General features: G+C 65.7%; 50 protein-coding genes and 4 pseudogenes. 32 read left to right on the top strand and 22 right to left on the bottom strand.

What is annotated here, in order from left to right:
* Positions 1–188: 188 nt before the first annotated feature.
* The 3 genes from ACZ7L5_RS42930 (at position 189) to ACZ7L5_RS42920 (ending at position 3,862) form a co-directional block, all read left to right on the top strand.
* Positions 189–1,391 carry a thiolase family protein gene (locus ACZ7L5_RS42930; RefSeq protein ID WP_471524361.1) on the top strand — a complete coding sequence of 401 codons (1,203 nt, stop codon included), beginning with the start codon at positions 189–191 and terminating at the stop codon, positions 1,389–1,391.
* 259 nt (positions 1,392–1,650) lie between these two features.
* Complete coding sequence (locus tag ACZ7L5_RS42925; RefSeq protein WP_471524291.1) at positions 1,651–2,577, top strand: NAD(P)-dependent oxidoreductase; 927 nt, start codon at positions 1,651–1,653, stop codon at positions 2,575–2,577.
* The gene (locus ACZ7L5_RS42920; RefSeq protein ID WP_471524289.1) at positions 2,570–3,862 is read left to right on the top strand and encodes an MmgE/PrpD family protein; all 1,293 of its coding nucleotides are present in this window, start codon (positions 2,570–2,572) and stop codon (positions 3,860–3,862) included. The genes ACZ7L5_RS42925 and ACZ7L5_RS42920 overlap by 8 nt, the downstream gene beginning before the upstream one ends.
* Before the next feature lie 986 nt (positions 3,863–4,848).
* On the opposite strand, the gene ACZ7L5_RS42915 is transcribed toward ACZ7L5_RS42920, so the two are convergent.
* Complete coding sequence (locus tag ACZ7L5_RS42915; RefSeq protein WP_471524287.1) at positions 4,849–5,649, bottom strand: SDR family NAD(P)-dependent oxidoreductase; 801 nt, start codon at positions 5,647–5,649, stop codon at positions 4,849–4,851.
* Between the two features lie 713 nt (positions 5,650–6,362).
* Between ACZ7L5_RS42915 and ACZ7L5_RS42910 the strand changes: the two genes are divergently transcribed.
* From ACZ7L5_RS42910 to ACZ7L5_RS42900, 3 genes and pseudogenes are all read left to right on the top strand, one after another.
* Entirely contained in the window at positions 6,363–6,941 is a 579-nt protein-coding gene (locus ACZ7L5_RS42910) for a cysteine hydrolase family protein (protein WP_471524285.1), read from the top strand.
* Positions 6,942–7,002: 61 nt separating this feature from the next.
* A pseudogene (locus tag ACZ7L5_RS42905) lies at positions 7,003–7,155 on the top strand (transposase); the annotation flags it as partial.
* A gap of 515 nt (positions 7,156–7,670) precedes the next feature.
* Positions 7,671–7,790 (top strand): annotated as a pseudogene (locus tag ACZ7L5_RS42900) (helix-turn-helix domain-containing protein); the annotation flags it as partial.
* A 333-nt stretch (positions 7,791–8,123) separates the two neighbouring features.
* On the opposite strand, the gene ACZ7L5_RS42895 reads toward ACZ7L5_RS42900, so the two are convergent.
* On the bottom strand, positions 8,124–8,546 hold the full coding sequence (locus ACZ7L5_RS42895; protein ID WP_471524283.1) for a winged helix-turn-helix transcriptional regulator: 423 nt from the start codon (positions 8,544–8,546) through the stop codon (positions 8,124–8,126).
* A 154-nt stretch (positions 8,547–8,700) separates the two neighbouring features.
* On the opposite strand from ACZ7L5_RS42895, the gene ACZ7L5_RS42890 reads away from it, so the two are divergent.
* Positions 8,701–10,101, top strand: coding sequence for a DHA2 family efflux MFS transporter permease subunit (locus ACZ7L5_RS42890; RefSeq protein ID WP_471524281.1), 1,401 nt, complete (start codon positions 8,701–8,703; stop codon positions 10,099–10,101).
* Between the two features lie 272 nt (positions 10,102–10,373).
* Positions 10,374–11,462, top strand: coding sequence for a DUF5937 family protein (locus ACZ7L5_RS42885; protein ID WP_471524279.1), 1,089 nt, complete (start codon positions 10,374–10,376; stop codon positions 11,460–11,462).
* A gap of 40 nt (positions 11,463–11,502) precedes the next feature.
* On the opposite strand, the gene ACZ7L5_RS42880 is transcribed toward ACZ7L5_RS42885, so the two are convergent.
* Positions 11,503–13,689 carry an ATP-binding SpoIIE family protein phosphatase gene (locus ACZ7L5_RS42880; protein WP_471524277.1) on the bottom strand — a complete coding sequence of 729 codons (2,187 nt, stop codon included), beginning with the start codon at positions 13,687–13,689 and terminating at the stop codon, positions 11,503–11,505.
* Between the two features lie 880 nt (positions 13,690–14,569).
* On the opposite strand from ACZ7L5_RS42880, the gene ACZ7L5_RS42875 reads away from it, so the two are divergent.
* Complete coding sequence (locus tag ACZ7L5_RS42875; RefSeq protein WP_471524275.1) at positions 14,570–14,902, top strand: histone-like nucleoid-structuring protein Lsr2; 333 nt, start codon at positions 14,570–14,572, stop codon at positions 14,900–14,902.
* Positions 14,903–15,108: 206 nt separating this feature from the next.
* Here ACZ7L5_RS42875 and ACZ7L5_RS42870 read toward each other — a convergent pair whose 3' ends face one another.
* On the bottom strand, positions 15,109–15,414 hold the full coding sequence (locus ACZ7L5_RS42870; protein WP_471524273.1) for a fic family toxin-antitoxin system, toxin component: 306 nt from the start codon (positions 15,412–15,414) through the stop codon (positions 15,109–15,111).
* Entirely contained in the window at positions 15,411–15,533 is a 123-nt protein-coding gene (locus ACZ7L5_RS42865) for a hypothetical protein (protein WP_471524271.1), read from the bottom strand. The genes ACZ7L5_RS42870 and ACZ7L5_RS42865 overlap by 4 nt, the downstream gene beginning before the upstream one ends.
* Before the next feature lie 253 nt (positions 15,534–15,786).
* Here ACZ7L5_RS42865 and ACZ7L5_RS42860 point away from each other — a divergent pair, with 253 nt between their 5' ends.
* The gene (locus ACZ7L5_RS42860) at positions 15,787–16,512 is read left to right on the top strand and encodes a HEAT repeat domain-containing protein (protein ID WP_471524269.1); all 726 of its coding nucleotides are present in this window, start codon (positions 15,787–15,789) and stop codon (positions 16,510–16,512) included.
* Positions 16,513–16,998: 486 nt separating this feature from the next.
* Here the strand turns inward: ACZ7L5_RS42860 and ACZ7L5_RS42855 are convergent, their stop codons facing one another.
* Positions 16,999–17,136 carry a hypothetical protein gene (locus tag ACZ7L5_RS42855; protein WP_471524267.1) on the bottom strand — a complete coding sequence of 46 codons (138 nt, stop codon included), beginning with the start codon at positions 17,134–17,136 and terminating at the stop codon, positions 16,999–17,001.
* Positions 17,137–17,831: 695 nt separating this feature from the next.
* Here ACZ7L5_RS42855 and ACZ7L5_RS42850 point away from each other — a divergent pair.
* Positions 17,832–18,692 (top strand): DUF1963 domain-containing protein, encoded by an 861-nt coding sequence (locus ACZ7L5_RS42850; protein WP_471524265.1) that lies wholly within the window; start codon positions 17,832–17,834, stop codon positions 18,690–18,692.
* A gap of 45 nt (positions 18,693–18,737) precedes the next feature.
* Here the strand turns inward: ACZ7L5_RS42850 and ACZ7L5_RS42845 are convergent, their stop codons facing one another.
* From ACZ7L5_RS42845 to ACZ7L5_RS42835, 3 genes are all read right to left on the bottom strand, one after another.
* Positions 18,738–19,586 carry an IS5 family transposase gene (locus tag ACZ7L5_RS42845; RefSeq protein ID WP_471524263.1) on the bottom strand — a complete coding sequence of 283 codons (849 nt, stop codon included), beginning with the start codon at positions 19,584–19,586 and terminating at the stop codon, positions 18,738–18,740.
* A gap of 64 nt (positions 19,587–19,650) precedes the next feature.
* A complete protein-coding gene (locus ACZ7L5_RS42840) occupies positions 19,651–20,070 on the bottom strand; it encodes a RacP protein (RefSeq protein ID WP_471524261.1) in 420 nt (139 codons plus the stop codon).
* Between the two features lie 2 nt (positions 20,071–20,072).
* A complete protein-coding gene (locus ACZ7L5_RS42835; protein WP_471524259.1) occupies positions 20,073–21,083 on the bottom strand; it encodes a DUF6192 family protein in 1,011 nt (336 codons plus the stop codon).
* 404 nt (positions 21,084–21,487) lie between these two features.
* Between ACZ7L5_RS42835 and ACZ7L5_RS42830 the strand changes: the two are divergent.
* From ACZ7L5_RS42830 to ACZ7L5_RS42810, 5 genes and pseudogenes are all read left to right on the top strand, one after another.
* Positions 21,488–22,248 (top strand): annotated as a pseudogene (locus ACZ7L5_RS42830) (Tn3 family transposase).
* Between the two features lie 321 nt (positions 22,249–22,569).
* Positions 22,570–23,469: a hypothetical protein gene (locus tag ACZ7L5_RS42825; protein WP_471524257.1), complete on the top strand. Its 900-nt coding sequence runs from the start codon at positions 22,570–22,572 to the stop codon at positions 23,467–23,469.
* Positions 23,470–23,613: 144 nt separating this feature from the next.
* Positions 23,614–24,060, top strand: coding sequence for a DUF1963 domain-containing protein (locus tag ACZ7L5_RS42820; RefSeq protein WP_471524255.1), 447 nt, complete (start codon positions 23,614–23,616; stop codon positions 24,058–24,060).
* Positions 24,061–24,131: 71 nt separating this feature from the next.
* Positions 24,132–24,338 (top strand): DUF1963 domain-containing protein, encoded by a 207-nt coding sequence (locus ACZ7L5_RS42815; protein WP_471524253.1) that lies wholly within the window; start codon positions 24,132–24,134, stop codon positions 24,336–24,338.
* 80 nt (positions 24,339–24,418) lie between these two features.
* Positions 24,419–24,655: an aldehyde dehydrogenase family protein gene (locus tag ACZ7L5_RS42810; protein WP_471524251.1), complete on the top strand. Its 237-nt coding sequence runs from the start codon at positions 24,419–24,421 to the stop codon at positions 24,653–24,655.
* 54 nt (positions 24,656–24,709) lie between these two features.
* Here ACZ7L5_RS42810 and ACZ7L5_RS42805 read toward each other — a convergent pair whose 3' ends face one another.
* The gene (locus tag ACZ7L5_RS42805; RefSeq protein WP_471524249.1) at positions 24,710–24,868 is read right to left on the bottom strand and encodes a hypothetical protein; all 159 of its coding nucleotides are present in this window, start codon (positions 24,866–24,868) and stop codon (positions 24,710–24,712) included.
* A 3-nt stretch (positions 24,869–24,871) separates the two neighbouring features.
* On the opposite strand from ACZ7L5_RS42805, the gene ACZ7L5_RS42800 reads away from it, so the two are divergent.
* The 5 genes from ACZ7L5_RS42800 to ACZ7L5_RS42780 all read left to right on the top strand — a co-directional run bounded on the left by ACZ7L5_RS42800 (position 24,872) and on the right by ACZ7L5_RS42780 (position 28,824).
* Positions 24,872–25,024, top strand: a complete 153-nt coding sequence (locus ACZ7L5_RS42800; protein WP_471524247.1) for a hypothetical protein — start codon at positions 24,872–24,874, stop codon at positions 25,022–25,024.
* Between the two features lie 533 nt (positions 25,025–25,557).
* On the top strand, positions 25,558–26,340 hold the full coding sequence (locus tag ACZ7L5_RS42795) for an isopentenyl transferase family protein (protein WP_471524245.1): 783 nt from the start codon (positions 25,558–25,560) through the stop codon (positions 26,338–26,340).
* Positions 26,341–26,393: 53 nt separating this feature from the next.
* Positions 26,394–26,942, top strand: a complete 549-nt coding sequence (locus ACZ7L5_RS42790) for an LOG family protein (RefSeq protein WP_471524359.1) — start codon at positions 26,394–26,396, stop codon at positions 26,940–26,942.
* Positions 26,943–27,038: 96 nt separating this feature from the next.
* Positions 27,039–27,632 carry an isopentenyl-diphosphate Delta-isomerase gene (gene idi, locus ACZ7L5_RS42785; protein ID WP_471524243.1) on the top strand — a complete coding sequence of 198 codons (594 nt, stop codon included), beginning with the start codon at positions 27,039–27,041 and terminating at the stop codon, positions 27,630–27,632.
* A 256-nt stretch (positions 27,633–27,888) separates the two neighbouring features.
* Complete coding sequence (locus ACZ7L5_RS42780) at positions 27,889–28,824, top strand: phosphotransferase family protein (RefSeq protein WP_471524241.1); 936 nt, start codon at positions 27,889–27,891, stop codon at positions 28,822–28,824.
* A gap of 417 nt (positions 28,825–29,241) precedes the next feature.
* Here the strand turns inward: ACZ7L5_RS42780 and ACZ7L5_RS42775 are convergent, their stop codons facing one another.
* Positions 29,242–30,732, bottom strand: coding sequence for an amidohydrolase family protein (locus ACZ7L5_RS42775; RefSeq protein WP_471524239.1), 1,491 nt, complete (start codon positions 30,730–30,732; stop codon positions 29,242–29,244).
* A gap of 566 nt (positions 30,733–31,298) precedes the next feature.
* On the opposite strand from ACZ7L5_RS42775, the gene ACZ7L5_RS42770 reads away from it, so the two are divergent.
* A complete protein-coding gene (locus ACZ7L5_RS42770; protein WP_471524237.1) occupies positions 31,299–32,759 on the top strand; it encodes a DHA2 family efflux MFS transporter permease subunit in 1,461 nt (486 codons plus the stop codon).
* A gap of 1,604 nt (positions 32,760–34,363) precedes the next feature.
* Here ACZ7L5_RS42770 and ACZ7L5_RS42765 read toward each other — a convergent pair.
* The 3 genes from ACZ7L5_RS42765 to ACZ7L5_RS42755 all read right to left on the bottom strand — a co-directional run bounded on the left by ACZ7L5_RS42765 (position 34,364) and on the right by ACZ7L5_RS42755 (position 37,282).
* Positions 34,364–35,611 carry a DUF6056 family protein gene (locus tag ACZ7L5_RS42765; protein WP_471524235.1) on the bottom strand — a complete coding sequence of 416 codons (1,248 nt, stop codon included), beginning with the start codon at positions 35,609–35,611 and terminating at the stop codon, positions 34,364–34,366.
* Positions 35,612–35,870: 259 nt separating this feature from the next.
* The gene (locus ACZ7L5_RS42760; RefSeq protein WP_471524233.1) at positions 35,871–36,302 is read right to left on the bottom strand and encodes a GtrA family protein; all 432 of its coding nucleotides are present in this window, start codon (positions 36,300–36,302) and stop codon (positions 35,871–35,873) included.
* Positions 36,299–37,282 carry a glycosyltransferase family 2 protein gene (locus tag ACZ7L5_RS42755; protein WP_471524357.1) on the bottom strand — a complete coding sequence of 328 codons (984 nt, stop codon included), beginning with the start codon at positions 37,280–37,282 and terminating at the stop codon, positions 36,299–36,301. The genes ACZ7L5_RS42760 and ACZ7L5_RS42755 overlap by 4 nt, the downstream gene beginning before the upstream one ends.
* Before the next feature lie 1,324 nt (positions 37,283–38,606).
* Here ACZ7L5_RS42755 and ACZ7L5_RS42750 point away from each other — a divergent pair.
* The 9 genes from ACZ7L5_RS42750 (at position 38,607) to ACZ7L5_RS42710 (ending at position 47,153) form a co-directional block, all read left to right on the top strand.
* Positions 38,607–40,022: a sensor histidine kinase gene (locus ACZ7L5_RS42750; protein WP_471524231.1), complete on the top strand. Its 1,416-nt coding sequence runs from the start codon at positions 38,607–38,609 to the stop codon at positions 40,020–40,022.
* Complete coding sequence (locus ACZ7L5_RS42745; protein ID WP_471524229.1) at positions 40,019–40,429, top strand: roadblock/LC7 domain-containing protein; 411 nt, start codon at positions 40,019–40,021, stop codon at positions 40,427–40,429. The genes ACZ7L5_RS42750 and ACZ7L5_RS42745 overlap by 4 nt, the downstream gene beginning before the upstream one ends.
* Positions 40,426–40,788 carry a DUF742 domain-containing protein gene (locus ACZ7L5_RS42740; RefSeq protein ID WP_471524227.1) on the top strand — a complete coding sequence of 121 codons (363 nt, stop codon included), beginning with the start codon at positions 40,426–40,428 and terminating at the stop codon, positions 40,786–40,788. The genes ACZ7L5_RS42745 and ACZ7L5_RS42740 overlap by 4 nt, the downstream gene beginning before the upstream one ends.
* Entirely contained in the window at positions 40,769–41,398 is a 630-nt protein-coding gene (locus tag ACZ7L5_RS42735; protein WP_471524219.1) for a GTP-binding protein, read from the top strand. The genes ACZ7L5_RS42740 and ACZ7L5_RS42735 overlap by 20 nt, the downstream gene beginning before the upstream one ends.
* The gene (locus tag ACZ7L5_RS42730) at positions 41,395–42,858 is read left to right on the top strand and encodes a cytochrome P450 (RefSeq protein ID WP_471524217.1); all 1,464 of its coding nucleotides are present in this window, start codon (positions 41,395–41,397) and stop codon (positions 42,856–42,858) included. The genes ACZ7L5_RS42735 and ACZ7L5_RS42730 overlap by 4 nt, the downstream gene beginning before the upstream one ends.
* A gap of 158 nt (positions 42,859–43,016) precedes the next feature.
* Positions 43,017–44,147: a selina-4(15),7(11)-diene synthase gene (locus ACZ7L5_RS42725; RefSeq protein WP_471524215.1), complete on the top strand. Its 1,131-nt coding sequence runs from the start codon at positions 43,017–43,019 to the stop codon at positions 44,145–44,147.
* Entirely contained in the window at positions 44,137–45,507 is a 1,371-nt protein-coding gene (locus ACZ7L5_RS42720) for a cytochrome P450 (protein ID WP_471524213.1), read from the top strand. The genes ACZ7L5_RS42725 and ACZ7L5_RS42720 overlap by 11 nt, the downstream gene beginning before the upstream one ends.
* A gap of 162 nt (positions 45,508–45,669) precedes the next feature.
* On the top strand, positions 45,670–46,239 hold the full coding sequence (locus ACZ7L5_RS42715; RefSeq protein WP_471524211.1) for a transposase: 570 nt from the start codon (positions 45,670–45,672) through the stop codon (positions 46,237–46,239).
* 509 nt (positions 46,240–46,748) lie between these two features.
* Entirely contained in the window at positions 46,749–47,153 is a 405-nt protein-coding gene (locus tag ACZ7L5_RS42710; protein WP_471524209.1) for a hypothetical protein, read from the top strand.
* A gap of 1,127 nt (positions 47,154–48,280) precedes the next feature.
* On the opposite strand, the pseudogene ACZ7L5_RS42705 reads toward ACZ7L5_RS42710, so the two are convergent.
* The 4 genes and pseudogenes from ACZ7L5_RS42705 to ACZ7L5_RS42690 all read right to left on the bottom strand — a co-directional run.
* Positions 48,281–49,057, bottom strand: a pseudogene (locus ACZ7L5_RS42705) (IS5 family transposase); the annotation flags it as partial.
* Positions 49,058–49,768: 711 nt separating this feature from the next.
* Positions 49,769–49,960: a hypothetical protein gene (locus ACZ7L5_RS42700; protein ID WP_471524207.1), complete on the bottom strand. Its 192-nt coding sequence runs from the start codon at positions 49,958–49,960 to the stop codon at positions 49,769–49,771.
* A gap of 311 nt (positions 49,961–50,271) precedes the next feature.
* The gene (locus tag ACZ7L5_RS42695; RefSeq protein WP_471524205.1) at positions 50,272–50,487 is read right to left on the bottom strand and encodes a hypothetical protein; all 216 of its coding nucleotides are present in this window, start codon (positions 50,485–50,487) and stop codon (positions 50,272–50,274) included.
* Positions 50,429–50,788 (bottom strand): transposase, encoded by a 360-nt coding sequence (locus ACZ7L5_RS42690; protein WP_471524203.1) that lies wholly within the window; start codon positions 50,786–50,788, stop codon positions 50,429–50,431. Before ACZ7L5_RS42690 ends, ACZ7L5_RS42695 begins: the two co-directional genes overlap by 59 nt.
* A 378-nt stretch (positions 50,789–51,166) precedes the next feature.
* Here ACZ7L5_RS42690 and ACZ7L5_RS42685 point away from each other — a divergent pair, with 378 nt between their 5' ends.
* Complete coding sequence (locus ACZ7L5_RS42685) at positions 51,167–51,349, top strand: hypothetical protein (protein ID WP_471524201.1); 183 nt, start codon at positions 51,167–51,169, stop codon at positions 51,347–51,349.
* A 152-nt stretch (positions 51,350–51,501) separates the two neighbouring features.
* Here the strand turns inward: ACZ7L5_RS42685 and ACZ7L5_RS42680 are convergent, their stop codons facing one another.
* From ACZ7L5_RS42680 to ACZ7L5_RS42665, 4 genes are all read right to left on the bottom strand, one after another.
* Positions 51,502–52,107 carry a TetR/AcrR family transcriptional regulator gene (locus ACZ7L5_RS42680; RefSeq protein ID WP_471524200.1) on the bottom strand — a complete coding sequence of 202 codons (606 nt, stop codon included), beginning with the start codon at positions 52,105–52,107 and terminating at the stop codon, positions 51,502–51,504.
* Positions 52,108–52,423: 316 nt separating this feature from the next.
* Positions 52,424–53,311 (bottom strand): putative RNA methyltransferase, encoded by an 888-nt coding sequence (locus ACZ7L5_RS42675; protein WP_471524198.1) that lies wholly within the window; start codon positions 53,309–53,311, stop codon positions 52,424–52,426.
* A 336-nt stretch (positions 53,312–53,647) separates the two neighbouring features.
* Positions 53,648–54,772 carry an MFS transporter gene (locus ACZ7L5_RS42670; RefSeq protein WP_471524196.1) on the bottom strand — a complete coding sequence of 375 codons (1,125 nt, stop codon included), beginning with the start codon at positions 54,770–54,772 and terminating at the stop codon, positions 53,648–53,650.
* A gap of 211 nt (positions 54,773–54,983) precedes the next feature.
* A complete protein-coding gene (locus ACZ7L5_RS42665; protein WP_471524195.1) occupies positions 54,984–56,726 on the bottom strand; it encodes an LCP family protein in 1,743 nt (580 codons plus the stop codon).
* Positions 56,727–57,195 lie beyond the last annotated feature (469 nt).

Here is a 57,195-nt window from a genome sequence, read left to right as displayed (position 1 = left end):
GTAGGGCTCACGCCCACGAGAGGTCACCGTGAGACCACACTGGGCGCCGACCCGCCCTGTGTCGGCGCCGCATAGCGCCAGACGGGCTTCAGCAGGCAGCACCGCATGCCGTGCGAAGCGAAGACGGCCGTCGAAACCCCACACCGCCCCGATTTGCGGGTCGTCACCGAGGAGGCCCAGGCATGAGCCTGCGAAATGTCTACGTTGTGGATGCCGTCCGGACTCCGATCGGCCGCTACAACGGGGCGTTCGCGGCCGTGCGCCCCGATGATCTCGCCGCGCACACCATCCGAGAACTCCTCGCCTGCGTACCAGAACTGGATCCCGTTCGGGTCGATGACGTGTACTTCGGCAACGCCAACGGTGCGGGCGAGGAGAACAGGAACGTGGCCCGCATGGCGGGTCTGCTCGCCGGCCTGCCCGTGTCGGTGCCGGGAGTGACCGTGAACCGGCTGTGCGCCTCCGGCCTCGAGGCCGTGATTCAAGGTGCTCGCGCCATCGCACTGGGCGACGCATCGGTCGTAGTCGTCGGCGGAGTCGAGTCGATGACGCGCGCCCCTTACGTTCTACCCAAGAGCACCAACCCCTTCCCCGCCGCCCACGCCGAGCTGTACTCGACCACACTGGGCTGGCGCATGGTCAATCCAGCCATGGATCCCCAGTGGACCGTCCCGCTCGGCGAGTCTGCGGAACTCATCGCTGACAAGCATGGGATCACCCGCGACCAGCAGGACCAGTTTGCGCTGGCCAGCCATGTCAAGGCCTCGGCCGCGCAGGCCTCGGGCATCCTCAACACGGAGATAGTGCCCGTCACCATCCCCCAGCGTCGGGGTGAGCCGGTCGTCGTCGAGTACGACGAGTCGATCCGGCCCACCGCGTCTCTCCAGGCCATGGCAAAGCTGAAGCCCTCCTTTCGCGCGGACGGCGGCACCGTCACGGCAGGCAACTCCTCCCCTCTCAACGACGGTGCCGCAGCCCTTCTCCTCGTCGACGACATCGGCCTGCGAGCCACCGGCCGCGAACCACTGGCGCGGATCGCCGCCACGGGGGTGAGCGCTATCGAGCCCCACTACTTCGGTCTGGCACCGGTCGAGGCCGTCAACCGGGCTCTGGCCAAGGCAGGCCGCCGCTTCGGCGACCTGTCGGTGCTCGAGCTGAACGAGGCCTTCGCCGCCCAGGTGCTGGGCTGCGTCGCCGAGTGGCCGGAGCTGGACCCGGCCGTGCTCAACCCCCAGGGCGGCGCGATCGCCCTCGGCCACCCACTGGGCGCGTCCGGGGCCCGGCTCGCCGGTACGGTCGCCCACCAATTGGCGCGCCGCGGCAGCGGCACCGGAATCGCCACCCTCTGCATCGGCGTCGGTCAGGGCCTCGCCCTGGTCCTCGAACGCTAGGACGTCCATGCCGCGCCTGCCTTGGTCCGATCGTCCCGAGCCTTCGCGTATGTGTCCCGCGTCGTGGCGCACGGCCGCGGCCGTCGGTCGCCTCCGGGCGGGAAGGCGTGATCGAGAGTGGTGTGATGACCGCCCGCGGGCTGACTTCTCGACCCACCTCGGCTGGCCGCAACTCCGTGCCCGCCCGCGCGGAGCATGGACCTCCCCCTGCTGTGCCGGAACACCCCCTTCACTTCTCCTGAGCAGGATGTGATCAACAATGCGGGAACTGGCGTTCATCGGCGTGGGCACAATGGCAGCCGAAATGGTCTGGCGCTGCGTCGAACGAGGATGGCGAGCCCATCTCGTCGATCCCAGTCCGGAGGCGACTCAGCCCTTCCAGGGTCGGGCCGGGATCATCGTGCACGACACCGTGGACACGCTTGTCCGGAACGCTGAGATCGTCCTCCTGAGTCTCCCCACACCGACGGCACTGCTCGAAGTCAGCAAGCAACTGTCGGCGTCCGGGCCGGTCGAGCACCCCATCACCGTGATCAACACGTCCACCAGTGGCCTGTCCGCCACTCGTGCGGCGGATGCCGAGCTCACCACGGCGGGATTCGCGTTCATCGACGCCCCCGTCAGCGGCGGTAAGGCGGGGGCGCGGCAAGGGGCGCTCACCATCATGGTGTCGGGAGCTCAGGAGGCCGTCGAGCAGTGTGCCCCTGTGTTCGAGGCCATCGGCCGACACATCGTCCATGTGGGAACAGAGCCAGGCCAGGCTCAGGTCATGAAGGTGGCAAACAACGTCCTTTCGCTGGGCGCGCTTGCCGCCACCGCCGAGGCCACGGCCTTGACCAGCAAGGCGGGTATCCCCCTCGATGTCGCGATCGACGCGCTGAACGCAAGCTCGGGCCGCAATTCGGCCACTGCTGTGAAGATCCCGAATCATGTACTGACCGGCGCGTTCGACTTCGGCTTCCCCGTCGCGGGCGCACTGAAGGATGTCTCCCTGTTCACGGACGTCGCCGACTCTCTGGGGCTCACCGCGCCCCTGGCCAAGGCGGTGGTCGAATGCTGGGAGCTCGCCGTCGACCAGGGATACGGCACGCAGGACTGCACGCGGATCACCACCATGTACCAGCGCATGGCCGGGCTGAGCGCTGAGGGCGACGAGGACGATGAGTGCGGCGGTAGTCATGAGTGACGACACCCTGCTCCCGGATCCGCGCCCGACGCTGTGGCGGCATGCACACGGCGCCGCGACAGCCGCCGACTCCGCAACGCTCGACCGTGCTGCAGGGTGTCTGGCCGTGGCGGTCGCCGACATGGTGGTGTCAGCACGGACCGGCCGCCACCGAGCAGCCGCGGAAGCATTGGCAGGCGTGCCGGGTGCTTGCACTGTCAGCGGCTTGGCCGAGCGAGCCGACATCAGTGGCGCAGTACTCGCCAACTCCTATCTGATGCACGCGCGTCTCACCGACGATTCCTTTCGCGTGGCCGCACACCCCGGGCTCGCCGTGGTTCCTGTGGCGCTCGCTGCCCTGGAGCGAACCGCTCAGCACCATGCGCGGCCCGCAGACGGTGAAGAGCTCCTGCGCGCTGTGGTCGGCGGGTACGAATGCGCCTGCCGACTCGCCGAGCGACTACTGCCCGATGTCTCGCAGCGCGGCTGGCGGGTCACCTCAGTGATCGCACCGCTGGCCGCAGCCGCCACCATGGCACTCATGCTCGGCCTGCCGGCGGAAGACGCGTACGCCGCCTTGGGACTGGCTGCCGCGGCCACCGGCGGCCCGCTCGGGGTCGTCTCCACCGAGGGAGACAGCTGGAGTCTGCAGCCCGCACTCGCGGTGCAGGCCGGTGTCTCCGCGGCGGTCGCCGCCTCGTCCGGCCTTCGCGGCGGGGCGGGCACTCTCGCGGGCCCGCACGGTCTGTACTCGCTGTTCGGCGGTGTGGGTGGACTGGAACCGCGCTCGCCGAAGCAGCAGGCCGCCATCCACCGAGTCACATTCAAGCGGTTCCCGGTCGCTATGTACGGCCAGTCGATCTTCGACGCACTGCAGAGGCAGCAGCCCGTCGAAGGAACACTGCGTCATATCTCGGTGCAGGTTGCGCCGTTTGCCGCGAGGTACGGCAATCAGCGTGATGCTTCGCATGACTCGATCGCCAGCGTCGAAGGGATTACGAAGGCGGCGCTGCAGGCCTTCCATCCCGGCGTGGCTGCCGACTGGGAAGCGGAGGGACTCATAGAGGTCCTCGGTGCCCCGGCCCTACCCGAGTTGAGCGCGCGAGTCGACATCGAGCTGTCCGACAACCGTGCGTTCTCTCTCACCGGCGATGGCGACACAAGCGGGTGGGGCCCGGACGATTTCCGCGGTCACTGCACCACGCTCCTTGGCGACACCGGCGGCCACCTCTATGACGCGGCTGCGGCACTGCCCCACGGCGGCAGTGCCGATCGGCTGCTCGGTCTATGGGGCACGGCACGTTGAACACCACGCCTCGGGGCCGAGGTTGAGAGGTTGGGCTCAGGCCTTGCTCCGGCCACAGGCCGGCGGGGGCTAGTTCACCTCAAGCCGCGTCGAGTGATCGACCCTCAGGACTGCACCTGCGACCGGACTCGCTTCGAGGGGTACAGGCCGTCCGAAACGCAGGTGTTATCAGCAGCGTGGCTGACCGCCGCGCCAGCGCAGCGTGGCGGAAGAAGCTGCCGACCGAGGCCGGAAACGTATTGCGCTCAGGCGACGTCGTTGGGCGCCGAGCGCCCGGCAGGGAGTTCACTTTGCGGCCACCGCCGTGCCGTGCAAGCACGTTGGGAAAGCTCACTGCGTCGACCGGCTCGCGACTGGTGCATGCATGCCTCACACAGCGCGCCGATACGGCAGATGGTAGTTCCGAAAACAAATCGACTCGGGCTTTCGGTACGTTCCATCATCCCTCGGACGCGACGCTGGACCGTCCGCAATCCGAGGTTCAGTCTTCTACCAATCGCAGAATCCGGCAGACCGGCATGCATGAGTTCCAGTATGTGGACATCGGTGCCGTCCAGACAAGGATGCGGGCAGCACGCCATCTTTTCCGGTTCGTCTTGAACCGAGAATCTGCGCGAATTCAACGTACTGCCTCCGCTTCTCGATGTGCGGGCGTGCTGGTCTGGACCCCGCTCACGACATCGCCGTGGATGCGGTCCACCCCTGCGCCACCGAGCCTTCGCGCGGCTGGGCTGCAGTGTGGCTTGCACCAGTACGCCGTTCGCGATCGTCGCACCGCCGACGCTGTGGCTTGCCGATCGACCGGAGGCACCACCTGGGCGGCGAATGGCGAATGACGTCTCTCTGATGGACTCGTCCCGACAGTTCGGTCACCTCACACACCTCGCGGCCCCGGGCGGTTCGGGGTGGCCACGTCGCTTCGGCGCCGGCTCAGAAGGGCAGCCGAAGCGACGTGGAGCTGGGCGTGAACTGACGCGCGGCTTTCCTCAGTTACTGGATCCGACGTAGGCCGCGTCCGGGTAGATCACGGTGCCGCCGTCAACAACCACCGTGGCACCGGTGGTGCTCGCCGACCGGTCGGAGAGCAGAAAGACGATCGTCGCGGCAAGCTCGGCAGGGTCAGCCGGCCGTCCCAGTGGGACCGTGCTGTCCAGAGCCTTCCTCGCCTCTGCGAGGTCAAGGCCGTTCTGCTGGCTGAGATGCGCGATACGACGTTGGTAGCGATCGGTCGCCGTCACGCCCGGAACCACGGTATTCACCCTGATCCCCTGTGCCGAGAGCTGGGCCGCATAGTGCATGGAAAGTGCCTGAACGGCGGCATTCATGGCACTCACGTGGGGCGACCGAGGGTGGTAACGCATAGAGGCGATGCCCGAAACGTTGACGAAGCTCCCTCCGTCACGCATGTGCCCGATGGCTGCCTGCACAACGGACTCATAGCCGAGGAGCTTGAGCTCGAACAGCCCGGTCCAGGCGGCTCGATCCGGGTGACCGCGGTCGATGGAGAAAGCGGCAGCGTTGTTGACAACGCCATCGAGGGCACCGAATCGGTCCACCGTGGCCGTCACAGCGACGCTGCCTCCGTCGGGATGCCGCAGATCGGCCTGGACGAAGTCGACCTGCGGGTGTGCTCCGAGGTCCGCTTTCGCCTTGTCGATCGATTCGGCGGTCCGTGCCGCGATCATGACCGATGCGCCCTCTTCGAGGAGCAGGCGGGCAGTTGCCAGACCGATCCCTCGTGTGCCTCCAGTGACCAGGTACGTACGGCGACTGAGTCCCAGATCCATGTTCTCTCCTTAGCCTGGCCCGCCCCCTGGCTAGGGAGGAACCATCCGTGAGCCGGTTCACGCTTCCAGAAGGGTGTGCGGGGCCGTCGTTCTACTCGATTTGCGTCATCAGAGGTTGTCCGGCTCCGGAAAATGAGCGCGCTCATGCCAGCACCGGTTGTTGATGACGGCTCCGCATGCCGCGTGCCTGGAACGGGACGATGGTGATGGCCACCTCGCGGCATTAATGTCGGACATTACTTACCATAGCCATTGCCTGTCAACGGCGCGCGCGACACCGCCGGACTGTCAGCGAGGGTGCCACATGCCCCTGATACCGGCCTGACCAGTGACGGACGGGCGTCACAGTCCCGTGCCAGCCCCCTGAGGGAGGCCCAGAAAACCCGCATGACGGGCGAGGCGCACCGCCACATCGTCGCATCGCACCGCTAGATAAACTGTTGGACATATGCAAGTCTGACGGAGTAGCCCGACGGGGGCCGCCAGGGTAGAACTGTGACCAATGTTCGACATCTGCAGAAGGCTCATGATTGAGTCGTTTTGCGTCTGCCCCTGACCGGCACGTCGGCGGCCGTCGGCAGCGACCAGGAGGAAGAGTGAGTTCAGCGAATAAGCCGTGGACCGGAGTCATTCCCGAGGACGATCTTGCAAGCTTCGGGCGGGGTTTCGACAGTCAGGTCCGCCCGGTCACTGCCGGTGTCCGCCCCGCCGTCGTGGTCGTCGACATGACCCGGGCGTTCGTCGACTCGACGTATCCGACGGGCTGGAGCCCGACGGGCGGCCCGGCCGTGGATGCGAACGCCGACCTGCTGAGCGCCGCCAGGAAGGCGGAGCTGCCGATCTTCTTCACCAGGGGATATCCCGAGCCCGATGCCGAAGTGCATCCTGCTGAGCGCGGACGATGGAAGGTCAACAGCAAGGCTCCCCCACTGCCCGAGGGGACACCGCCGGGCGATGTGATCGCTGAGAAGCTCACCCCGCTGCCCCACGAGATCGTCATCGACAAGGGTGCGAGACCGAGCGGCTTCTTCGGTACACCGCTTGCTTCCTACCTGACGTATGCCGGGTGCGACACCGTCATCGTCACCGGCATGACGACCAGTGGCTGCGTAAGGGCCACAGTGCTTGATGCCTTCCAGTACAACTTGAATGTTGTCGTCCCCTACGAGTGCTGCGCCGACCGCTGCCAGATCTCGCACAAGGTCAGCCTGTTCGACATGCACATGAAGTATGCGGACGTGGTGAGCCTGAGCGAAACGATCGATTACATCAAGAACGCGCGTACCACTTAGACCGTGTCCTACGTGGTGAGGCGGACGCTGAGCCGTACATGGGGCGGGGTACTGGAGTTGGATTGTTCCGGACGGACTATGGGAGATCGCGAAGCCGCTGATCCCTCCGTCGAGAGTGCGGCCACAGGGTGGCGGAACGCAGGACACGCCTGATGAGACGCTGTTCGCGGCCATCGTCTACGTCCTGGTCAGCGGCTGCGCCTGGCGCGCTCTGCTCCTCGCCTCCCGTGGCATCTGCCGGGTGGTCCTGCGGGCCCCAGCGCCGGCGGACGCGGCCACCAGCGGCACCGGCAGCAGCAGCCGAGGGCTGTCCGGGCCCAGCCGGTGCGGCCGACCCCGTACGCCGAAAAGACCTAACGAAGCACTACTAGTGGCATGGCTCGCATCGTTGGCCAGGCAATCGGCGATACGGCCGCCGCAATCTGGTGGTGTGCCGGGACAGCGCCGGGCGGCCGAGAGGGACGACATGGCAAGGATGGATTTGCGGTTCGCCGCTTACTTTCCGCAGCCGGCCGAGCGTCACGCTCCGGTGACTGCGGCGGTGGCGGAGGCAACCGGGGATGACGTGCCGATGCTGGCCTTGTTGCAGGCCCGGGCACGCGGTGGTTCGGCGGGCGAATGGGCAGATCGAAACCCGCCGACGCCACTGGCCCGACAGCGGCAGTCGGTGGCTCGTCATGCGACGTTGCCTGGGTATTCCGTCCACTGACGGACGGGTGAGTCGGGGGGCGTGAGCGGGGCGGCAGCGGCACTCTGCGGGGCCGGCCGTGGTCGGCGCCCCTGGCCGAGCGGGTGCTGCTGGTAGCGGTCTACTACCGAACGAACCCCACTATGCGGCAGCTGGGACCGCCGCTCGCGCAGACCTGTCCGCTGCGGCCGCGGCGATACGCACTCCAGAATGCTCGGCAAGTTCTCAGGGCAGGCAGCTGCCTGTTCGTACCACTCACATCTGAGCGCCTCCAGACCCGCCGCGAAGTTGCTGAACCGGTCGTCAGGGCAGCCCCGCCGATGATGTGCGGCCTTCCCTTCGTCCCAGCAGTAGACCGCGTCGCTCAGACAGGCGGTGTTCGAAGACAGCAATCCCATCTGCGAGCAAAGCCGACAAATAGTCGGCAATGGGACACTGAGCGGCTTCTCCATGACGGCACCCTTGCTCCAGATGGATGCAGGCAGCCGCGCCCCTCAGCACTCCGGCTGCGAATGGGGCTGACTCGCCTGCGGCGCCGCCACTGCCCTCGCGTCGTAGGCGACTCGGGCCTGAGTGATCGCGCCACGATGGCGCTCCGCCCACTCCACGAAGCCGGTCAGGTAGGAGTAGAGCTCTCGCGCCATGGCCGTGAGGCTGTACTCGACCTTCGGCGGCACGGTGGGATGAACAGTTCTTGTCAGTAGACCGTCGCGTTCGAGCCTGCGCAGGTTCAGGGTGAGCATGCGTCGGCTAATGCCTTCGATGGAGCGTTCCAGCTCAGTGAACCTGATCGGACCATGTGCGGCGGCCACCAGGATGCTGATGCTCCACTTGCCCGCCACATGATCGATTACCTCGACAAGCGGACACGCCTGGCCGGTGACCTTCTCGGACACACGTGTGTGACTGCGTGACATAAAAGTGCCTTCTTCCCGGGCGCTCCATGGTTACAGAAGATAGCGGCTGTAACAAGTAGTGCCCCAAAGGAAGGAAGGTTCCAACATGCCTTTGCCTGCTACAAGGGCGAGTGCATCGCCGTGGCTGATTGTTGTCCTGCTTTGTATTGGCCAGATGATGATCGTCCTGGACCAGAACATTGTGAACGTGGCGCTGCCCGCCGTGCAGCGTGGTCTCGGACTCTCCTCCCAGAACCTCGTCTGGGTGGTCAATGCCTATGTCATCCCGTTTGGCGGGCTCCTGCTGCTGGCCGGACGGCTCGGAGACCTGATCGGGCGGAAGGCCGTGTTCCTCACGGGAATCGTGCTCTTCAGCGCTTCTTCCGTGCTGTGCGGTGCCGCGTCCAGCGAGACCTATCTGATTTTGTCCCGTTTCCTGCAGGGGATCGGTGGAGCGGTTGCCTCCGCCTGCATCCTCGGCATGGTCGCGACCGTGTTCTCCGATCGTGGCAAGCAAGCCCAGGCCATCGCCGCCTACAGCTTTGCCTCCGCGGGCGGCGGAGCGGTCGGGCCACTGCTCGGCGGTGTCCTTACCGATCTGCTCAGTTGGCACTGGATCTTCTTCATCAACGCGCCGATCGGCGCCATGCTTGTTCTGGTCGGCATGCGAGCGCTCCCCAGTGACCGTGGCGAGGGGATGGGCAGAGGCACCGACTTCCTGGGGGCCTTGCTGGTCACCAGCGGAATGATGCTCCTGGTGTACACCATCGTGGAAGCAGAGCGAGTCGGCTGGACGGCACCGCAGACTCTGTTGCTGAGCCCCTTGTCCCTCTTGTTGCTGATCGGGTTTGTCGTCCGCCAGGCCAAAGCCGCCAAACCGCTGCTGCCGCTGAGTCTCTTCCGCTCGCGGAGCCTGGCGGCGGCCAACATCGTCCAGTTCCTGTTGATTGCCGGCATGTTCGGCCTGTTGTTCTTCGGCACGCTCTACCTGCAGCGCGTGCTGAGATACAGCTCGCTGCAGGCCGGTACCGGGTTCGTCCCCATCGCCATGGTGATCGCGGTGGTGGCCCTTGGTTTTTCAACCCGGCTCATCACCAAGTTCGGCCAGCGCGCAATGCTCCTACTGGGGCTCGCCCTCATCGTCGGGGCGTTCATCATGCTGTCGTTCGCCCGGGTCAATGGCGTCTACCTGGTGGACTTCCTCCCGGCCAGCCTTGTCATGGGGCTGGGCTTCGGCCTGGCCGCGCCAGCCATCATGGGCCTCGGTATGTCCGCCGTTACGCCGGCCGAGTCCGGCATCGCCTCGGGACTGTTCAACACCACTCAGCAAATCGGGGGCGCCATTGGCCTGACCGTGCTCAGCGCCCTCGTCAGCGCGCGTACAAACAGCCTCAGTGCTGTAGGGAAGACCGAAGCGGAATCTCTGGTCGGCGGCTACCATGTGGCCTTCCTGGCAGCCGCCGGATTCACACTGACCGCTTTGATCATTGGGGCGAGCCTGCTCAAGACCACGTCCGACGCACGCTTGAAGCAACCAAGCATGGCATCTTCTGAGCAGGACGCCTCGGCCGTCTGACCAGAGAGCCTCCCAGTGCCTGGGCCGCGCGGCTGCTCGTACCCACAGCGAGCACGTCAAGCTGCAGCGAGGTCCCCCGTTACCAAGGGCGGGCCAGAGCGAAGTGACGGTAGTCGCGCGGGTCTAGGAGTGTCCCTTCCAGATCTCAGTAGTCGGACAGTTCAAGCACGGCTAGTCCAGCAAGACGTCAATCAGTGATCGGGCGAGGACACCAAGAAACCGCGTGCGGCTATGACTGTCGGTGGTGCTGACCGGTCCGTGATGATGAGGCGGTGACGTTGAGGATCGACATCAGCGGCCTGCCGCCCGAGCGGCTGCGGTTCGCCGCCTCCCCGCTGGCCGAGCTGACCGCGATGCTGCACGTGCTGGCCGAACCCGGGCATCATCCGCAGCACGCCGACTGGGCCGGGGACGTCCGGGCCGGACTGCGGCCCGAGCCGGCCGAGCGGCTCCGGGAGGCGGAGTTCCTCTGGCGTTCCTCACAGGCCGACTTCCTGCTTCCCGCCCGGCCCCGGCCGACCCTCGCCGAGGAGTTGGACGACGTGGACCGGATCGACGACGAGACGTATGTGACGGCCGCGCTGGTCACCACGTGCGGCGGCAACCGGGCCCGCTTCGCGGCGCCGTCCCCGCTGACCGACGCCACCGCGCGAGAGCGGGCCCTGGATCTGGCCCAGGCGCGCGGCCCGCGGCAGGAGGCCTTCGCGCAGCGGCTGCTCGCGGACCCGGCCGGTGTGCGGGCACGAGTGCGCGGCACCCTGGAACAGTGCGCCGAGGCCTTCTTCGACGCCGCCTGGGCGGGCGTCGCCGTGCAGCTCGCCGGCGACCTGCGCCTGAAGCACGACCTGCTGAAGCACCAGGGCGTCGGGGCGGCACTCGCGTCGGTCTCGAGCGCGGTCACCCTGTCACCGGACGGCGAGTGCATAGTCGTCGACAAACTGCAGGACAAGGCGACCTCCGCCCACGGCACCGGGGTCACCTTCATCCCCAGTGTCTTCGGCCGCCCGCACCTGGTGGCGGTCCACGCGCCGGGCTGGCAGCCGGTGGTGCAGTACCCCGTGGCCGAGCCGAGTCCGGCGGAGCAGCCGGTGTCGCTGGAGACGGTCACGCTACGGCTGGAGGCGCTCGCACACCCGGTACGGCTGCGACTGCTGCGCACCCTGGCCCGCGGCCCCCACACCACCGGCGAGCTGGCGCACACCTGGGAGTTGTCGCCCCCGGAGGTCTCCCGCCACCTCGCCGTCCTGCGCCGCGCGGGCCTGATCACGGCCCGGCGGCACGGCCGTTACATCCGCCACACCCTCAACCTGCCCGATCTGACGGCCCTGGGCACCGACGTGCTGGCGGCCGTCCTGCGCTGAGCAGCTTCGGTTGCCACAACGTGGATGGGCACGCAGTCGATCACTCCCGCTCTATGCGGTCGAGTTCGAACCACACCGTTTTGCCACGGCCACTGGGCGAGTTACCCCATGCGGAGGCCATCGACTCAACGATGATCAGCCCGCGGCCGCTCTCCGCCTCGGCCAGCGCCGAGTCAGTCAAGGCCAACGCTGACGGGATCGGTGGGGCAGCGGCGGTGTCCCGGACCTCGACGCGAATACGGTTGGGGTACTCACGCAGCCGCACGTCCACGGCGCTATCGGCGTGCAGCAAGGCGTTGGTGACGAGTTCCGAAGCGAGCAGCATGGCCTCGTCAACCAGGTCGGACATCTGCCATGCGGCGAGTGTGTCCTCGATCGTCCGGCGCACCATGCTCACCCCTCGCAGATCGTGCCGGTGGACGGCTGTGCGGGCGGTACGGCGGTTCGGGGTTCCTTGCGCGGCGTCGTAGCGGGCCAGGAGCAGGGCGCCGTCATCGTGCCGCTCTGGGCCAGCCGCCGCGACGAAGCGGTCCGCAGCGCCTTCCAGGTTGTTGAGGTCGCCGATCCCGGCAAGGATGTCGCAGGCGGCGGCGACTGGGTCGACGTGCAGTGGCGGGCAGAGCCCGTCGGTGTAGAGGGCCACCAGCGTGCCGGGCGGGATGACACTCTCGTACGTCTGATAGCCGTGGTCGACGGCAAGCATGCCCAGCGGTAGCCCGGGGACAGCCGGCACCGGCTGAACGTGGCTGTCGGGGAAGCGGACCAAGGGGGGTGGGTGGCCAGCAAGTGCGGTCTCCAGTGTGCCGTCCGCGGGGTCCAGACGGCATATCACGCAGGTCGCCAGCAGTGTGGTCTCGTCCGCCAGCGCGGCGCTGGCGCGAGTAAGCACTGCCGCCGGCCCGTGCCCCTCTGCGGCATAGGCGCGAACCGCACTGCGCAGTTGGCCCATCACCGCTGCGGCCGGTAGCCCATGTCCTTCGACATCGCCCGCCACCAGGGCGATGCGGCCACCGGGCAATGGGAGTACGTCGTACCAGTCGCCTCCCACGCCGGCTCCAGCCGTGATGTCAGCGCCGTCGGAGGCTGGTGCGGGGAGGTAGCGACCAGTGGTGACCACGTCGGGCAGGTCGGGCAGGACCGGCAACAGCCGGGTTTGGACGGACTCCGCCAACGCGTGCTCGGCCTCGGCTCTGTGGGCGCTGTCCAGCGCGGGTCCCAGGAGGCTGCCCAGCATGCCCAACAGTCCCTGCTCTTCCGGGGAGATCGGCCGGGCCGAGGACCACCCCAGCAGAAGCGAACCCACTGCGCGGTTGTACGCGGTGAGGGGCAGGATCGCCCACGACGGCTGGGCGGCGAGAGGGGTGTCAGGGTAGATGCGTGCAAGGTCGTCGGCGTTGGTGAACAGCGGGTGACCCGTGAGAACGTGCGCGGCTGGGCTGCCGCTGTCCGCGGGGGAGCCGTGGATCTTCCGGACGGCACCTGGAGGTGAGGCCGTGTGGCCGACGACCCAGAGGCGGCCGTCGTGGACGACGGTGAGGATCAGGCTCTCTGCCCCGAGGGGCTCCATGATCCGCTCCCGCACTGTGGCAGCCACTTCGGCGGTGGTGCGAACGCCGGACAGCGCTGGGTAGAGCTTGTGGATCAGGTACATCATTGACGCACCGCCCGTCCCTGGTACGGCGGGGATCTCCCAGCCAGTATCGATGGCGCGGCTTCCACCGAAGATCGGGAATACCACCGGTCGAGGGGGCGGGATCAGAGGGACTCCGGTCAGATCGCGGCCCAGTGCCTCCCCGGCCGCCCGAAGGCGGGCGTAGTGGCCAGGGGTGAGCGGCCCGTCACGGGTGGGGACACGGACGACGGTCAGTGCCCCCAGCCGAGCCCCGGCAGCGTCTGTGATGGCCGTGGCGGCCACAGAATAGGGGTGCGGGAGCGTCAGCCGGTGCAGGCCGACGTCGGTGACCCCAGCGCTGGGAGGCTCGCCGATCACGCTGAGCGTTCCGGTGCGCCAGGAGGTAGCCGATGCGTAGGGTGCGTCGGAAGGCATGGACTCCATGAGCACGAACACCGCAGGCGCACTCCCGCCGAGCGCGGCGGCCCGCAGGCTCTCCCCGCCGGGGGTGGGCAGGTAAATGATGCCAGCGGCGGCAGAGGCGTCCATGACCGCCGCGCGGATGGCCTCCACCAGCCGTGCCGCGGTGGTCTCGTCCTGCGTCGTACTGATCATGACGTGCCCTGTTCGCAGGCGGGTCTTCGGGTTCAGGCTACGCCTGCGGAGGTCGTTGCCCCTTGTTTTCATCCCGTGGACGTCCGACCTCGTGGTGCCACCTCGAGCATGTGCCCGTCGCTGGGTCAGCAACACAGCGGGCCGTCGGGGCGCTCACAGCGCGGTGAGTCATGGCTTCGGAACGACCCACCCGGGTCAACCATCAGTCAATCGGACAGTGGCGCGGACCGATCGCCTGAGAATGAAGCATGCGCATGTCACGAAGCTGGCGGCCCTGCATCCCCTTGGTCGCCTAGAGGGAGGCAATGAGGCCCCGGCTGACGCGGGGCTGTCGCCCACATGCACAACCTCGCCCTCGCGTCTTGAGCGGACAACCCCCGCTCACCCGCCCTGCCCTGCCCTCATTTGGCCTTGCGTAACACGCATCAGTCCAGGGTACTGACCGGCGGCGAGCAGGATCGTTTATGTCATCATCGAGAGCGCTGACACCAGGACCCGCATGCTGCAACTTATGAGCAGGGCAGTCCGGTACCGCTGACAAAGGTTGGTCGCGCGCGATCAGATGCAAGTCCACCCACTGAGCGAATAGCCCGAATTTGGATATTTCGCGCACCTTTTGCGTGTAAGGTTATACCGCAGCAGAGGCCTGGCCTTCTCAGACCTTTATTGCCGGTTCCTGCAGCTACTCTCCGTTCTGCGGCAGCGAGTGCCCAACCAATCCGTTTCAGGTGATGGTAACCCGGTCCGGGTACTGTGCCGCTCAGCTCTGACGCCGCCAGCGCTCGTCAGGTGGCTCGGGATAGCGGCACCGCTTTTGCTTTCGAGGCCACTTTGTAAGGGCCAAGGTAGATATTTTGGGAAGAGTTGGTATCATCCCGCTATGGCTCAGAAGATCGTGACTGTTTACACTGACGACCTCACCGGCATGGAATCCGAAGAGGTACAGACACATACCTTTTCCCTGGACGGGGTAAATTACGAGATCGACCTCGTGTCGGACAACTATGACAGACTGTTCGAAGCGCTCGCCCCGTTCATCGGCAAAGGCCGCAAGATCGGCCGAGCAAAGGGTGCGAGCCGGCCGCGTAAGGCGTCCGCCGACGGTCCCAGCGCAGAGGAACTCCGGGCGTGGGCCCGAGAGAACAACTTCCACGTGAACGACCGCGGCCGTGTCCCCGCTACCATCCGAGAGGCCTACGAGAAGGCTCACTGACCTCCAGCAGCCTCGCCCCACATACTCCGCAGGATGGTTTGGCTGAAGAGATTACGGCCAAACACACGGTTGGATTTCCCTGGCCATGCCCACGGCACGCAGGTGCTGAGTCAGCGGTGGGGTCGGGAGCCGTCGCCTAGCAGGGGTTCAAGCTTTCCACGGTGCCCAGGATGGCGGCGATCTGGGGGGGGTGCAGCGAGGACTGTTCAGCTCGTCGCGAGTGCGGACAGCAATTCACGGGTGGGGCTGACGGAGATGTTGCTGGCTTCGAGGTACATCACGGCGACGGCGCAGGCGACGGTGAAGTTGGAGCGCTCCAGCCAGCGGCACCGGGTGCGCGCGAAGGCTGCGGTGTGGGCGTAGACGCCGCCGTACACCGGCGTGTCAAGCATTTCAGCGCGGCGGCGGGCGACTGCTGCAATGGAGACGCCGTGATCGTAAACGGACGGGTGGTGGTGGCCTGCCCGCTCGGCGACTTCGAGAATGCATGACTCGCCGACGTGCAGGATCACGCGGCTGCGGCCGGATGCGGCTCGGTGCAGGGGGCGTCGAGCTGCTGCTCCAGGCCGTCAATGAAGGTGCCGTGTTCCTCGATGAGCCGCTGCGCTGCTGCCATACCGGCGGCGGGCACCGGAGTTGTCCTCGACGATGCGTGGCTGTGGAATGCCTCAATGATGATCAGGCCGTTATCTGTATCTGTCACTGCTAACGATCGGCTTCACCTGCGGCTTCGTGTGGCTGACGGTGTCAGCCAGGTATCGCTCGGCGGGTCGATGAGCGGTGAGCACCAGTCGGCTGAGCCGAGGGCTCGCACCTGTCGTGGGCGCGAGGTGCCTGGATTGTTGACTGGTCGCGGTGGATGACATGGGCCAGACTCCGTGGCCATGGACGGCACGATTGCTCAATGGGTTGGCGAGCTCGATGCGGACTCGAGCGAAGTGGCAGAAGACGCCCAGCATGCGCTGATCGGCATGGGGCCAGAGGTGCTGGACGAGTTGATCGCGGCAGTGCCTCGCCTGGGGGCGTTCGGGCAGCTCTGCGCCATCGAGGTCTTCACTGCGCTGAAGGATCCGCGGCCGGGAGACGTGCTGATCGGCCTGTTGGACAGCGAGAACGCCACTGTTCGGCAATGGGCGGGCGAAGCCTTGGCGGACCTGGAGATCCAGGGTGCCGTGCCCGATCTTCAACGAGCCTATGAAGCCTTCCGGCAGCGAGGGGAGGCCCCCGATGACAGCGAAGGAGAAGCACTTCGCTGGGCGCTGACGGATCTCGGGGCCCGCGAGCTCGGGACCACGCCCCGGGCTGCTGCGCTGCGGGCCTCCCTGGGGAACCTGGACCCGGCATGGCCGACGGCTCACCTTGCTGTCGTCATCGAGGATCTTGCCGCTCACGGTCAGGCGGTGCTCTATTTCCACTTGTGGCAGATCAAGCCGAACAACGGGACCTTCTGGCGTCGGGGTCCGGGCATCGACTGGGACATCGACCGCCAGTTGCCCTGGGCTCGGACCGTGGCCGAATGCCGGGACTGGGCACTTCTGGCAGCCGAAGCAGCTGACAAGGCTCCCGATCCGGTGGCGAGGATTTGTTGGATTGACGCCTCGGATCTGTGAGGGCCCCCGACCTGATCGACAGATCAGTCAACTCGCCTACGTGGATAGGAAGTTCCGTCGTTGCTGGCGGCGAAGCTGACCGACTCAGTCACGCAGAGGCGTCCTGGCCTCGACGGAGGTCGCGGAGCTGTCCGAGCCGGCGAGTTCGTTGCGGAGCCGCTCGTTCTCCACGTGCAGTTTTCGGTCGGCTTCCCGGAGCGCTCGTGCCACCGATTCGTGTGACTTGGTGCTGATCCGCTGATGATCGGGCAAAGCCGGTCGCCCAGTGGCGGGCAGCCTGTTCGCGAGGTCTCGCAGCCTGGCCAGCAGCGTCGTCTGGGCCGCGTCGTAGAGAAGAGAAAGGTCCGGGAGACGCCTGCCCGGGCGGCGACGCCAGCGACGGTGACCGCTCCGCCATCGCGTTCCAGGGCCTCCAGGACAGCCTGGACACACGCGATGCAGTCCAGGCGGCGCTGTTGCGCGGCCTGGACCAGACGTGACGAGTTGTCAGCCCGCATCTTCTGCCCTCTCCGTCTCGACCCGGCCGCCGGGGAAGTCGTCGGACACCGGGGACAGTCCGTCATGTTCCTGTTCGGTGATGCGCGCGATGAGGTGCTGGACGGCCGTGGCCAGCCGTGCGTTCACGTCGACTGCACGAGAGCGGCCGGCGGCCGTGGCGTGAGCTTGCAGTTCGCGGGTTCGGGCGAGGGCGTCGCGATGGATGGGTAGGAAGTGCCGGTCGCTCTGGAAGTCGTCGCAGAAGTAGCAGCCGTCGGCGGCGGTCTTGGGGCAGGGACGCGAGATGTGCCATCCGCACCAGCCCGATCAACACTGTCATCGCCGAGGGCGTCTCCTCGGTTTGGGACCGCCCGGCCGACCGCTGGCGTCACCAGCTGTTCAAAAGAGCGTTCGCCGCCAACCAGCACGTGCCACAAGATCAGTCACCCCAGCACCGTAGTTGTCGGCGGCCTGCGCGGCGAGGCCCTCACCGGCATGCGCTCCCTCGCGTCGGTCAAGCACCGAAATGTGAGCATCGGCCCCGCCAACTCAATCGCTCACTCGCCAACTGAAGCGCTCGGTCACAGCCGGGCACTCAACCGGCCAGATCGTGCGCTCACTGGACAACTAGCGCGCTCAGTCAGTGCGTGTTTTCAATCCGGGCCTTACCGGTGGTGACAGTGCGGACATTCGCAGCTGCGTCCGGTGATGCTGACCGGGTGAGCGCAGTCCAGACTGGATGCAGTTCTTCTGCAGGGACTGCCTGATTACCCAGCTCGACGGTCTCGCTCTGGAGGCATCCACGGCAGGGTGGGAGAGGGTTGTCACAGGCGGATGCTTAGATGCCCGGTGTGGAGCCAACAACAACACGTGCCGCACTGCACGAATTCTGCACTGCTCGCTTTGGCGCGGAGCTCGCCGCCCGCGTCGTCAGCCTTGCCCGGCCTGGGTTCGAACTGACCAGAGCCGCGCCAGGCGAGGCGGCCGGGAACAGTCGATTCGGTGGTCGTCCTCTGCTCGAGCCGGGAACGCCTTGGCCTACCTGCGAAGGCGTTCCACTGAGCCTGTTCGCGGTCCTCGACACCGATGCTCTGGCTCCCTGGCTCGATGGCCTCATTCCGGCTGGAACGGGCCTGCTCAACTTCTTCTACCTCGATTACGACTCCGAGCCGTGTGACCCTGCCGCCGCCGAGGTGGCGAGCAAATTCCGCTGGAACGCCTCGAAGTTGGGCGCGGTGATCGCCACCCGTTCCGGACACGCCGTCGAGGTTGATCCCCCCGCCCGCTCCAGCGTATTCGCACCGATACCCTGGGCGGCCTCACCCGGATTTACCTTCCCCGACCTTTTTGACCCGGCATGGACAACACCCTGGGCGGAACCGGACGCCTACGACGAGGACATCGAGTACATCAGGAACTACGCGAGCATCCACCATCATGATCCCGACAACGACTGGGCGTCACGGCCAGGAGCGATCATCGCGGAGAACCTCGCCTTCGGCTGGCCTATCTTCCCGACAGGAAGCTCACCGTTTTATCGGAATGGTGAGGACCCAAACCTCTACCATCACCTGCTCCAGCTATCTGATCAGGACGAGTGGCGCATCGGCGGTGACGGTGGCTTGATGCACTGGTCGATTCCCACGAAAGCCCTCCGGTCCGGCGACTTCAGTCAAGCAATCCCGACCCCGGACATCTGGTGAAGTTACGGATCGGCAGCGGTCCCCTCGGCGGCATGATCGATGCGGTCAGCCGTCGGCCGACGCCGGTTTCCTCGGCCAGCTGGGAGTGGCGCCTTTCCGGGCCAGGCGCCTGGTCATGAGGGTGATGGCCGCCCAGGTGATCAGAGTTTCGGAGTGCTGGACGAGGCGTTCGTAGTCCCTTGCGTGGCGGCGGGCGTGCATCATCCACGCAAGGCTGCGTTCGACGACCCAGCGGCGGGGCAGCACGACGAAGCCGGAGGCGTCCTTGGGGCGGCTGACCGGCTTGATCGTGAGGTTGAGGTGCTGTTTTGCCCAGTCGACGAGTTTCCCGGCGTACGCGGAGTCGGCCCAGACGATGGTGATCTCGGGGTGCATCAGGCGGAGCCGGAAGAGGACTTCCTTGGCGGCTGCGGCGTCGTGCAGGTCGGCTGGGGTGACCATGACTATGAGGGGCAGGCCGCGGGTGTCCACGACCAGGTGGCGTTTGCGGCCGTTGATTTTCTTGCCCGCGTCGTAGCCGCGAGTCGCCTTGGAGACGGTCTCGGCCGCTTTCACGCTCTGGGAGTCGATCACGGTGGCGACCGCCCGGGGGCATTTTCCCATCTCGCGGCGGATCCGGCCGGCGAGGTGGTCGCGGATCTGTCCGATCACACCGGCAGCCGCCCAGCGTGCCATGAAGCCCCAGACCGTGCGCCAGGGCGGGAAATCCGCAGGTAGTGCCCTCCATTTGCACCCGGTGTCGACCACATATCGGATCGCGTCGACGACCTCCCGCCTCGGGTGCTTCTCCGGCCGGCCACCTCTGGGTGTCTCGCAGGCCAGCTCTGGCAACAGCGGTTCGATCAGGGCCCATTCGGCGTTGGTGGTGTCGGAGGGATAGCGACGCTGACGCATGGCGGTGGTCCCTCCGGGTCGGGGTGGGGCGCCCGGCCTCAGGCCGGGCGCCCCTTGTTGGTGGTCAGGAAGAGACGACGAGATCGAGGGTGGATTCGATGGAGTTGAGCTGGGCGACGATGTGCTTGATCCATTTGTCGCCCGGGTGGGCGGCGGCATGGGGGGCAACGGTGCCGGTGATGAACCGGCGGAACTCGGTCAGCTTCTCGATGAGCACGGATCGTTCGTATGCCTGAAGCGCGGCGCGTTCGGCGCCGAGCTGGTAGCCGTCAGCCCTGGTCCAGATCAGCGGTGGCCAGCCGTTTTCGGCGATGATGTCGCGCAGGCAGGCAAGCCCCGCCCGCACCTGGCTGGGAGACAGGTCGCTGGCGCGGACCAACTGGTGAAACAGCAGCCCCGCGGGCCTGGCTTCGAACAGCACGAACCGGAGGGTGTCGGCATGCCGCCGTGCGGCCTCACCCGGGCGCCGTGAGGCGCGGGGCACGACTACTCGCCCCGCAGCATGCGGGCGAGCTCGCCGTCCATATCGACCTTGCCGGTGTCGACGGCCTGCTCGATCCAGTCCAGCGTCGCTCGCACCTTCGCCACGTTCTCGTGCACGATCGTCCGCTCGTCCTCACCGAGGGTGCGGTCCCGCAGGCCGGGGACCGCCCGGCCGGCCGCGGCCACGAACGCGTGGCACGCGGTCACCAGGTCCAGGAACTCCACCGTCCGGTCGACGTGGCGGACCGCCGGGGCGACGGGGCTGGTGTCCTTGAAGTGCTCGCGGGCCTGCCGGCCCCGCTCGACCTGGGCGTGATTGACCTGGTGGCGGGCGGTGTCGTCGCTCATCGCCTTGAACGCGACATCCGGACGCCGCAGCAGACCAGTGACCGCCGTGACGGCCACGTCTTCCTCCCGGGTGAACTCCTCCACCACCCGAACCTTGTCGTGGGCGGGAACTTTGGCTGCCACCGTCGGACGCTTGAGGAAGTCGGTGGTCACCGCCGCAGCGGCATCCTCGTCCCGGGCCAGGGAGTAGATCGCAGTGATCTTCTCCTGCGGAGAGGCCGGGCTCTCGACCTGGCGCCCGACCCGCCGGTTGGCGTCGTCGACCGTCCACCGGCTCTTGCCCTCGGGAGGGGTCTTAATCTCGGCGAACCGCTCTTCCTCGTCAGGAATGCTGCCCAGGACCCGGTGAACCGTGAACGACACCCCCGCCTGACGATGCTCCTTCGGCCAGCGCGACGCTGTCCACCGCGCGTTCTCCACCGTGCTTCGCTTCAGGCCGATGTCCTGCGCGAGCCTGGTCAGGGCCTGGCGAACCGTGAACAGATCCTGGCCCGGCAGAGCTTGACTGCCATCCTCGGGCCGGCGCATCGGCTCGACCTCCAGCGCGCGGTCCCCGATCGTGAACTGGCCCTGCGTCTGCTGCTCGACCACTTCCCGCAGCTCGGCCACGATCTGCTCGTAGCGCTGCTGACTGACACTTCCGACCTTGTCGATCTCCTCCGCCATGGTGTTCCACCACCCACGCGGGCCGGGGGACGGAGCTGAAGCCCGTGACGTGGACACGACCCGCTCATCACCGAGAGGCAGACCGCAAAACAGAAGATCACAATAAACGACCGCAAGTGACCAATATTTGAACGAAGTTGGACTCAGGATGCGTTCGCGATGCGGTCACTGTGCCCGCTCGCCGAACGTTTCCTTCCGGCGCCTCCAAGCCCTCACCACACACCGGCGCGAGCAGTAGACAGCGTTCGACCGCCGATCGACGCCGGCCACCCACCGAGCCCCGCACTCGGGACACTCAACCTCGCCCGCACCTCCCAGCGCGGCAGCCGTGAGCTTGCGCAACCGGCGTTCCGTACGCCACTGCCTGGCACGACACGCCGCGGAACAGAACAAGGCATCAGGCCGTGCCCCCGGCCTCAGCCGTTCGCCACAAGCCCGACAGTTCCTCTCCCCAGCCCGCCCGGTGCCCTTGGACACCACGCCAGCGTAGAACCCAAGGCAACTCAGAACCGAGGATCGGAAACAAGTACTCACAGGTTGGCGGGTACGGGCCGCTAGAGGCGTTGGCCGGCAACCGGGTGAACGTGAAGAACGTGCTGGCCGCGTGGCCGGACATGCTGCGGGTGGCCGGCTCCCTGGTCACCAACCAGGTCCGGGCCTACGACCTGCTGCGGATGTTCGGCCGCGAGGGGGATCCGACCTCGCTGGAGCAGGCGTTCGCCGAGTAGGGGCGCATCGCCAAGACGCTGCACCTGCTGGCGGTCTTCGACCCCGTGGATGACACCTACCATCGTCAGATGCACAAGCAGCTCACCGTCCAGGAGTCCCGCCACAAGCTCGCCCGCGACATCTGCCACGGGCAAGAAGGGCACCATCCACCAGGCATACCGGGATGGAAGATCAGTTGGGCTCGCTGGGCCTCGTTTTGCATGCGGTCGTTCTCTGGACGACTCGCTGCCTCGACGCCGCTGTTGCGCAGCTCCGCGCGGAAGGCCACGAGATCCGCGACGAGGGCGTCGCCCGGCTGTCCCCGCTCAAGCACCGGAACCTGAACTGCCTGGGCCGTTACAACTTCACCGCCTCCCAACCGGTCGACGGGCTGCGGCCGTTGGGCGACCCGGACGCCGTCCACCTCGACGATGACGACGACGGCCAGGGGAAGTAGACCCCAGGGGAAGGGCACCCCTGCTGCACGGGCCCTTCGGAGCCGGCGGGCTGCATCTCTTCACGTCGGATGTTTGGCATCGATGCGGGAGTAAACCAGGTCGGTCATCTCGGTGACCGGGCCGCGCCAGCGTGTCGATGGCGGACGCCCCCAAGGCGTGGCACCGCCGCGCACATGCCCAACACGCGGCGTACGGCATCTGGCCCGGACGCTCAACGCGCCACACGCGGGCTGCCACCGGCGGGCGGTGGCGGGGCCGCTCACGGTCGTTCTCCGGATTCTGAGGCGCCGGGCACACCGGATACGTGCTATCCCTTGGGGATGCCAGACGAAGATGATCTTTACATCGGAGCGTCGGAGGATCACGGTGACGCCGTCACCCCGGTCGCGGTCTGCCCGGACATGGCGGTGGACGCGCTGACGGACCTGATCGTGAACGGTGCGGACCCGGCGGCGCGGGAGGCCGCAGTGATCGCGCTGGCGGAGATCGACAAGGACAAGGCCACCACCACCCTTTACCGGATGCTCGATCGTCACGACGGCCACGGGTCCGCCGGGCGGTTGCTGGCGTACTTCACCGGCGAGAACGAGTCCACGACGGAGGAGCTCATCGCGAGCCTGCCCGGAATCGGCAACTTTCTCGGCGTGCTGACCTCGGCCACCTTGGGCGAACGGGGCGCTGCCGCGGTCCCGGCGGTGCACGCGGCGCTCCGCACGTTTCCCTTCCCGGCCCGGGACGACGCCGACCACTGGTTCCGTGACGAGTCGACCAAGTACCGGCTGATGTACGCCCTCAAGCGGGCCGGTGCGGCCGCGGCGCCCGCGACGCCGACCCTGCTGGCCGTGCTGGAGGACGATGAGATCTACCGGGACACCCGGCACCAGGCGGAGGTGACCCTGCAGGCGATCGGCCTCCCGGAAACGGCCGACTCGATCGCCGCCGAGGTCCGGCGGCGGGCCGACCTCGTCGTCCACGGCGAGGAGGGCGAGGACGACGAGACGGAAGGCTTCAGCCTCCTGCTCGACGTGCTGCTGGGCATGCCGCCCGCATCTCTGGCGGCCTCCCGCGAGGTTGGACCGGCGCTGGAGGCGGTGCGGCGCCGCTTCGGCGACGGCATCAGGACGTACGAGAAAGACGGCGAGATTTGCGAGTACACCGTCTTTGAGGTACGGCTCGCCGACTGCATCGACGAGAAGGTTGCCGAGCAGGTCAAGAGGTGAGCAGCCCGCAGATATGGGAGACGACCGCGTCGAGCAGGATCTTCTCGGAGTCGCCTTGGCGCGGACGGTCACCTCGATCAGGTCGAAAGCCGATCGTCTGACGGGTGCGCTGCGACAGGACACCCGCCCCGGCATCAGCACGAGTTGGAAAAGGGTTCTCCACTACTCGACTTCCAAGCCACTGGCCGATGCCGCCTCGGCGGCTCCGCCCTACTCGAACCGGGCACCCCTTGGCCCAACCTCGGCAGCTTCCCTCTGTCCCTGCACGCCATACTCGACACCGACGCCCTCGCCCCATGGCTCGGCGACCAACTGCCCACGCGGCCAGGCCTGCTCAACTTCTTCTATCTCGATCGGATGTGCCGTACGAGAAGCACCGGCATCTGGATCTATCGCGGCGTGATTACCGCCAATCCAGCACGGGCGGTCGAGTCAGCTGCACGCGAACCGGCGCGGAGCTATCCGGCCACACCCGTCCATGCGACCGAGGTGACCATGCTTCCGGACTGCTGGGACGTCAAGGACGGCGACGTCGAATTCGACAGCCGTGAGTATTGGGGGGGCGCCCCTCGGTCATCCTCAACTAGATGAGGGACCTCGACGCGAGCACCGCTGGCAGTCACTGCGCTTTCGGCTGGCCCGACACCTCGTACGCGTCCCCCGTGACCAACCGCTACGCCGACGGCCCTGCAATCCATTTGCTCCAACTCGCAGAGGACGCGAAGCTCGGCTGGGGCTGGGGCGACGACGGAACGATGTACTTCACGATCCCGATGCAGGCGTTCGCGGCAGGCGACTTCAGCAAGGTCGAAGGGGACATGCGCTTTGCTGCTGAGCCGGTCGGCGGCAGCTCTTGGGGACAGCCGTGATGTCAGGACATGCTCCCCGAGATCGACGGGGTCCCGGCGGCCGTTCTTGATCTTGCTCCGGCAAGGGGGGCGGGGCCGGCATGGTGCGCGTGAACAACTCCACCTCGGACACCGAGGCCCATCTCCCGTTCGGCGGAAACGGCAAGTCCGGCAACCACAGCCGTCAATCCGGCATCTGGGTCCTCGACCAGTTCACCCGTTGGCAGTCGATGAACTGGGACTTTTCTGGTTCATTGCAGAAGGCGCTGATGGACGTGGCGACTGTCGAGGCGGACCTGGACTACCGCCTCCCGGCGGCCCGGACCGAGGGCGTCTGACACGGCGAACAGGGCCGGGGCGACGTACACCGTCGCCCCGGCCCCGCAGCGTGCTCAGGACCTGGGATCCTTTTCGGTGTGCGTGACCAGCGTCCTGGCGTGGCCCACCGTCCAGTCGGGTAGTGCGGCCAGGGCCCGTTCGGCGTCCTCACCGGTCTTCAGAAACACCTGGTCGACCTGGATATCTACGGGACCCGAGCGTTCGACGCTCACCGTGTGACCGTCGAAGCGGCCAACGACATCGACCACCGCCTCGCCACCCTCGAAGGACCGGCCGCCGACGGAGAGGCCGGGACTCGTCACCGTGATCCTGATCAGCTGCGCACGGTTCGCGCCGACGGCGATCTCAACGGGCGGAGACCGAGCTGATTGCCGCTGTCACCGGCGACGGCGTCGGCACGTAACGAGGCCCTGCTCGATGGCGTACAGCCCGATACCACGCTCGCGGAAATCCGCGCTGCGGGTCACACGGTGCAGCACTGAGTGGGAGAACCGGTCGAGCCGAGCAACCTACAAGGTCTCCCCCTCCCACAGCGGTTGGAGGTCGAGGCGAGCTTCGGTCCGGACTCTCACGCGCCGCTCGCGGTGTCGATGTGGATGCAATCGACGCCAACTCACAGCAGGGTGTCAACTCGGTGCTCGGAATTTTGATCACGTCGCAAATACGCCGCTCAGTGGCATAGCCATGCATGCCAAGGGTGTGTTGTGATGGCAAGCAGTTTGTACGCGTGCGCATTTACCGAAGGCAACAATCCCCTCAATGCTAAGTCGCCAGCGAGAGCGGACCATTCTGGCCCAGCCCAGTCGTCGCGCAGGCCAACGCTGGCACAGATGTACGTCACTATGACAACAAGGACTATAGAGCTCATGCAGTCAGCCAGGCTCGATCGGGCAACGGAACAATGTATTCGGTGGGCGCAGCCCAGTCATGCGCCGGCCTGCGGTGCTCTCTAATGGATACGCGACTGCATCTTGTTCTTGGTCCAACCGGCGTAGGCAAGACCGCTCGCTCCGTGGAACTGGCCCATTTGCTCTCTTGCCCTGTCATTGTCCTGGACCGTATTCAGTGTCATCCGGAACTGACGGTCGGTTCAGGACGACCAGCAGAAGAGGAACTCAAGGGCACTCGCCGTGTATACCTCAACCACCGCCCGCTGACTGAAGGAATCATCAACGCAGCCGAATGTGTTGATGCACTCACAGCAACCTTGGCTCGCACCTCCCATTCGGATGTAATCCTGGAGGGCGGCTCCATCTCCATGCTCCGCGAACTAACGCGACGCACCGATTGGTTCGCCGGACGGTCGCTTAGTGCCGAGTGCTGGCTGGAAGGAGATCCGGACCGTTACGAAGCACAGGTCGAGCGCCGGGTCCAACGCATGCTTGGGTACGGCGAGCCAGGGCGTTCACTGGTAGATGAGCTAGTTGACCTGTGGCCGATCGAGGCAGTGCGTCCTTACGTAGCGTCAGTTGTCGGGTACCAGGAAGTTCTCGAGATATGCGCACGTCAGGGACTCAACCCAACGATGCTACGCGGACTGACCGGAAGGCTGTGGCGGTATCAGTTCGTGCAGGAGGTTCTGGCCGCCCATCTCGCCTACTCCTGTCAGCAACGCCAAGAAATGGCGGCAACCTTGCAGGCTCTCACCGAGCGAGGCGCTGAGGTGACCCTGTGCGAAATCTAGACCCCGGGCCCCCGCAATCCGCACCTACAAGCGGACAGCATTCGGGACCGCGCCTGGCTGTTTTCTGCGGCTCCTCCCCTGGACGGGACACACGCCATCAGGCCGCAGCTCATACGCTGGGCACGCTGATGGCCGAACAGGGAATCGGTTTGGTGTACGGCGGTGCCCATCTCGGCCTGATGGGTGCAGTCGCAGACGCAGCTCTTGCCAGCGGCGGGGATGTCACCGGAGTGATTCCCCAAGCGCTGTTCCTGCCTGAGGTGGCCCACTCTGGACTCACGCGCCTTGAGGTGGTGCCAGACATGCATTCGCGCAAAGCGCGGATGCTTGAACTCTGCGACGGAGTTCTAGTACTACCCGGCGGTCTGGGCACCTTGGAAGAGCTGTTCGAAGTATGGACTTGGAGTCAACTGGGGTTGCACAGCAAGCCCATCGGCTTGGTCGACCCGGCAGGGTATTACGGACCGCTACTCACGTTCATCTCCTCGGCAGTAGCCGAGGGGTATCTCAGCGAGCAGGACTGCGCTCGGGTTCTGGCCGACGATGACATAGCGCGCCTATTGGAAAGAATCACCCAACTCCTGCCCGTAAGCAGCACGTAACCTGCAGACACAATCCCTGTGCACGGAACTTGAGACGGTTCACCGCAAGGGGCGTTCTGACTTTCCCTGTAGCCACTCAACCGGCATTGGACCGTCATGCCAAACACATCACACATGCGTACGAGCAGCGATCCTGGCAGCTCAACAAGCGCAATCATGCTCGAATTGGTCGACGAGGAAGGCAATACTGTAGGGACGTCCGACAAGCTCTCAGCGCATCAAGCACCAGGCAAGTTGCACAGGGCGTTCTCCGTGTTTCTCTTCGACAACCACGGACGGCTTCTCATTCAGCGCCGGGCACTGGGCAAATACCACTCCCCCGGCGTCTGGTCCAACACATGCTGCGGGCACCCTTATCCAGGAGAATCACCCTTCACGGCTGCTACAAGACGTACTCATGAAGAGTTGGGTATTTCGCCTCACCTGCTGAGGCAGGCAGGGACTGTACGTTACAACCACCCGGACCCCTCCTCAGGCCTGGTTGAGCAAGAGTTCAACCATCTCTTCGTCGGCATTGTGAGAGACACCCCCCGACCTGATCCAGAAGAAGTCCGCGAGACTGCGTTCGTCTCTCCCTCGCAACTGAAGGAGTTCCGATCGCGTGCGCCGTTCTCAGCCTGGTTTGGCACCGTCCTCGAGTCTGCAAGACCGGCAGTAAGGGAGCTGCCCGGAAGGACGGGAGGCTGGTGAGGCTACTCATGGCCAAGCGGAAAGCCGTCGAGGGACCCTGGTCGATGCGGAAACAACGCTCCTTTCGGCGCCCGGCTGTAGGACCCACGGTCTCAGTTCATCCGGCGCCGGCCAGGCCACCAAGCCCGTCCTGCATAGGAGTTGGAGCCGGATGAGGAAAACTCCGGTCCAACTCGACCAGTCCACCGGCTTCACGCCCTCGCCCTGGACAGCGGGAGCACCGTAACCCGGGCAGGTATTGACTGAGAAGCACCCGATGGCTACACCGGCGGTGATCGTGCAGTATGTGGTCGTGATCGACACCAGCCCCCCGCCAGGGGCCCTCGCCTGGGCGGGCGAGGCAGCAGGCTCCTCCGCACCCACGCACGTCGTACGCCAGCTTGCTGGAGGCGCCCATGCCACTACGCATCTGCTGCGGACCGAAGGCCCCTGCGGGCAGCTCGTATTGCGACGCTTCCCTTGCGGTGACGGCGCGGCCGCATACGAGGCACGCGTACTGTCGGTGTTGGACGGTCTGGACGGTTGGGCGCCGAGGCTGGTGGCCGTCGACCCGGACGGCCGTCGGTGCGGCGGGCCGGCCGTCCTGATCACCCGCCTTCCCGGTGAAGCTGACATCATGCCGACCGCCCCTGCATCTGCGGCGACTCAGCTCGGACGCGCGCTGGCCCGGGTTCACGCCGTCCCGGCCGCCCGGGTCGCCACGCTTCGCAATGGTATGGCGGCGGCTAGCGCTTCGTCCGGGTCTGTGAAAGGGACGGGCCCAGGTGCGACGGTCTTGGCCACCCACCGTCAGCGTCTTGCCGAGCAGCGACCAGTATTGACGCACTATGACTTCTGGTCGGGCAATGTCCTGTGGCAGGGCGGGACGCTCAGTGGCATCGTCGACTGGTCTGGGGCTTCCCGAGCGCCCCGAGGCTTCGATGTCAGCTGGTGTCGGCTGGATCTGTACCTGCTGCACGGCTCAGCAGCAGCCGAGGCATTCCTGCTCGCGTACCAGGAGGAGGCCCGCGAAGCGGTCCCTGACATGGAGCTCTGGGATCTGTTCGCCCTCACGAACTCTCACCGCGACGTGGAAACTTGGCTTCCGAACTACCACGACCTCGGTCGCACCGACCTCACTGCCGCTGACCTGCGTGCGCGTCACACCGCGTGGCTCGACAAGTGCCTGGAACAATGCGGCAGGCGGTTCTGAGGGTACAAAGTCCATCTGGTTAGGGAGTCGGACTGGTTCGGGGGTCGCCTGAATTGGGCCGATCCCGTGCCACGCACCGGTGCCCACAGCGTGCACCATTGCGATGCCACCAGCCATGGCCAACATCGCTAGCCCCTACGCCAACATCTCCGATCAGCCCCCGGCAAATCTCCAGTCAGCGAACCTGCTGCCGGCCAACAGGCCGAGTCGTTGTCAGGGCGCTAGTTGACCAGTTAGGGGAAGGCCAAAGGCCACACCAACACGCCCCACCAAGACCGTGTCGATATCTGTGGTCTCGATACTCAGTGCCCCCCGGGCTGCAGCAGATCCTCGATCAGTCACCGCGACCGCAGACGACGAGCAGACTTCAGCTGGGAACAGGTGCGTCGACGAGCAGAGCACCGATGTCCGGCGCTGTCACCGTGGCTCCCCTCGCAGCGGACGGCCGGGGAGCGCATCAGGTCGTAGGGCGCCTGCCGAGACCACGGGCTCTCCGGCAACGTACAGGTGCCGGACTCCACGGGACGGTCGTGTGGGGTCGGCGTAGGTGGCCGCGTCGGTGACCGTCTGGGGATCGAGTACCACGAGGTCTGCGTCAGCGCCGACCCCGAGATGCCCCTTGGCGCATGCAGTGGGCGCGACGTCGTCAAGGATCCGCGCTGGGAGGTAGGAACAGCGCCTGAATGCCTCCAGCCATGTCCAGGATCCGGTTTCCCGCACCATCAGACGCAGTGCCTTGCTGAAGGTCCCCGCAGTGCGTGGATGCGTCGATCCGCCAGGTGGTAGCGGCCAGTGTGGGCTGTCGCGGCTGCCGTCCGGCCAGTGCACCGGCATCGCGTCGCTGGCGACGACGGCGTCCGGGAATGCGAGCGCCTGCTGCATCAAGGCACGGTCGCCAGGGGTGCGCTCGTTGAGGAACTCAAGAAGACACGGTGCGCCCGGGTCCTTCTCGCGCAGTTGGAGCAGACGGGCCGCGTCGCTGATCCGCTCACCCGTCTCGACCATGATGACGCTCGTCGGGCTCAATCCCTTCAGGCGTAGCCGCTCCGGGGTGAGGAAAGCCGCGCCGATCGCCGTGCTGCCTGCCCCATACGGATACGCTTCCACGGTCACCCGCGAACCAGCCTGCCGCGATTCCTCGAGCGTGCCAAGTACTCGATCAAGGTGCCGGCCGGAGGTGCTGTTCACGTGGCAGTGGTGCATGGCGCCGCCGGTCTCGGCCGCAGCGATCGCGATTTCAGTGGACCCGTCGATGGGGGTGACCGGGTCCATTTCGACCAGCTCACGGACGTGCGTGAAAGTCGGTACCCCAGCCTTCGCTGCCAGGCGTGCGACGGCGAGGAACTCAGCGGGCTCGGTCGCCGGCGCGTAGCCCATGAGAACACCGATCCCGAGCGCGCCGCTGGTCAGCTCATCTTCCAAGAGGGAAAGCCACGCAGCCAGCTCGCGTGGGGACGAGGACCGCTGCCAACGCGGGTTACCCAACACCGCTAGCACTGACTCGACTCGGGCATCCGGCGCAATACCAGCAAGAACCTGCGCCCGCGCACCACCCCACGACGCGGAGAAACCGTAGTGAAGCGGACGTCCCGCCGCAGCCGCCTCGGTGTAGGCTCGTTCGACCGGCATCAACCCGGCCTCGAGATCGAGGGCTGTGGTCACACCATCCATCGCCTGCAGCCGGTGCCCGGCAATCGAGTGCACGTGGCTGTGCAGATCAATAAAACCGGGCCCCACGATGAGCCCGGCGACATCGACCACCGTCGTGTTCGGCGGAATGGCAAGCCCGGCCCCGACAGCGCAGATCTTCCTGTCGGCCACCAGCACATCCGCCGGTTCGTCGAACCCATTGGCCGGATCGATGACCCGGCCGCCCCGCAGCAGTGTCTGCATGGTCTCTCCCCTCACCGCATACCTGCCGGCTGTCGACCTTAGAAGCCCAACAACGACGCCTGGTCATACGTGTCAACGAACTGCGGCGTGAAACATTGTCCCTGCGCACGAGACGCAGCCCTGCTCACCGCCAGGGCGTTGGGGTTTCAGGGCCCTCTGGTTCCGCACGAGAGCGGTTTGCGGTGAACTGTAGAGCAGTCAGACTTCTCCCTCGTCGCCGAATGGTGTCAGCGGAGGGATGAGGATTGCGAACGGCGCCGTCCTGTTCAATGTCACCCGCTTGCTCGGGCCAAGGGCCGGCTGGCTCGCGAGCCTTGTGCAAGCGAAAGATGGGCGTAATGCCGCCTCGCACTGGCGAGTGGGCATGTGTACCGGCGAAAATCAACCCTGTGCTCCCAACGCCTGGCCATTCCTGGGCAGTCGATCACGCCGGGGCGGTCCGGACAGGACCATTCGTGGCGGGGAGAAGATCACCGCGGCTTACCGGTGTGTCCCACCACCTGCGCAGCACACCCATGACGGAAGGCACCATGTCCCCATCACAGGCAGCTCCCACGCTGTCACCGAGTCACGTCACCGTCGTGCTGCGGATCCTCGTCCTGTCGACCTTCGTCGTCCTGCTCAACGAGACCATCATGGTCATCGCGATCCCACGGCTCATGCGCGAGTTCGAGGTCACCGCAACGGCCGCCGGGTGGCTGTCAACAGCGTTCATGCTCACCATGGCCGTAGTCATCCCGGTGACGGGATGGTTCCTACAGCGCGTCTCAACCCGGACCGCCTTCGGCCTGGCCATGGCCCTGTTCCTCGCCGGCACGGCCCTCGCCGCGGCCGCCCCCGCCTTCCCGGTGCTGCTGGCGGCCCGCGTGATCCAAGCCAGCGGCACCGCCGTCATGATGCCGCTGCTCATGACGACACTGATGACCCTCGTTCCGGCGCAGGAACGCGGCCGGGTCATGGGCAACGTCACCCTCGTCATCTCCGTCGCCCCTGCCCTTGGCCCGGCGGTCTCGGGTGTGGTGCTGCAACTCGGGTCGTGGCGGCTGCTGTTCCTGGCGGTGCTGCCGATCGCCGGCGCCATGACCGTTTTCGGCTTGCGCAAAATGGTCAACATCGGTGAGCCACAGGACAGCCCGATCGACTGGCTGTCGGTCGTCCTGGCAGCACTGGGCTTCGGCGCCCTCGTCTACGGCCTGAGCGAGCTCGGTGCAGGTGCAGCCGCCCAGTCCCCACTGCCGCCGCTGGCCACGACTGTGGCAGGTGCCGCATTGGTGGGCCTGTTCATGTGGCGGCAGTTGTCGCTGCAGCGCTCCTCGGCACCGCTGCTGGACCTGCGCACCCTGACATACCGCCATTTCTCCGTGACACTCGGCCTCGTATGTCTTGCGTTCATGGGGCTGATGGGCGCGTTCATCCTGCTGCCGATGTACCTGCAGGACGTGCTTGGCCTGACCTCGCTGCAGACTGGGATGCTTCTGATGCCCGGCGGCCTGGCGATGGGTCTGCTCGGGCCGAAGGTCGGCAAGCTCTATGACCGGCTCGGCGCACCACGACTGGTCGTGCCCGGCGTCGTAGTGGTCGCAGTGTGCCTCACACTGTTCGCACTTGTGGGCGAACAGACGTCGCCGTGGGTGGTGCTCGTCCTGCACCTGGCCCTGGGCGTCGGCTTGGCGTTCATCTTCACCCCAGTGTTCACCTCCGGTCTTGCCGTACTGCCGCCGCACCTCTACTCGCATGGCTCGGCCCTCCTCGGATCGCTGCAACAGGTCGCGGCCGCGGCCGGAACCGCTCTGGTCGTCAGCGTCATGTCGGGGCAAGCTGCTGCCGCCTCCTCAACAGCCGGCGCCACTGAAGCTCTGGCCACGGGTATCCGGTGGGGGTTTGGTGTCTGCGCGGTGCTGGGCGGACTGGCCGTGCTCGTCTCGCTGCTGGTCCGGACTCCGCCCACGCAGGAGCTCGCCACACCACCCCAGGCTGAGAGCGAGGACGACGCGACTTCAGGCGAGATGGCGGGCAATGCCGATGCGAAGCCGGTCAACTGACTCGTCCAGCGGTGCTTGACAGGCCTGAGTCGCCTCATTCAAGCGCTTCCGCTCTGCGCGGCTTCCTGGACCGCCGTGGGTTCTATTGCGCCGTCAGTGCGAGCTTCTGATCCCCGGTTCTGCGTCGTCTGGGTCCCACGCTGGCCTGATGCCCTGGGACGCCGGTCGGGCTGGGAAGAGGATCTGTTGGCGCTGTGGTGACAGGCTGGGGCCAGGAGCCCGGCCCCGGGACGGCGTTCGGTTCGTCGCGTGCCGGCCCAAGCAGTGGCGCCAGGAACGGCGGTTGTGCTGGCGCCTGGCGCCGTCGGGACGGCATGAGCGAGGTGGAGTCCCCAGGGTTCGGGCTGCGGACCCGCGGAGGGCGGCTGACGTCCGGTGCCGCCTGCCTCGACGGCCCGCCGCTCCACGCCTCCCTGATGACCGTCACCGACGTAGCCCCCTCTGCCGCCTTCATCCCCACTGGGCGGTCGTGACGGGCAGGGCGATACCGGCCGCTATCGCTTCCGCTGCGTCGAACTGGGCTCGTCGGACATGCGGGCGGTGCCGGGGGCGCCTCGAAGCTGGCGAGGACATTGACTTCTTCTGCCTCAACGACGCGGACAGTTTGTGGCTGCAAGGGCATCGGTACAGGAAGCGATCCATGCTTTCCTGGAGCGCAAGTACCCTTCCCCAATCGCCTCGACTTCCGGCCTGGCTCTCCTCGCACCGGATGCCTCAGCACGTGGTAGGCCCACACGGCGACTCTGGAAGACGCACAGCCTCGCGACCATCACAACTTACGTAGGGGCCGCCCGCAGGTGACCTGGGACACCAGCGGAAGTCAAATCGCCATTGGAAGTCGCACACCTGCTGCCCGGTGGGTAGGAGCAGCACCCCGAAGCGTCAGGTGCCAGTACGTCGCGGGCTCTACGGTGCCGGAAGCGACCAGATGCCTGCGATCTAGGGCGATGTCGTGACAGCTTCTTTGATGCTATCTGGCTGGCCTTGAGTATCCGCTACGTTCAGAAGACTGGGTATCGAAAAGCGACGGAGCCGGCGCGGTGATTCACATGACTCAGGCCTTGGCAGCCGCTTCCTGATAGTCATCGCCAGGCGCCATGCAGTCGCCGGTATACTCCCAGGGTGATGGTCGGCCTCAACCACGAAGGGTGAGGCCGACCCATCCCTCACGACATAGGCCGCCTACGGGGGGAGGCGGCGTGTGTCATGCGGCGCCACAGGTCTCAGAACCGCTCCGTACGGCCTGACCTGAGTGCGTATCAAATGTACTCCATCAAGATCCTATTATCTCCCGTTGGCGTATATACGCCTCCTCTTCGCCGGACTCTACGGGCTCCTACTCAGCGCTCGCCCTCACGCTGATCCAACGCCGCTCCCAGACTCGCTCCCCACCGTTCTCCCTGCGCGCAGCGCGGTACCCATGGCAGTTTCTCCCCTCAGAGCGGCGCTCAGCGGCTGGGCCCTCAACCTGACCCGTGCCCCTGCGATCCTCGTCAACTGCGTGTGCTGCTGATCCCTATGGGGCTCCTCGGCGCATGGCTCTGAAGTGGCTCCGTGACCACATTCCGGGGCCGATCAACTGCGCGATGGAGGGTTCCCGACTTTCAGGGGGTTGGGAGCAGAGTGGCGTGGGTGACCTCGTCCAGGTGGTAGTAATTGGCGACGCATTGGGCAGGCCACACCTTGCGGGCCCCCTGGCTGAACGGCTCCAGCATCTTGGACACCGAAAGGGGTGTGTACGGAGCCACCGTGGCGCCGTTGTCCGCCTGCTCGCGCAGATACCGGTCCTGCTGGTCCCAGTTGGCGGCCCGCACCCGCATGTCTTCACCGAGTCCGCTCAGCGGAGCGAACAGGGCGAGTACAACGGCGGTGCACACCGCTGCGGCTGCCGTCGCGGCCACTGTCACACCGGTGGCGCGGGTACGACGGCGCAGGGCCCGACCCGCGAAGGCGCCGGCGGCGGTCAACACGAAGATGTGGAGCAGGAGATAGTCGTTCCAGGTGCGCTCGGTGGTCACCACCTTCGCCCCGAAGACGGGATAGGTGATGACGGTGCACAGATATCCGGATACAAGGAAGGTGATGGCGCCAAACGCTGTGAGCAGCAGTGGCCGGTACGGCAGGAACACCCGGGGATGGCCGGCCCGGCTACGGACGAGCAGACCGGTCAATACTCCGACCGCCACCACCGCGAGATAGTGCCACGTGGTGAAGACAATCTCCAGAATGCGCGCGTAACCACGCAGGGAGGCCAACAGCGAGTCGGGGGCGAGCATGGACGCGCGGTCGGCGCCGTAGCGCGTGCGACGGGTGCGGGACCCGGGGGACGTCACCAGCAGGACAGTGCCGAGGGCGATACCGGCCATCGCGGTCAATGACCAGACTCTGACGAAGCGGCGCAGCCTCCGCACGACAAGGTGGTGGACGATCAGCAGCAGAACCGACAGCGCCACGAGGGCGACGACCGAGACCTCTTCGGAGAGTGTGCCCATGAAGACTCCGGCCACCAGCACGGTCGCCACAGCGAAGCGGCGGCCACGGCGGTCGTTCGCCCGCAGCAGTGGGATCGCGGCCGCACAGGCCAGCACCGGCGCCAGGGTGTGCGAGACGGAGGCTGCGGGCCAGTAGAACGTCTTGTAGGTGTTCGGAGTCGCGAAGAGGAAAACCGTCGTGATCACGGAGGCAGCCAGCAGTGCCGTGCCGCTGGGCGCTTCCAAAGCGGCCGCACGCAGCAGTTGGGCCACCACCACCCACAACAGCACCAGCATGAGCACTCCGCTGATGGGGGCAAACCATTGGTGCCCGGCGACCGGGAACTGCGCGTACAGGCCGACAAGCAGCCCATTGCCCAAGCGCCCGTTGTCGGTGAAGTAGAACGTGCTGATCAGTCCTGTGACACCATGGTCACGAACGGTGGGAATGAAGCACCATTCGTCGGCACTGGGACGCACGTAACGGCCGAACCACGAGGCCATGGCGAGGAGAGCGAGCGGTGGCACGGCGAATGCGACCAGCCGGAGGGTGCGCCACTGGAAAGCCGGGCGTCGGCGTGGGCCGATAGGATCGACGGATCGCGCGGTACGGGACGCACTGGTTGTGTCGATGGTCACGTCACTGCTGCCTTAGTGTGCGCGCTCGGATGGTCCCCGTCGTCGATGGCGCGGGCGCCTGGCCCGCGGTGATGGCCCAGCGGGCCGCGAGGAAGGAAAGCGGTGTGGCCAACAGGCCGGCCGCCAAGGCGGCGAGGTTCTCGTCCATGCCCAGTGCGGCCACCGCAAGGTGGAGCATGATGCCGCTCGCAGCGACATTGACCACACCCGACAGCGGATATCGGGTGAAGCCTCGCCAGGTCGGTTTGATGCGCAGGGTGATGTACGAGTTAAGCAGGAACGAAGCGCTCATAGCGACGGCGTAGCCCGCAATGTGGGCTGCCAGATAGGGCGTCCAGAGGTTCACGGTGGCGTACACGGCGTAGTAGATGGCTGTGTTGACGATGCCGACCACGGCAAACGACGCGAGTTGCTTGAGTCCACGAGCCTTCATGATTCCGAAGGCACCTGTCCCACCACTTCGCGCGGGCGGCTCAGGGCGGACACCTGATGAGATTCGCTTGTCTCACTCACGACGTAGTGCGGTCGCCGCTTGGACTCATGGTAGATCCGGCCCACGTACTCACCGACCACTCCGAGAGTGATCAGTTGCAGTCCGCTCAGCCCGACGATGACCGTAATCAGTGTCGCGTAGCCAGGGGTGTCCACACCGTGGAGTACGACGCTCGCGACGATCCACAATGCGTAGCCGACCGCGGCCAGGAAGAGCCAGAGCCCCGTGTGGATTGCCATGCGCAGAGGTCGGCTGTTGAAGGAAAGCAGGCCGTCGATGCCGTAGTTGAGCAACCGACGCCCTCCCCACTTGGACTGCCCGGCTGCCCTTAGCACATTGGTGTAGGTGAAACTGACGGCCTCAAAGCCGATCCAGGAGAAAAGTCCCTTGGAGAAGCGGTTGGTCTCAGGGAGAGAGAGCACGGCGCTCACGGCACGGCGTGACAGCAATCGAAAATCGCCGGCGCCGTCGGCCACCTCGACTTCCATGAAGCGTCGGACCAGGCGGTAGTAGGCGCTGCTGAATGCCTTGCGTGCGGGAGATTCGCCGCTGCGATCACGCTGGGCGACTACTTGGTCGTAGCCGCTTTCGTGCAGTTCCAGCATTCGCGGGACCAGCCCGGGCGGGTGTTGGAGGTCCGCGTCCATCAGCACGACCGCCTCCCCCCGGGACAGGCGCAGTCCGGCGAGCATCGCTGACTCCTTGCCGAAGTTGCGGCTGAAGGAGGTGTAGCGCACCCGCGAGTCGACTGCCGCGAGGCGCCTCAGGCGCAGTCCGGTCCCGTCACTGCTGCCGTCATTGACATAGCAGATCTCGAAGGATCGCCCGGTTGCCTCCAATGAGGCGACCACTGCCGTGTGAAAGGCGTCGATCACCTCGCTCTCATTGAAGCAAGGCACGACAATGGACACTTGAGGCACTTTCATTTCGGGTAGGCCTTCGTTGGTTGAACCGGCACGATGTGCTTCTGGTGAGTCACTGACCACCTTCGCTCCTGATGACAGGTGCGGAGACCCTCCGCTATGCCACTGAGTGACGGGAATCTCAGAGATCTGGCAGTGCGACAGTACGGATGCTGCAGTGAGCCGAGCACCGCTACGGCGGTTCGTTCACATCGGCCGCCGCCGTTGGGAAGGGGACGCGCTGGCGCAAGTGGGGGTACAGGTCAGGAGCGTGTCACCACCTCCAAAACGACCGGCCACCTCGTTCTTGACCCTGCGCAGGTTGCGCGGCTCCGACTGGGCCCCAGCCTGCGTGAGCCGGATCCCGCCAGACTTCCGTTCACCGCTCCCAGCCAGCCCAGCCTGGGGCAGTCAGGCGATGCCTGCTCTGGTTATCCGCAACGGTCACTCACGCACTCACGAAAGCTCAGTCTCCAGTGGATCTGCGCACGGTGGTATTCGATCGTCCGTCCTGTCCAGTCGTACGCCCCGAGCAGGGATGCGACCGCGTGCACCTGCCGCGCTACATACGCTGCTCGTTGAAGCCGCCGTTCGGGGGGCTCGCGGCGGCGACGGGCTGCGCGCCGGTCACTCGGGCCCAGTTGCTGCACCTGCCGTATTCATGCAGCTGGGAGCGGACTGGCCAGACTGGGGTCCATCTGGTCAGGCACGACAAGACGCGGGAGCGGGTGACCTTCAAGGTTCCTGGCCAACCATCCGCCGTGCCGGTCGTTGTCGCGGACAGCGGCGACGGGAGCCGACCCGGGGCCGGCAGCGCAAGAGGGCCGGGGGCCTCAGGTAGGACCGTCGGGAGCTCGCCGAGTTGAGGATACGCGGCGAACGATCAGCCGGTTGCGTAACAGTTGGACCGCGGCAGCCAGGCGGGACCCGCCGTGCATCCGATCCATCCCTCGGTCATCGCCTTTGACACTTACTTGTGTGACTGCTCGCCAGACTCACCGAGGTCGGCGCCTGTATCCATGTCACGAGTGAAGTAGCTACGCCAAGTTGGCGGCATTGCGCCGATCATCGCCCAGAGGACCGACATGGTGTCAGATTGAGTGTTCTACTGATCGAAGCTGACCAAGATTGTCGGCGAAGTCGATCGAATTGAAGCCTACTTGACGTCGACCTCGCCTGCCCCGGGGTACAGCATGCTCGGCCCGGCCCTCGGCTCACGACGTCGTTCTGCCATCGCCACGCACTGCCCCGGACACCACATCCCTGTCTCCTGACTGGACCTGTCCACAAAGTGCATTCACGTGAACGTTCGTCCTCCCACAGATGGCTTCTGCCTGCCGCAATGACTGCTGTCACGACCGTGGTCTGTGCGCTCTTGGCGCCCGCCTCGGCACGAACACATGTCGCGGTCATCGGGGCCGTCGCCACCGTTGCGGTGGCGGTCATGGGCGCTGAGCTGACACGCCGCAGCGAGCGGATCCGCCGACTGCAGGGGAGCATCGCCGAGCGTGATGCCCGCCTTGCACACCAGGCGGACGAGGCCGCATACCTGGCAACGAACCTGCTGCCTGACGTCGTAGAGCGCCTGCGCAGAGGGGAGTTCCCGCAAGACGTACTCGCCTCGCTTCACGCCCCCGAGGCGCAACAGGTCGTCGTCCGTGCGGTTGTCGACGCAGTTGTCGCCGAAGAAGATCTTCGTGAGTCGGCGCAGCGCGCCTTCGTGAACATCGCCCGGCGCGTGCAGGCCATCGTCCACCAACAGGCGCAAGAACTACGCGAGATGGAGGACAGGCACGGCAAGTCACCCGATGTCTTCGGCGATTTGCTTCGCCTCGATCACGGCACGGCGCTGATCGGTCGCCTCGCCGATTCCATCGCAGTCCTCGGGGGCGCGCGGCCCGGCCGGCAATGGAGTCGAGCCGTACCTCTCTACAGCGTGCTGCGTGGTGCCATGTCGCGGATCATCGACTACCAGCGCGTTGAACTGCACTCCGTCGCCGAAGTCGCTGTCACGGGCCCTGCCGTAGAACCTCTGATTCATGCTCTCGCCGAACTCCTTGACAACGCCACCCGCTACTCGCCGCCCCAGGCCAAGGTCCATGTGACCGCGGTGGACGTCCAGTCGGGTATCGCTGTCGAGGTCGAGGATGGCGGCCTCAGTATGAGCGAGGAGGCACGCAAGAGGGCCGAGCGTTTGCTCCGCCAGGCACAGCAGGGCCTGGACCTCACCGATCTCGGCGAAACGCCGCGCCTCGGCCTGGCAGTCGTGGGCCGGCTGGCGCAGGCCTACGGGTTCCGGGTGGCACTGCGCTCCTCCGCCTACGGCGGCGTACGCGCGGTTCTGGTCGTACCGCAGGACCTCATCACCACCGTTGCAGCCGCGACCGGTCTTGCCCATGGAATCGGGACGTCCTCCGTGCCCCGTACGACTGTCCCGACCTCAACGGCCGCGCCTGAGACATATGCGGCTGCGCAGCGCCAGGCACCGGCTGAGGACGCTGACCGCCACACGCAAATCGTGGCGGATGCCGAGCCCTCGGCCTTCGTGGCTGGTCGAACCGCCTCGGGCCTTCCCCAGCGCCGCCGTAGGAATCACGTCGCTCACGGCGATGCGGATGCGCCCATGCCCAGCGCAATAGCCTCGGCCTCTGTCGAGGAGCCCGCTCCGCAGGTACAGCCCGGGATGTGGCTCGCCGCCTTCCAGAGCGGCCTTTCAAGTGGGGCCGCAGACGCTAGCAAGGGGAATACGCAGCAATGACTCAGCGGCAGGCCAACATGGACTGGATGCTCAAGGACCTGGCCGCGGGGGTTCCGCAGACCAGACACGTGGTCCTCCTCTCCGCCGACGGTCTGCGCATGGCGCAGTACGGCACGGACACGGACGTCGCAGACCGGATCGCGGCGGCGTGCGCCGGCCTGCAGTCCCTCGCCGCCGCCGTAGCATCCGAACTTCCGTACAGCCAGGGCCAGATGCGCATGGTCGTCATCGAGATGGACGGCGGTTTCTTCTACCTGATGGCCGCCGGCACCGGAGCCTATCTCGCCGTTCTCGCCGACGAAGGGGTGGACGCGGGACTGATGGGGCAGCGCATGCGCGATCTCGTCCTGCGGATCGGGGAGCACTTGAGCAGTCCACCGCGTCAAGAGGACGGTACCTCTCGGTGAACCATGCGGCAGGCGGGAACGTGGAAGAGGAGGGTCCGGAGCGACTGTACGTGATCACGGGCGGCCGGAGCATCACGTCGACTCCTGTGACGCTGGACCTGGTCACATTGATCGTTTCCAGATCCCGGCCCAAGACCGGTATGCCGCCCGAGCAAGCGGCGATCATCCGGCTGTGCCAGTCACCCTTGTCCGTAGCCGAGGTGTCGGCGTACACACGCCTGCCGGTCAGCGTCATCACCGTCCTACTCGGAGACCTCGTCGCCGACAACCGAGTGATAGCCCGTGCGCCCGTCCCACCCGTCGCACTTCCCGACCGCGCTCTACTGGAGGCAGTAATCCATGGACTTCAGAGGCTCTGAGCAGACGGCACAGTCCGCGGGGCCCCAGACTGCAGACGCGTTGCCGGCGTCTGCCACGGCCGCCATCAAGGTGGTGATTGTCGGTGGATTTGGAGTTGGCAAGACCACGCTGGTCGGCGCAGTCAGCGAGATCCGTCCCCTGACGACGGAGGAAACGATGACCCAAGCGGGCGTCGGGATCGACGATCTGTCGGGAATCGGCACCAAGACGTCGACGACGGTCGCCATGGATTTCGGCCGCATCAGCATCAACAAGGAACTGGTGCTCTACCTGTTCGGCACCCCCGGGCAGGAGCGCTTCTGGTTTCTGTGGCGCGGACTCTTCGAAGGCGCTCTCGGCGCCGTGGTCATGGTCGACACCCGTCGCCTCGAGGTCAGTTTCGACGTCATCGGACGCCTGGAGGAACGCGGGGTGCCCTTCGTCGTGGCCGTCAACACCTTCCCGGACGCGCCGCAGTACCCGATGGAGGAGCTGCGTTCAGCCCTGGACCTGCCTGACCGCGTGCCGATCGTGCCGTGTGACGCACGTCAGCGGACGTCGAGCCGGGACGTGCTGCTCACGCTGATGCGGTATCTGCAGAGCCTTGCCACGACGCAGGAGGCGTCATGACCATGGAGCCGACCCACCCGACCGCCAACGCCACCCACAACCCGTTCACCGGCCCGAATCCTCCCCCGGGCTGTCCGGCGCACGGCCTCGGTGCCGAGCAACTGCACCGGCTCTACGGCCCGGTAGCGGAGGCAGACCCGCGCGCGATGTACGAAGCGCTTCGCAGGGAACACGGCGCAGTGGCACCCGTGCTGCTGCACGGCGACCTGCCGGCATGGCTGGTGCTCGGCTACCGGGAGATCCTCGAGGTCACTCGCTCTCCGGCGCGCTTCACGCGCGACTCTCGCCACTGGCGGATGTTCCACGAGGGCAGAGTCGCGGCTGACTCCCCCCTCAGGCCCATGGTCGAGTGGCAGCCGAACTGCATCTTCGTAGACGGCGAGGAGCACCGGCGCCTGCGCTCCGCGGTCACCGATAGTCTGCAGAGCTTCGACCGGCGGGGTGTCCGGCGCTACGTCATCCGGTACACCGACCAGTTGGTCGACACATTCGCCGCACGCGGTAGCGCCGATCTCATCAGCGAGTTCGCAGAGAAGCTGCCCATGCTGGTGATGACCCAGCTGCTGGGCATGCCCGAGAAGCACGGGCCCATGCTGGCCGGGGCCGCGCTGGACCTGATGAAGGGCTCCCCGACGGCTCTGCAGAGCAACGACTTCGTGGTGGAGATGCTGCGCACTCTTACCGCCAGGAAGAAGAATCAGCCCGGTCATGACCTTGCGAGCCGGCTTCTCGGCCACGAGGCCGACCTCAACGATGACGAGGTCGTGGAGCACCTGCGGCTGGTGCTGATCGCAGCGAATGAGACCACGGTCAACCTGATCGCCAATACGCTCCGGCTTGTTCTGACCGACCACCGCTTCCGCGCTCACCTGGCCGGTGGCCATATGACGCTGCCCGACGCGGTGGAGCAGGTCCTGTGGGACGAACCACCCCTGTCGGCCATCCCAGGCCGTTGGGCCACGGGAGACACGGTGCTGGGCGGTCGGCAGATACGCAGAGGCGATCTGCTCATGCTCGGGCTGGAAGCCGGGAACGCCGATCCTGAGATCCGCCCCGACCCGTCAGCTCCACTCCATGGCAACCGCGGTCACCTGTCCTTCTGCAGCGGCCCTCATGAATGCCCGGGACAGGAGATCGGCCGGGCCATCGCGGACACGGGCATCGACACACTGTTGGCACGACTACCTGACCTGCACCTCGCCGTGGACCGAAGCGAACTGCGCTCGCACGCCGCTTGGCTGTCCAGGCGCCTGGACTCACTGCCCGTCAGCTTCACCGCGCCCCGTCCCCGGGCGGTTGCCACCACTGACAGCACCGACCAATTCGCCTCCACCAGTGCACAGCCGCTGTCGGTGGCAGAGGTGAATACTCCGCCGGCTACGCCACCCGCCCCCCGGCCACAGCAGGGGCGATTCTCCTCTTGGTGGCGACGCCTCACAACCCGGCGGCACAGAAGCTGACCGATGTAGTACTGAAGCAATCCCGAGGCGAGACGCCGAGTTCACAGGCCTCTTCTCGTGATCACCATGCACCGTAGTTGACCAGGCCGAGGTGCCTTACGACCGTGTGATCCAGCAACTCGCCCACACGGCGGCACCCGAGGGATGAGGAATCCGCGTTGGCGTCCGAGCTGATAGTTCCGCCCCTGTACTCCCCCCTCCCCTCGGCGATTCATCCGCGTCACACCGAAATCGATGCGGGGACCATCGCCTGGGCCGATTATTTCTGCATCGGCTCACGGGACTTGCGCGATCGTCTCGTCAAACACGACATCGGGACATTCAGCGCCAGAATTCTTCCGGACGGACGCGAGGAGGTCGTCCTCCTCCTCTCCGACTTCGTCCTGTGGCTCTTCGGCGTCGACGACGGGTACTGCGAGGAAGGCGAACTCGGGCAGCATCCCGGGGAGCTGGCCGGAGTGCTGCACCGCCTGACCCGAGTGGCGCAAAACCCCGAGACGTCAATGCTCGACGATGATCCGCTCGCTGCCGGATTGCGTGACCTGCGGGCACGGGTGGACAAGTACGGCACTGCGGACCAGGCAGCACGCTGGGTGGACGCACTTCGCGAGTATTTCTTCTCCGTGGTGTGGGAGGCCGGACACCGTCGAGCGGGAAGCGTCCCGGGTCTCAACGACTACACCCTGATGCGGCTGTATGACGGCGCAACCTCCGTCGTGTTGCCGATTCTGGAGATGGGCCACGGCTACGAGCTTCAGCCGTACGAACGCAGCAGCCGCGTTGTACGTGCGGTGGGCGAGATGGCCTCCTTCGTGATCACCTGGGACAACGACATCCTCTCGGACCACAAGGAGCGCCACGCCCCCGGTTATCACCTGAACGTACTGCGGGTTCTCGAGAAGGAGTACGGTCTCACGGCCGAGGAGGCGCTCAACCTGGCCATCGCGCAGCGGGATCGGGTGATGTGCCTGTTCATGGGGTTGAGCAAGCATCTGACCCACGTCGGCAGTCCTCAGCTGCGCCAGTACGTCGCCAGTCTGGCGCACTTCATACGCGCGGCTCAGGACTGGGGAATCAGCTCGGTGCGCTACACCACTCCGGAAAATCCGGCGAACATTCCGACCGCGTTCACCGATGTCCCCACCGACGACAGCCCCGAGCCGCTGGAGATCCCGGCGATCTCCTGGTGGTGGGACGTACTTCCGGAGGCGACGTCGTCGGCGATAGCGGAGGACCGCAACACCATCCCGCGCAGAGAACGGAAGCAGAGGTGGTCGCGTGTCGGGTGAGACGCTCCCCGTCCCCAAGGCCCCTGGAGGGCTGCCACTGCTGGGTCACGCCGCCAAATTGTGGCGGGACCCACTGGGCTTCCTGACATCGCTGAGAAACAGCGGCGAGCTGGTGCGGGTCGACCTCGGCACTATGCCCATGTACGTCGCCACCAGCGCCCGGATGGTGCACGAAGTGACGGTGCGACAGGCACGTCACTTCGAGAAGGGCCGGCTCTTCGACCGGGTACGGCCGCTGGTCGGCAATGGGTTGGCCAACTCCAATGGGGACATCCATCGCGCGCACCGCCGGCTGATGCAGCCCCTGTTCCATCCGACGCGTCTCGCGGCGTACGCCGACATCATGAGCAGGCGTGCCGAGGGACTCGCCGAATCATGGGCACCGGGGCAGGTAATCGCCGTCGAGGAGGCCATAAGCGCTTACACGATCGAAACCCTGGCCGAGACCATGTTCGCAACCGATCTCGGGCATGCCGCTGTCGAGGCGGTGCGGCGGGACTTGCCCGTCATCCTTAAGAACATGCTCGTCCGTGCCGCGTCCCCCCGGTTTCTGGACCGCCTGCCGATCCGCCCCAACCGGGCGTTCGACGCGGCGGCGGCCAGAATGCGCAGCGTCATCGATGACGTGATCGTCGCGACCCGACAAGCAGGGACGTCGAACCGGCATGACCTTGTGTCCGTACTGCTCGCAGCTCGGGACACGGACACGGGTGCGTTCCTCACGGACGAGGAGGTGAGGGACCAGGTCGTCACGATCCTCTTCGCCGGCACCGAGACAACGGCGTCCACAGTGTCCTGGGCCCTCCTGGAACTCGGCCGTCATCCCGAGGTGGACGAGGAGGTGGTGGCGGAAGTGCTCGAAGTCGTGGGTGACCGGCCGGTGACCCACGAGGATGTCCCTCGGCTCCCTGCCGTGCGCCGGGTTCTGGACGAGGTGATCCGACTGTACGGCGTCACATTGCTGATGCGCCGTGCGACGTCGGACGTCGAGCTCGGCGGTCACTACGTCCCCGCCGGATCCGAGGTGGCCTTCAGTCTCTACGCCCTGCACCGGGACCCCTCCCTCTTCAAGGATCCCGACAGATTCGTTCCCGACAGGTGGCTGCCGGAGCGGCGTGCCGGTTTGCGGCGCGAGGAGTTCGTACCCTTCGGCGCGGGCAGCCGGAAGTGCATCGGTGAAAGCTTCTCCTGGATGGAGGCGACCATCGTGCTGGCTACCGTGCTGCGCCGTTGGGCCCTACGCCCCGTGCCTGGGCATACCACTCGGGCCGCGGCGTCGGCGATGGCCCACCCGGATCATGTGCCTATGAGGGTTGAATCTCGCGACGGAGCGGCCGCCCGTCGGAATGGCGTTGTTTGACCGAGCGGCCGGTGCACGAGTGCCATGATCTCGTCTGCAAAAGTCTTCGTACCACCGGCTCCTCCCGGTTTCGGCGGTCGCGTCACACTCACTCTCTCGCCGAGTTGAACGTGGCCGGCGAACTGGACTGGTCCCGCGCATGTGTGGACGGCTCCCACATCCGTGCGAAAAGAGGGAGCCGACACCGGTCCGTCGCCGGTCAACCGGCTGAAGACGGGCAGCGAACACCACCTGATCTGCAACGGCCGCGGGACCCCGCTCAAAGTCATCACCACCGCTGCCAACGTCAACGACGTCACTCAGACCCTCGCCCTGGCCGATGGCATCCCGCTGGCGGCCGGGCGTCGCGGCCGACCACGCCGCCGCCCCGATGCGCTGCTCGGCGACAAGGGCTACGACCCCCGCCCTCACCACGAGGAGCTGCCCAAGCGCCGGATCCTGCCGGTCATCTCCCGCAGGGAGACCGAACATCAAAGGCTTGGGCAACTCGATACGTCGTCGAGCAGGCTTCGCCCTGCCCCACCATGTTCAAACGCCTCGCAGCCCGCTCAGAACGCCGGACCGAACTCCACGACGCCTTCGGCTCATTGGCCTGCGGCCTCATCTGCTGGCCGCCGGCATCTGGGTGCAGTCGCACACCAGGTCCCACGCCCGATCGAGTTCCAGGACAAAGTCGCCCGTGAAAACAGCGAGGTCGTCCATGATCGGGACTTCGATCTCGGCAAAGCGTAGGACGTTGCAGCGGCCTGACAGTTCTGCACCTCTGAACGTCTCTCGACCTCGTGGAACGGTCCCGATTCCGGCGACGTCGCCACACAGACCACGCGCATCCAGCCCCACTTCCCAACACAGGGCATCGCCCGCGATTCAGGGCCACGCTCCCACGCTTCGCCACTACATGACTACCGGGGCTGAGTCGCGTGATCGTGTTACGAGCTCTTAGGGTCAACCAGGTGATCCTTGCACGAAAGTCTTGAATGGGTTTTAATCTCGGTGAATACGCTTGAAATCGGACGCTGAAGAGCTAGCGGACCCCTTTCCTGGCTCCTGCTTGCGTTTCCTGTCAATGCCATACACGTAGGAGCAACCGCATTTCTCGCTATGGCGCAAAGACGCCAGTAGGTGCGCATTCATCCTTACGGCCTGTAAGATCACTCGCGCATGCTCACGAACCCTGCGAAGCGAGGCCAGAAATGCCTCGTTTCGCTATCTGGCAAACGATTACTGAAAGGTGAATTTCCATGCGTACAGACGTGCGGCGAGTTATTACTGGGGTGGGCTCTGTGCTGGCCGCAGCAACCCTTGTCATCGGGGTTACAGGGGCTGCGCAGGCCGCCGATCCGAATTTCTCGGTGGGGACAAAGGCGCAGCCTGGCTACATCGAATGGGCGGGCGTGGCCACCTTCATTGGCGAGGGAGAGCACTTCCGTGTGGTCGACAACAGCGAAGACAGTGCCGGTGTCCGCGGGCAGGTATTCGTCAACGGCACGCTCGTGAGCACGGTGACGAACACGGGCGGATACGGTCACACCGAATCGGTAGACCTCAACATTCTTGATGACGAGAGAGTAACCATTAAGGTTTGCATTTCGAACAACGGAAGCATTGTTAGCGGCACCTGTCGCGAAGTTAGTGGAAATGCGTAACAGCGATCCGTAAGCTTGCGCGAACCAAGTTCTTACTCATCCCCTCGCTGTCCCAAGGAGCTCGTAGCCATCGATAGTTGTCTAGGTGCCCTTCGGTACATGAGGTCGCAGGCCCAGTGGACATGGTGTCGTAGTGTTCGGGCAGCTTCCTCTGCGGAGAGGGTCGTTGAACTTGATGGAGCAGGGAGAATATCTGCTCGATGGTGTCGCGGTGTTTTTCTGCCTTCCCTGGGCGTGCCGCGTACCGATTGACGGCGAGGGGGCCAGCGTGCTTAACGCGGGTCCCCTCGCCTCCACAGGTTCACAACTCGGTGGCCCGGGCGAGATTGCCAGGACGCGAAATCAGGGCAGCCGGCGGGTTGGTGCCAAAAAAGCCGCTTGGGTGAGAACTCTGCATCGGTGAGGATGCACCTGTTGCCGGAGCGGCTAGATGACAAGGCGACCGTGAACAACTTCGTACCCGCCCGTGACCCTCAGACCTGAATCCGTCCTGGGCGCCAAGGCGTACGACTCCCGAGCCGTACGGCGCGAGCGGCAACGCCACCTGGATCAACGCCGTCGACGCCGCCCAACTACCAGGCTTCACCGGCTTCGCACTCCACCCGCTCCGCGACCTCGACGCCGTGACCGCCGGACTCACCCTGGAAAGAGCTCCGGCAGCGTCGAGGGCGCTGTGAACGCATAAAGAAAATCAAGGGCCAACCCTACGGACGAGACGCATTCGCACTACTCCGCAAGATGATCCTGCTTCAGTAGCTCACACTGGCCCCTGCCTAGGAACTGCGCCAGAGCAGAGAAAGCCACGTCGCTCGTCTTGAGACCCTCTCCGAATGTGCTTTTTGCAACTGCGAGATGATCGAGGCATGAGCTTCCGTGTTTATGACAGACGCGTCCGCGACCGCGATGTTCCCTTCGTGCGACGCCACCGAGCCCTGAGGGACACTGCGGGCTGCTATTACCCGCTCGGATTCGACGGGACGTGAGCGTACCTAAGCACTGCGGGCGACGTGAGGAACGACGAGGCCGCGCTGCTGCGTGCACTGGAGATGCTGGAGGCAAGCCGGGCGGTGTGGCTCAGAGAGCGTTTTGTTCCGGCGAGATTGTTTGGTTCGAGGTTTAGGTGTCGCCCAGTCCAGGGTGCATTCGCGGGTGAGACGTCGGCTTATAGGTCGATCATTGCGACGTGGATTATGGCTTCGGAACGGTGTGGGTGGGTTTCATAGTCTCGGGCGAGACGTCGGTGATGCATCAGCCAGCCGAAGGTTCGCTCTCCGACCCCACGCCGGGGGATCACTTTGAAACTTTGGCGCCGGAGTAATGGTGCACGTTCTCGACGTCAATCCCGGTCGGGCGCCGTGGTCAATTGCCTAGGTGCGGTAGCCGGTGTCGGTCCGGCTTTGACACGGGGGCTGTTGGTGGCGATCTGGCACAGCAGGTGGGTGCGGCCGGTGTTGTCGAAAGACGCTGGCGGCGGTCACCAGACGGGCAGCAGCAGGCCGAGGGTGTCGACGCCGATGTGGCGCTCGCGGCCTGCAGTTTTTTTGCCTGCGTCGATGCCCTGACGCCGACCGCGGGCACGTTGGCGGAGGTCTTGACGCTCTGGCCATCCAGCGCGCAGGCGCTCGGTTCCGCGTCACGGCCTTCTGCCTCGCGCACAAGGAGGCGCAGCAGGCCGTTCAGCCGACTGAGGATATCTTCTTTCTGCCAGGCGGCGAAGTACCCGTAGACGGTTTGCCATTGCGGGACATCGTGCGGGAGGTAGCGCCAGGGCATTCCAGTTCGGGTGACCGGCCGAGGTCCAATCCTCTGCCGCTGCGCTCGGCCCGCCAGTGCGCAAGGACGGGCTCCAGCAGCTCCCATCGAGCATTGGCCAAGTCGCTCGGATACGGTCGGTCGCGCTCCATGTTTCGGTAGTACCGTCAGGCACGCCACCTGCCCAGGACGCAAACAGCGCTATTCGGGGGCGCCTTGGAATCAGGCAGAAGCGAACCGCCTGTACCGGACCGGTTACTCAAAGCCCTGACCCACAAGTCCCGTGAGGCACACCGGCCCCAGAAAACTTCATCCCGAGCAACCCGCGAACCGGTACCAAACAACCTCGCCGGAACAAAATGCTCTTTCAGCTTGACTCTGTCGGGCAACTTGGTGTCGGCGGAGCAACTGCGCAGGGTTCGCCGGGACTTCGGGCAAGGGATCTCGCGCTGGTCGAGGTAGTTCTGGAAGGCAGTCGGCTGGCAGGGTGTGGGGGCTTCCTCAGCCGGTGACAGTCCGCCGCTGCGCTCGATGTTGACGGCGATGGCCGGCAACACGTGCTGGACGTGGACCTTCCCTGTGCTCGGTAGCGGCAGCGCCGCCTGCCGTGTCCGCGAGCGAACTCGTTGACCCTGCCTGCCACTCCGGAGCGAACCGCGTATCGGGCCTCCCACTCGGGCGTCTACTGTTCGACGTGGACGCGGAGTTGCAGGTCACGGAGCTCACGTGAGGGAAAGCCCACGGTGCGGGCGCTGTCGGCGGTGCTGGTGCACTGCGTGCGTGCCGGGCAGGGACGAAGTCGATATGGAAGTTGTCCCGGGCGAAGCCCTCGTTGCGGCGATGCTGGTGCGTGGGGTTGCTCTTCAGCGGTCCGGAGACGGTGACCTGGTGTTCACGGGCAGCTTGTTCCAGGTGGGGCGGGGCAAAGAGGTGTAGCCGGCGTCGACCAGGTGCTCGGCGGGCAGCAGCCCGCGACGCGCCAGGCGGGTGTGGATGCCGGGCAGGACCTGGCTGTCGTGGGTGGTGGCCGCGGTGGTGGCGACATCCGTGATCACGTTGGGACCGTCGGCAGCGCAGGTCTCGGTTAGATGAGCGGTGAACCCCTTCCAGCTGATGATGCGCCCGTGCCGTGCGTAGCGGGCCAAGTCGTAGGGCGAGACGATCGCCCTCGACGACGGCGGCAGACCCGCCCCGTCTTCCTTCTCGGCGGGGCGCCAGCAAAGGTGCCCAGCAGCATCACAGTGATGGTTCCGCATCATGATCTGTCGCAGAGCCTGAAGACGAGGACCGGACATGCGGTCCGCTCCGTACCGGTAGAGCTGTTCCAGGAGCCGGACTGCATCGTTTCCGGTGGCAAGGATCCTGGTCATGGGCTTGGTGGAGTTCTTCCCCAGGCGGACCGGCCGACCGTAGCGGAGCCCCGGGCCTCGTCGATCAGCTCGTCGAGCAGATGAGGGGAGATGCTGGCGACCTCTTCGAGTGCGGCGCGAACCGCTTCGGTGATCAGCTCCAGGCGGTTCACGTCACGCACCGCGGCCAGGACGTGGGTGGAGTCGGTGCGCTGTATGGTGCGCTCGGACACCAGTCAGGCCTCCTTGAGACGGGCAGGTGCAAGGTCGGCACGGGCCGTCTTCAGCGAGACGGTCACGGAAGTCGGCCAGCACGCTGTGGTGGAATCCGGGATCGACCAGCCCCAAGGCCATCGCAATCTTGATGCGGCAGCGGACCGCCTCGGCGGCCTGCCGGTCCGACAGGCCGAGCAGGAACTGCAGCACACAGACGGTGGCCAGCTGAGCGGGCGAGAGCCCGGACGTCCGTCCCTGGGGTACCAGTCCGCGAAGCCCTCGTCGCGCCACAGTCCGTCCAGCCGGTCCCGCACCCATTCGCTGTCGTGCCACCTGGGTTGCTCGCCGCGCGACCCGCGCGGTCAGAGGCGGAACGTGCTCAATGGAACGGGGGCGCCGGGACAACGGGCACCTCGACAGCTGCATCGGTCGGCGGAACTACCCGAGCATGCCCGTCGACCATGCTGCTGCACCGGAGAACTCCAAGATCCCCGACAGAGTCACCCCAACAGGAGGAATCGCGCTACCTGCGCGATTGGAGATGGCCCGGCCCGCAGGCGAAGCAGGCGATGCTGGGCGAGGTCGACCGGCTGTGGGGCGTGGCGCTCGGGTGAGCGCCGTTTCCCGACGTCCCCTGGCCGGGCTGGACATGTGGCTCGCTGGCTGCACCTCGACCTACTGCGAACATCGGCGAGCGTGACACTGACCGCCGGAACATCCTCGTCACCAACCTTCCTGAACTACGTCGGCACGTCGCAAGGTTCGGGATTTGCAGGCATATCCCGCAGGGTTCGTCAGTTTCCGCCGGCTGCTCAAGCGACCGAACTGATGGTCAATGACACTGCCCGCGAGGCGTGGAACGAAGAACACGTCCGGTGAAGAGCCAGCACACCAACCGCTGCGAACGGTGACCTCGTCTCGAAGTGTTCGGACAGAGTCTCGTGATCCCGGGACTACCGCATACGCGCCGTGACCGCTCCCCAGGATCTGTGCCAGAACCCACTACTGCTCGATCGAGCCCGCCCTGCGATTCACGGCCTTGGACGCATCCCGTCCAAGGCCGTTTTGAGCACGATATCGACATACGCCGAAGTCAGAGGCCCCTCGTGGTGCAACCAGCGATTCCTCAGCGGGCCCCAGATCATCTCGATGGCCACATCCAAGTCCACCTCTGGAGCAAGATGGCCCGCTAGCTGAGCCCTGCGAAGGCGCCGCCTCTTCATCTCCTTGACAGGCCTCTCCAGCCGCTGCCGATAGTCGGCCGCTAGGGCATCGTCCCCGAGCATCTCCAAGGCAAGCACCCGCATCGGCTTACTGATTTCAGGCGTATTGAGTTCCGAAACCGTGGCGTGGAGTACCGCCTTCAGGTCTGCCTCAAGGTCACCGGTGTCCGGCAGCTCAGCCGGGCGTGTGCCGTCACTGTCCCCCTCACTGATCATGAGCAGCGCGTCAAGGAGAACCGCGCCTTTGGAGGGCCACCACCGGTAAACGGTCTGCTTGCCGGCGCCCGCCTTGACCGCAATGCGCTCGATCGTAAGACCGGCGTATCCATCTTGCGCAGTGAGCTCCAGGGCGGCGGTCAAGATAGCGCGCCGGGCGGCTTCGTTGCGCCTAGGGCCTTTGCGCTGCGCGTTCATAAGCATCACACTACCTGCAATGCGAGACGCTACGAATCGTCTTGTATGTATCAAGGCGAACAACCGAGATGGCAGGCGTTGTGCGCTGAGCCTCGGAGCCCAGCCGGTTATGGGACCGTCGCTTGCCCTCGGCCAGCTACTGGTCCGCGTCATCCATGGTGTAGACCGCTCCAACTCCATACGGGACGGCACACTCTGCTTCCGGGCAGTGGGCGCTCAACAAAACGGCCGCACGGCTCTGCCTCAACCGAACAGCCGGTCAAAGCACCTCTCAGGCCTTGCGGGGGCGCAACGGCGGTTTCCGTTCCGATGTTCCTCAACTCCCTTCACCTCCGCCTCCATAGCGCGCTGATTGGTTCGACAGAGGCTGGTAGGTGGTGGCCAGCACGGAGACGGTGACCTGATCGGGCATGAGAGCGTCATCGATATCTGCACTGTTCAGGTGGCGTGCACTCGGCGTCATTCCCAACAGGTCGAGGGCCTCCTGTCTGGTCAAGGAAGCTACGTACTCCACCTTCTGGCTGCCAGTGGCTTCGAAGAAGGGACCCAGCGCCTGACGCAAGCGTTGTTCCTTGGCCGGATCCACGGTAACCATGGCGGGCAGGCTCCCCTGCAACTCGGCCAGGTGTCGCACGGTAGGACGCACCACAATCAACCGGCCGGTCAGACGCAGCACTCGGTGAAACTCGGATGGGTTGCGGGGAGCGAAAACGTTCAGCACCACATCGGCCACCCCGTCGGCCAGAGGGAAGGAACGGAAGACGTCCCAACTTGCCGCAGCGGCTCGCACATGGGCTCGGGCCGACGAGCGCAGCGCGCGCACTGAGGTGTCGAGGCCCAGACCACAGGCGTCCGGCAGTCGGTCGAGTACGCCGGCCAGGTAGTAGCCAGTGCCGCAACCGACGTCCACGACCGTGCCCTGATCGGGCAGGACGTCGGCCGCCAGGCTGGCCAGGGCTTGGCGGATGGGCGCGTACGTGCCGGTTTGCAGGAACCGTTCCCGCGACTGTGCCATGGCCGCGTCGTCTCCGCTGGTGGCGCGGGTGCCCGTCAGCAGGCTGACATAGCCTTGGCGGGCGATATTGAAGGTGTGACCCGCCGGGCAGCGCAGTGCACCAGGTTCGGGGCGAAGGCATGCGCAGCACGTCGGGCAGCGCAACAGGTCAAGGAAGGGCACGAGGGCGGGGGGAAGCAGCGTGGGCACTAGGCACTCCTGACAACGACGAGAGGAAGGGACCGCGCGTGCAGGCCTGTTCGAGAGCTGCTGCTCAGGAAGGACAGGCTCGGTATTCAGCCGCCACATACGAGCAGCGCTGGAAAACGTGTATGAGCAGCAACACTCCAAGGGGTGCGATGCCGCTCCGCATCACCTCAACGCCTCCTGGGCACAGGAAGAAGCGGTACGGAGTGCTCACGCATGCCACGCCACGATTCCACGAGCTTCGCAGGAACCCTGTCACCACGCCGTCACGTGACCTTCCTCCGACTCGCAGCAGCCCCACGCTGCCAACGCCGCCTCAAACCGCCTATCTGGAACACATCAGGCTCGCTGCCGCCAGGTCAGCATGAAGACGGTCGCCGCCGCCGGCACTGAGACAACGCCAGCCACAGCTGTGTACCCGATCACGTCCACGGCCGGCCCACCTAGCAGCGGGGCGACCAAGTAGCCCAGGATGCCGATCTGAGACCACAGCACCATGGCCGCGACGATGCGCTGCGCGGGCACAGCCTCGAGCAACAGGCCGACGGCACCGGTATTCGCCATGCCGATGCCGGCCCCTGACACGATCAGGGCCACGATCCACACCGGTGCCGATGAGCTGGTCCCTGCCACACCGAAGCCGGCTATGACCGCCACAGTGGAGGTCATGAGCAGCCGTCGCGGTTGCCAGCGGACGGCAAGCGTCGCGCTCAGCGCCACCAACATCGATGTCGCCGCGTAGAGAACGCCTATCTGGACCTGTGTGAGTTGGGTCCCGAAGTGCAGTGGGAAGACACCTTCCAGCAAACCCAGCGCCATCACGGCAAACGCGATTCCGGCGCACGCCAGCCAGAATCCATGCGAGCGCAGTGCGCCTCGATCAGTTGTGAACAGTCCGTGCGTAGGCGGAAGTTTGCACACCAGTACGGGAGCCACGGCCACGAGAGCGAAGACCAGGTAGGCGGCAAATGGGCCACGGATCCCGGGAATCGAGCCTAGGACGGGGCCCAGCAGACCACCAACCGAATACGAGGCATAAACACGGCTGACGCGCTGGTATTCCTGACCGGGCCAGGCTGCCAATGCGGCGAAGGTGATTCCGAGCCAAAGGCCTCCCGACCCCAGCCCCATGACCAGTCGTGACACTGCAAAAACGATCAGAGTATCGCCGAAGACGAAGCCCAAACAGCCAGCGGCGGCGAGTAGCAGTCCCGTCACGATCAGCCGCGCCGGGGTGCTGCGGGAGGCGGCAAACCCGGCCACTGCAAATCCGGCGACCATGCCGAGGGGGAACGTGGCGACCAACAGCCCCATCACGGTGGCACTGGCCCCAGTTCGTTCGGCCAGACCCGGCAGCACCGGCGCGATCAAACTGTACCCGGCTCCGTCCAGTACCCCCAGCCCCAGCAGCAGGCCGTAGACCCTGGCAGTAGGTATCTGCGTTACCCCTACCGGATTCCTCATTTCCATGTCTCTCCGTCAGAATCACGCCACGGCCTTCTAGGAAGAGCTGCCCGTGATTCACCTCAGCACGGAAGGACGCGTTGGCCCCCGATATGGCTATGACCCTTCATCTCAGAGTGCCAGAGACGCAAGGGAATGGCGTATTGACGCCATTGCCGACGGTGTGCGTTGTATCACCGTGAAGATCTGATCGTTCTCCAACTCATCGGCGTCATTTAGCGCAAACCTTCTTGTCAGCCTCGACCTTCTGCACCCCGTCAGGAACCTTGGCCGGAGCGCTGAGGGGCACTCCCGCGCCCAAGAAGTCGGCACCGAGGGTCAGCTTCATCGCTTTCAGAGGATCGGCGTCCACTGTGCCGGGCTTGAGCGCCGAGGCGGACAAGCCCATGAGATCAGCGAGCTTGCGGGCTTGGTCGGCCTGGTTCGGCGCATACTCCAGCTGCGTCTTGGCGACATCGCCGGGGGCATTGCCCTTGTTCGTCGAATGAGGAATCCTCTCCTTATTCTGGAGCCAGTCCAGCGTCGTCTGAGCAGAGCCCGGGGGAGCGCCGCCGTTGAACACGTCGACGCGTACATCGAGAGCGTCGGCCCGAGCGCCCTTGAGCCGCTCTGCCTGCCTCTCCGTGGTTACCTTGCTCTGCTCGACCTCCGTCAGAGAGACGTCGTCGCGGACCATGGCAAAGAGTGCGTCGGACTTAGGCTTGTCCAGAACGACAGTCGCTTTGACTGTTTCCGCTGGGTTGTCCAGGACAGGGACAGTGGCGAATGTCAAATTCTTCATGTTGAACTTGCCTAGTTCAAGGCCGAGATCCCGGAGCTTCCAGATGTCGCTGATCGCGGAGTCGACTGTCAGGGCCTCGGTTCCGGCCTCCGCCAGATTGAACAGCTTGGTCGGGCTCGTAAGGGTGTCATTCGACTTGAGCTTACGCATGAGCGAACTCAGAAACTGTTGCTGGCTTTTGATGCGGTCCAGATCGCCCTTGTTCCCGAACGACTTCCGGGTGCGGACGAACGCAAGAGCGTCCTCTCCCTCGATGATGTGCTCACCGGCCGGTAATCTCAGCTTTGATTCCTTGTCATCAATGTCCTTGCCAAGGCAGATGGGCACTCCGCCGACCGCGGAGGTGAGAGTCTTGACCGCGTTGAAGTCGGCAACCATGAAGTGGTCCGGCCGGACTCCGGTGATCTTGGTGACAGTTCGCATGGTGCAACTCGGCGTGCGGCCGGCCTGACCCAGGCTGACGTTGAAGCGAACGCCTTGTTCTCCCGGAATCGTCTTCGTCGACCCGTCGTCCTGCGCTGTCGGGCAGTCCGGTACATCCGTGATGAGGTCCCGTGGAATGCTCAACGCCGTCGCGTTCGAACGGTCTTTGGAAACATGCAGGAGTACGGTCGTGTCTGCGTGCCCGGGACTGTTCTTGTCGCCGTACTTCTCGTTTCCTGCCCCGACGCGCTTGTCGGTACCGATCAGCAAGATGTTGATCGGCCGATCCTTACTGAAGCCGCCAGTACCGGCGTTGTCGTCGGGGACAGAATGGAGGTTGGAGCTCAGGTGCTCAAGGTAGAGGTATCCCGCACCCGCCGTCGCAACAAGCAGGAGCGACAGGATGCCTCCGCTCCAACCCAGCACCTTCTTCGCCTTGGACCTGGCCTTTCGGGGGCCGACGTGCCGGGATACTCGGGCGGCCGAGGCATCGACAGATCGCCGGCGCCGGCGCTGCACCCCAGTGCCCCTTGCAGCCGGTCTTCCGCTCCCGCCTGATGCGCCCCTACCAGTCCCCGAGTTTGCGGCTTCGTGCGGGCGACGGGCCCTTCTTGCGCGAGTAGCGCCGGAGGAGGAAGTTCTCCGCTGCGGAGCATCCAGTCGCAGTTCATAGTCGCCGGTCTGCGGGTTCAGTACCCACTGGTCGGCGGGATCTATCTCGTCCGCTTCCCCTCGGCTATGTGCATCCACGGTTACTGGTGTCCTCCGTCGGTGCCATGCGAGGCGCCCCTGGTCGGCAGCGCTCGGTCTTCCGTACCAGCATCACTACACGGTGCCGACTGGACCGGTTCGCCTCACACTATTCCGCCCAACACAGCTTCGAACAACGTCGGCTGCACACATTCCATGTGGCCAACCGCGGCCGGTTGGCCACAGTGCCGACCTCATTTGCGTCAACGCTGCTGCGAACCGGCCTGCCCTGACGACTTCAGCACCCTCAACGCAGAATCCCGACCGCGGAATGCAGTGTGTTCTAGAACGTAGGCTAGCACCCTCATGTCACACGGCTCATCGACAGCAGTGTCGAGTCCGGAGCTGAGCCCCAACAAGGCCCTCGGCCAGTTGCGCTTCAACGAGGCCGTGCAGTCGCTGTGTTCGGTGGCCGGGGAGCACCGCGCCCGGATGGCGGAGCGGCTGGCGGCGGAGACCCCCGAGATCC

Source organism: Streptomyces sp. NPDC107528 (assembly GCF_055639295.1).
This window is presented reverse-complemented; position numbering and strand designations above follow the sequence as displayed.

Bases quoted from the DNA above. Each gene is read 5' to 3' on its own strand.
- ACZ7L5_RS42925 (WP_471524291.1), top strand. From the start codon at position 1,651: ATGCGGGAACTGGCGTTCATCGGCGTGGGCACAATGGCAGCCGAAATG.
- ACZ7L5_RS42920 (WP_471524289.1), top strand. From the start codon at position 2,570: ATGAGTGACGACACCCTGCTCCCGGATCCGCGCCCGACGCTGTGGCGG.
- ACZ7L5_RS42915 (WP_471524287.1), bottom strand. From the start codon at position 5,649: ATGGATCTGGGACTCAGTCGCCGTACGTACCTGGTCACTGGAGGCACA.
- ACZ7L5_RS42895 (WP_471524283.1), bottom strand. From the start codon at position 8,546: ATGTCACGCAGTCACACACGTGTGTCCGAGAAGGTCACCGGCCAGGCG.
- ACZ7L5_RS42890 (WP_471524281.1), top strand. From the start codon at position 8,701: ATGATGATCGTCCTGGACCAGAACATTGTGAACGTGGCGCTGCCCGCC.
- ACZ7L5_RS42880 (WP_471524277.1), bottom strand. From the start codon at position 13,689: ATGATCAGTACGACGCAGGACGAGACCACCGCGGCACGGCTGGTGGAG.
- ACZ7L5_RS42875 (WP_471524275.1), top strand. From the start codon at position 14,570: ATGGCTCAGAAGATCGTGACTGTTTACACTGACGACCTCACCGGCATG.
- ACZ7L5_RS42860 (WP_471524269.1), top strand. From the start codon at position 15,787: ATGGACGGCACGATTGCTCAATGGGTTGGCGAGCTCGATGCGGACTCG.
- ACZ7L5_RS42850 (WP_471524265.1), top strand. From the start codon at position 17,832: ATGCCCGGTGTGGAGCCAACAACAACACGTGCCGCACTGCACGAATTC.
- ACZ7L5_RS42845 (WP_471524263.1), bottom strand. From the start codon at position 19,586: ATGCGTCAGCGTCGCTATCCCTCCGACACCACCAACGCCGAATGGGCC.
- ACZ7L5_RS42835 (WP_471524259.1), bottom strand. From the start codon at position 21,083: ATGGCGGAGGAGATCGACAAGGTCGGAAGTGTCAGTCAGCAGCGCTAC.
- ACZ7L5_RS42825 (WP_471524257.1), top strand. From the start codon at position 22,570: ATGCCAGACGAAGATGATCTTTACATCGGAGCGTCGGAGGATCACGGT.
- ACZ7L5_RS42810 (WP_471524251.1), top strand. From the start codon at position 24,419: ATGGTGCGCGTGAACAACTCCACCTCGGACACCGAGGCCCATCTCCCG.
- ACZ7L5_RS42795 (WP_471524245.1), top strand. From the start codon at position 25,558: ATGTATTCGGTGGGCGCAGCCCAGTCATGCGCCGGCCTGCGGTGCTCT.
- idi (WP_471524243.1), top strand. From the start codon at position 27,039: ATGCCAAACACATCACACATGCGTACGAGCAGCGATCCTGGCAGCTCA.
- ACZ7L5_RS42780 (WP_471524241.1), top strand. From the start codon at position 27,889: ATGGCTACACCGGCGGTGATCGTGCAGTATGTGGTCGTGATCGACACC.
- ACZ7L5_RS42760 (WP_471524233.1), bottom strand. From the start codon at position 36,302: ATGAAGGCTCGTGGACTCAAGCAACTCGCGTCGTTTGCCGTGGTCGGC.
- ACZ7L5_RS42750 (WP_471524231.1), top strand. From the start codon at position 38,607: ATGACTGCTGTCACGACCGTGGTCTGTGCGCTCTTGGCGCCCGCCTCG.
- ACZ7L5_RS42745 (WP_471524229.1), top strand. From the start codon at position 40,019: ATGACTCAGCGGCAGGCCAACATGGACTGGATGCTCAAGGACCTGGCC.
- ACZ7L5_RS42735 (WP_471524219.1), top strand. From the start codon at position 40,769: ATGGACTTCAGAGGCTCTGAGCAGACGGCACAGTCCGCGGGGCCCCAG.
- ACZ7L5_RS42730 (WP_471524217.1), top strand. From the start codon at position 41,395: ATGACCATGGAGCCGACCCACCCGACCGCCAACGCCACCCACAACCCG.
- ACZ7L5_RS42710 (WP_471524209.1), top strand. From the start codon at position 46,749: ATGCGTACAGACGTGCGGCGAGTTATTACTGGGGTGGGCTCTGTGCTG.
- ACZ7L5_RS42690 (WP_471524203.1), bottom strand. From the start codon at position 50,788: ATGGGTGCGGGACCGGCTGGACGGACTGTGGCGCGACGAGGGCTTCGC.
- ACZ7L5_RS42680 (WP_471524200.1), bottom strand. From the start codon at position 52,107: ATGAACGCGCAGCGCAAAGGCCCTAGGCGCAACGAAGCCGCCCGGCGC.
- ACZ7L5_RS42670 (WP_471524196.1), bottom strand. From the start codon at position 54,772: ATGAGGAATCCGGTAGGGGTAACGCAGATACCTACTGCCAGGGTCTAC.